Source organism: Pseudomonas sp. P4_C8 (assembly GCF_056401975.1).
Genome location: NZ_JBFUIH010000007.1, coordinates 113,306 through 158,941, shown reverse-complemented (window position 1 = coordinate 158,941; position 45,636 = coordinate 113,306). Strand labels below are relative to the sequence as shown.

General features: G+C 59.0%; 42 protein-coding genes and 1 pseudogene (1 of these 43 running past the window's edge). 19 read left to right on the top strand and 24 right to left on the bottom strand.

Annotation, left to right across the window (positions count from 1 at the left end):
• Positions 1–274 precede the first annotated feature (274 nt).
• Both AC1DWM_RS06785 and AC1DWM_RS06780 read left to right on the top strand, forming a co-directional pair.
• Positions 275–877 (top strand): Yip1 family protein, encoded by a 603-nt coding sequence (locus tag AC1DWM_RS06785; protein WP_223521486.1) that lies wholly within the window; start codon positions 275–277, stop codon positions 875–877.
• Positions 878–1,037: 160 nt separating this feature from the next.
• On the top strand, positions 1,038–1,532 hold the full coding sequence (locus AC1DWM_RS06780; RefSeq protein ID WP_477794867.1) for a SprT family zinc-dependent metalloprotease: 495 nt from the start codon (positions 1,038–1,040) through the stop codon (positions 1,530–1,532).
• Between the two features lie 120 nt (positions 1,533–1,652).
• Here AC1DWM_RS06780 and AC1DWM_RS06775 read toward each other — a convergent pair whose 3' ends face one another.
• From AC1DWM_RS06775 to AC1DWM_RS06765, 3 genes are all read right to left on the bottom strand, one after another.
• Positions 1,653–2,834, bottom strand: coding sequence for a CaiB/BaiF CoA transferase family protein (locus AC1DWM_RS06775; protein ID WP_477794866.1), 1,182 nt, complete (start codon positions 2,832–2,834; stop codon positions 1,653–1,655).
• Positions 2,835–2,978: 144 nt separating this feature from the next.
• Positions 2,979–4,313: a dicarboxylate/amino acid:cation symporter gene (locus AC1DWM_RS06770; protein ID WP_477794865.1), complete on the bottom strand. Its 1,335-nt coding sequence runs from the start codon at positions 4,311–4,313 to the stop codon at positions 2,979–2,981.
• 55 nt (positions 4,314–4,368) lie between these two features.
• Entirely contained in the window at positions 4,369–4,602 is a 234-nt protein-coding gene (locus tag AC1DWM_RS06765; protein ID WP_223521479.1) for a hypothetical protein, read from the bottom strand.
• A gap of 53 nt (positions 4,603–4,655) precedes the next feature.
• On the opposite strand from AC1DWM_RS06765, the gene AC1DWM_RS06760 reads away from it, so the two are divergent.
• Entirely contained in the window at positions 4,656–5,654 is a 999-nt protein-coding gene (locus AC1DWM_RS06760) for an AraC family transcriptional regulator (protein WP_223521477.1), read from the top strand.
• 149 nt (positions 5,655–5,803) lie between these two features.
• Here the strand turns inward: AC1DWM_RS06760 and AC1DWM_RS06755 are convergent, their stop codons facing one another.
• The 5 genes from AC1DWM_RS06755 to AC1DWM_RS06735 all read right to left on the bottom strand — a co-directional run bounded on the left by AC1DWM_RS06755 (position 5,804) and on the right by AC1DWM_RS06735 (position 11,583).
• On the bottom strand, positions 5,804–6,160 hold the full coding sequence (locus tag AC1DWM_RS06755) for a DUF6124 family protein (RefSeq protein ID WP_477794864.1): 357 nt from the start codon (positions 6,158–6,160) through the stop codon (positions 5,804–5,806).
• A 446-nt stretch (positions 6,161–6,606) separates the two neighbouring features.
• Positions 6,607–9,030, bottom strand: coding sequence for an Ig-like domain-containing protein (locus tag AC1DWM_RS06750; protein ID WP_477794863.1), 2,424 nt, complete (start codon positions 9,028–9,030; stop codon positions 6,607–6,609).
• Positions 9,031–9,202: 172 nt separating this feature from the next.
• A complete protein-coding gene (locus AC1DWM_RS06745; protein WP_223521473.1) occupies positions 9,203–10,549 on the bottom strand; it encodes an ATP-binding protein in 1,347 nt (448 codons plus the stop codon).
• On the bottom strand, positions 10,546–11,223 hold the full coding sequence (locus tag AC1DWM_RS06740; protein ID WP_223521471.1) for a response regulator: 678 nt from the start codon (positions 11,221–11,223) through the stop codon (positions 10,546–10,548). The genes AC1DWM_RS06745 and AC1DWM_RS06740 overlap by 4 nt, the downstream gene beginning before the upstream one ends.
• A 54-nt stretch (positions 11,224–11,277) precedes the next feature.
• Complete coding sequence (locus tag AC1DWM_RS06735) at positions 11,278–11,583, bottom strand: hypothetical protein (protein ID WP_477794862.1); 306 nt, start codon at positions 11,581–11,583, stop codon at positions 11,278–11,280.
• Positions 11,584–11,726: 143 nt separating this feature from the next.
• Between AC1DWM_RS06735 and AC1DWM_RS06730 the strand changes: the two are divergent.
• Both AC1DWM_RS06730 and AC1DWM_RS06725 read left to right on the top strand, forming a co-directional pair.
• Positions 11,727–12,500: pseudogene (locus tag AC1DWM_RS06730) on the top strand (dienelactone hydrolase family protein); the annotation flags it as partial.
• Between the two features lie 98 nt (positions 12,501–12,598).
• Entirely contained in the window at positions 12,599–13,324 is a 726-nt protein-coding gene (locus AC1DWM_RS06725; RefSeq protein ID WP_477794861.1) for a 4'-phosphopantetheinyl transferase family protein, read from the top strand.
• Positions 13,325–13,450: 126 nt separating this feature from the next.
• On the opposite strand, the gene AC1DWM_RS06720 is transcribed toward AC1DWM_RS06725, so the two are convergent.
• Positions 13,451–15,061 carry an ATP-binding protein gene (locus AC1DWM_RS06720; RefSeq protein WP_452625346.1) on the bottom strand — a complete coding sequence of 537 codons (1,611 nt, stop codon included), beginning with the start codon at positions 15,059–15,061 and terminating at the stop codon, positions 13,451–13,453.
• Positions 15,058–15,780, bottom strand: coding sequence for a response regulator (locus AC1DWM_RS06715; protein ID WP_223511437.1), 723 nt, complete (start codon positions 15,778–15,780; stop codon positions 15,058–15,060). The genes AC1DWM_RS06720 and AC1DWM_RS06715 overlap by 4 nt, the downstream gene beginning before the upstream one ends.
• A gap of 733 nt (positions 15,781–16,513) precedes the next feature.
• Here AC1DWM_RS06715 and AC1DWM_RS06710 point away from each other — a divergent pair.
• Positions 16,514–19,408: a ribonucleoside-diphosphate reductase subunit alpha gene (locus AC1DWM_RS06710; RefSeq protein ID WP_223511436.1), complete on the top strand. Its 2,895-nt coding sequence runs from the start codon at positions 16,514–16,516 to the stop codon at positions 19,406–19,408.
• A gap of 416 nt (positions 19,409–19,824) precedes the next feature.
• Here AC1DWM_RS06710 and AC1DWM_RS06705 read toward each other — a convergent pair whose 3' ends face one another.
• Positions 19,825–20,763: an aspartyl/asparaginyl beta-hydroxylase domain-containing protein gene (locus AC1DWM_RS06705; RefSeq protein ID WP_223511435.1), complete on the bottom strand. Its 939-nt coding sequence runs from the start codon at positions 20,761–20,763 to the stop codon at positions 19,825–19,827.
• A gap of 216 nt (positions 20,764–20,979) precedes the next feature.
• Entirely contained in the window at positions 20,980–21,954 is a 975-nt protein-coding gene (gene cysK, locus AC1DWM_RS06700) for a cysteine synthase A (RefSeq protein ID WP_223511434.1), read from the bottom strand.
• A 129-nt stretch (positions 21,955–22,083) separates the two neighbouring features.
• Between cysK and AC1DWM_RS06695 the strand changes: the two genes are divergently transcribed.
• Positions 22,084–23,160, top strand: a complete 1,077-nt coding sequence (locus AC1DWM_RS06695) for a DUF748 domain-containing protein (RefSeq protein ID WP_477794860.1) — start codon at positions 22,084–22,086, stop codon at positions 23,158–23,160.
• Here the strand turns inward: AC1DWM_RS06695 and AC1DWM_RS06690 are convergent.
• Together AC1DWM_RS06690 and AC1DWM_RS06685 are read right to left on the bottom strand one after the other, a co-directional pair.
• A complete protein-coding gene (locus tag AC1DWM_RS06690) occupies positions 23,157–23,660 on the bottom strand; it encodes a DUF2442 domain-containing protein (protein ID WP_223511432.1) in 504 nt (167 codons plus the stop codon). The two genes, AC1DWM_RS06695 and AC1DWM_RS06690, sit on opposite strands and share 4 nt — an antisense overlap.
• On the bottom strand, positions 23,648–23,878 hold the full coding sequence (locus AC1DWM_RS06685) for a DUF4160 domain-containing protein (protein ID WP_223511430.1): 231 nt from the start codon (positions 23,876–23,878) through the stop codon (positions 23,648–23,650). Before AC1DWM_RS06685 ends, AC1DWM_RS06690 begins: the two co-directional genes overlap by 13 nt.
• A gap of 202 nt (positions 23,879–24,080) precedes the next feature.
• Here AC1DWM_RS06685 and AC1DWM_RS06680 point away from each other — a divergent pair, with 202 nt between their 5' ends.
• On the top strand, positions 24,081–24,926 hold the full coding sequence (locus AC1DWM_RS06680; RefSeq protein ID WP_008153159.1) for an AAA family ATPase: 846 nt from the start codon (positions 24,081–24,083) through the stop codon (positions 24,924–24,926).
• Positions 24,927–24,938: 12 nt separating this feature from the next.
• On the top strand, positions 24,939–26,117 hold the full coding sequence (locus AC1DWM_RS06675) for a vWA domain-containing protein (RefSeq protein WP_007946791.1): 1,179 nt from the start codon (positions 24,939–24,941) through the stop codon (positions 26,115–26,117).
• A gap of 120 nt (positions 26,118–26,237) precedes the next feature.
• Here the strand turns inward: AC1DWM_RS06675 and AC1DWM_RS06670 are convergent, their stop codons facing one another.
• From AC1DWM_RS06670 to AC1DWM_RS06655, 4 genes are read right to left on the bottom strand one after another with little or no spacing between them, the layout of a single operon-like run.
• Positions 26,238–27,164, bottom strand: coding sequence for a 5-oxoprolinase subunit C family protein (locus AC1DWM_RS06670; protein ID WP_477794859.1), 927 nt, complete (start codon positions 27,162–27,164; stop codon positions 26,238–26,240).
• The gene (locus tag AC1DWM_RS06665) at positions 27,161–27,865 is read right to left on the bottom strand and encodes a 5-oxoprolinase subunit B family protein (protein WP_223511427.1); all 705 of its coding nucleotides are present in this window, start codon (positions 27,863–27,865) and stop codon (positions 27,161–27,163) included. Before AC1DWM_RS06665 ends, AC1DWM_RS06670 begins: the two co-directional genes overlap by 4 nt.
• Complete coding sequence (locus tag AC1DWM_RS06660) at positions 27,862–28,614, bottom strand: 5-oxoprolinase subunit PxpA (RefSeq protein WP_477794858.1); 753 nt, start codon at positions 28,612–28,614, stop codon at positions 27,862–27,864. Before AC1DWM_RS06660 ends, AC1DWM_RS06665 begins: the two co-directional genes overlap by 4 nt.
• A gap of 44 nt (positions 28,615–28,658) precedes the next feature.
• Entirely contained in the window at positions 28,659–29,945 is a 1,287-nt protein-coding gene (locus tag AC1DWM_RS06655) for an MFS transporter (protein ID WP_223511425.1), read from the bottom strand.
• A gap of 148 nt (positions 29,946–30,093) precedes the next feature.
• Here AC1DWM_RS06655 and AC1DWM_RS06650 point away from each other — a divergent pair, with 148 nt between their 5' ends.
• The 4 genes from AC1DWM_RS06650 to AC1DWM_RS06635 all read left to right on the top strand — a co-directional run bounded on the left by AC1DWM_RS06650 (position 30,094) and on the right by AC1DWM_RS06635 (position 36,384).
• Complete coding sequence (locus tag AC1DWM_RS06650; protein WP_223511424.1) at positions 30,094–31,023, top strand: LysR family transcriptional regulator; 930 nt, start codon at positions 30,094–30,096, stop codon at positions 31,021–31,023.
• 111 nt (positions 31,024–31,134) lie between these two features.
• Positions 31,135–33,057 carry an IucA/IucC family protein gene (locus AC1DWM_RS06645; protein ID WP_477794857.1) on the top strand — a complete coding sequence of 641 codons (1,923 nt, stop codon included), beginning with the start codon at positions 31,135–31,137 and terminating at the stop codon, positions 33,055–33,057.
• Positions 33,047–34,276 (top strand): MFS transporter, encoded by a 1,230-nt coding sequence (locus AC1DWM_RS06640; protein WP_223511422.1) that lies wholly within the window; start codon positions 33,047–33,049, stop codon positions 34,274–34,276. The genes AC1DWM_RS06645 and AC1DWM_RS06640 overlap by 11 nt, the downstream gene beginning before the upstream one ends.
• On the top strand, positions 34,273–36,384 hold the full coding sequence (locus AC1DWM_RS06635; RefSeq protein WP_477794856.1) for a TonB-dependent receptor: 2,112 nt from the start codon (positions 34,273–34,275) through the stop codon (positions 36,382–36,384). Before AC1DWM_RS06640 ends, AC1DWM_RS06635 begins: the two co-directional genes overlap by 4 nt.
• Positions 36,385–36,462: 78 nt before the next feature.
• On the opposite strand, the gene AC1DWM_RS06630 is transcribed toward AC1DWM_RS06635, so the two are convergent.
• The 3 genes from AC1DWM_RS06630 to AC1DWM_RS06620 are packed head-to-tail and all read right to left on the bottom strand — an operon-like array spanning position 36,463 to position 38,327.
• Positions 36,463–37,005: a DUF2937 family protein gene (locus tag AC1DWM_RS06630; RefSeq protein ID WP_223511419.1), complete on the bottom strand. Its 543-nt coding sequence runs from the start codon at positions 37,003–37,005 to the stop codon at positions 36,463–36,465.
• A 14-nt stretch (positions 37,006–37,019) separates the two neighbouring features.
• Positions 37,020–37,796, bottom strand: a complete 777-nt coding sequence (locus tag AC1DWM_RS06625; RefSeq protein ID WP_223511418.1) for a class II glutamine amidotransferase — start codon at positions 37,794–37,796, stop codon at positions 37,020–37,022.
• A 33-nt stretch (positions 37,797–37,829) separates the two neighbouring features.
• The gene (locus AC1DWM_RS06620; protein ID WP_223511417.1) at positions 37,830–38,327 is read right to left on the bottom strand and encodes an MFS transporter; all 498 of its coding nucleotides are present in this window, start codon (positions 38,325–38,327) and stop codon (positions 37,830–37,832) included.
• A gap of 246 nt (positions 38,328–38,573) precedes the next feature.
• On the opposite strand from AC1DWM_RS06620, the gene AC1DWM_RS06615 reads away from it, so the two are divergent.
• Positions 38,574–40,628 carry a S9 family peptidase gene (locus tag AC1DWM_RS06615; protein WP_477794855.1) on the top strand — a complete coding sequence of 685 codons (2,055 nt, stop codon included), beginning with the start codon at positions 38,574–38,576 and terminating at the stop codon, positions 40,626–40,628.
• A 223-nt stretch (positions 40,629–40,851) separates the two neighbouring features.
• Positions 40,852–41,325, top strand: a complete 474-nt coding sequence (locus AC1DWM_RS06610; protein ID WP_477794854.1) for a cyclic nucleotide-binding domain-containing protein — start codon at positions 40,852–40,854, stop codon at positions 41,323–41,325.
• Here the strand turns inward: AC1DWM_RS06610 and AC1DWM_RS06605 are convergent.
• Positions 41,322–41,612: a hypothetical protein gene (locus AC1DWM_RS06605; RefSeq protein ID WP_007944005.1), complete on the bottom strand. Its 291-nt coding sequence runs from the start codon at positions 41,610–41,612 to the stop codon at positions 41,322–41,324. The two genes, AC1DWM_RS06610 and AC1DWM_RS06605, sit on opposite strands and share 4 nt — an antisense overlap.
• Positions 41,613–41,707: 95 nt before the next feature.
• Here AC1DWM_RS06605 and AC1DWM_RS06600 point away from each other — a divergent pair, with 95 nt between their 5' ends.
• From AC1DWM_RS06600 to AC1DWM_RS06585, 4 genes are all read left to right on the top strand, one after another.
• The gene (locus AC1DWM_RS06600; RefSeq protein WP_007898703.1) at positions 41,708–42,394 is read left to right on the top strand and encodes a spermidine synthase; all 687 of its coding nucleotides are present in this window, start codon (positions 41,708–41,710) and stop codon (positions 42,392–42,394) included.
• Between the two features lie 49 nt (positions 42,395–42,443).
• The gene (locus AC1DWM_RS06595; RefSeq protein ID WP_007898702.1) at positions 42,444–42,815 is read left to right on the top strand and encodes a YajD family HNH nuclease; all 372 of its coding nucleotides are present in this window, start codon (positions 42,444–42,446) and stop codon (positions 42,813–42,815) included.
• Positions 42,816–43,006: 191 nt separating this feature from the next.
• Positions 43,007–43,477, top strand: a complete 471-nt coding sequence (locus AC1DWM_RS06590) for an RNA methyltransferase (RefSeq protein WP_008153126.1) — start codon at positions 43,007–43,009, stop codon at positions 43,475–43,477.
• Between the two features lie 90 nt (positions 43,478–43,567).
• Positions 43,568–43,945 carry a YgaP family membrane protein gene (locus tag AC1DWM_RS06585; protein WP_223511414.1) on the top strand — a complete coding sequence of 126 codons (378 nt, stop codon included), beginning with the start codon at positions 43,568–43,570 and terminating at the stop codon, positions 43,943–43,945.
• 111 nt (positions 43,946–44,056) lie between these two features.
• Here the strand turns inward: AC1DWM_RS06585 and AC1DWM_RS06580 are convergent, their stop codons facing one another.
• Both AC1DWM_RS06580 and AC1DWM_RS06575 read right to left on the bottom strand, forming a co-directional pair.
• Complete coding sequence (locus AC1DWM_RS06580) at positions 44,057–45,286, bottom strand: hypothetical protein (RefSeq protein ID WP_477794853.1); 1,230 nt, start codon at positions 45,284–45,286, stop codon at positions 44,057–44,059.
• A 34-nt stretch (positions 45,287–45,320) separates the two neighbouring features.
• Positions 45,321–45,636: the 3' portion of a YcgN family cysteine cluster protein gene (locus AC1DWM_RS06575; protein WP_007944020.1), read on the bottom strand. Its footprint extends 134 nt past the window's final position; only the last 316 of its 450 coding nucleotides appear in the window; the start codon falls outside the window, past its right edge; its stop codon occupies positions 45,321–45,323.

Here is a 45,636-nt window from a genome sequence, read left to right as displayed (position 1 = left end):
CGATTGCGCAGTGTCAGTCAAGTTCATTAAAACCTGTCACACCGCAATCGCGAGCAGGCTCGCTCCCACAAGGGTAATGAGTGACAGACCCATCGGCGATTATCCCTGAGGTTTACAGCGCGATTTGCTCTAAGCCCCTATCACCTGTGCGGTTAAGACCTTTCTATACTGCGACATAAGGTCGCATACAAATCCAGACCTTTACTTACTTGGCCACTTTGGCCCGTAGGCGCTCCGCTGGGGGGCGATGGGAAAAACAAGAGGAGTGACTGGCATGATCCATCACGTAGTGGGGCTTTTCACCCACCCCGACCAGGAATGGAAAGAAATCCGTGGCGACCACGAGGAAAGCATTAGCCACATGTACCTGACACACACGCTGATTCTGGCGGCGATCCCTGCCGTGTCAGCGTTTATCGGCACCACAAAGGTCGGCTGGGTGATTGGCAGCCGGGCACCGGTGATGCTGACGCAGGAAAGCGCGCTATGGATGACGATCATGTCGTACGTGGCGATGCTCGGCGGTGTTGCAGTGATGGCCGCGTTCATCCACTGGATGGCTCGCACCTATGACGCCACCCCGAGCCTGGCCCGTTGCGTTGCGTTTGCGACCTATACCGCCACCCCGTTGTTTATCGGCGGACTGGCGGCGCTGTACCCACACCTGTGGCTGGGAATGATCGTCGGGACGGCGGCCATCTGCTACACGGTGTACCTGCTGTATGTGGGGCTACCCACTTTCATGAACATTCCATCAGACGAGGGGTTCCTGTTTTCAAGTTCGGTGCTTGCAGTAGGCCTGGTGGTGCTGGTCGCCATCATGGCTTTCACAGTCATTGTCTGGGGACTCGGCGTGGGGCCGGTCTATACTAATTAGTGGTTCTTTCCACCCAAAAACAAGATCTGCCAACACAGGCCGCCGCAAGGCGGCCTTCTAATGTTCAAGGATAGAAGGCGCTGACGACCATTCGGTACCTCGGCGATTCGCAAGACCCCAGGGTTGCGGCATACTCGACGTCTCTGGAGATCCATCAAGCATGTCCGAGCCACTCAATACCCGCGTCGAAGACTGTTACCAACTCGCTGAATCCTTTTTCAAACGCACTTTCAAACGTCCCGTGGTGAGCCTCAAGCTGCGCGGTCAAAAAGCCGGTGTCGCGCATTTGCACGAGAACCTGTTGCGCTTCAACCCGCAGCTGTACCGGGAAAACACCGAAGACTTTCTCAAGCAAACCGTGGCCCACGAGGTTGCCCACCTGATCGCTCATCAACTGTTTGGTGACCGCATCCAGCCGCATGGCGAAGAGTGGCAACTGATCATGCGCGGCGTGTACGAACTGCCGCCCAATCGCTGCCACACCTACGACGTCAAACGCCGCAGCGTGACGCGCTATATCTACAAATGCCCGTGCGTGGACAGCGATTTCCCGTTTTCGGCGCAGCGCCATGGTTTAGTGAGAAAGGGTCGCCGGTACTTGTGTCGGCGGTGCCGGAGTACATTGGTATTTAGCGGGGAGATGCGGGTCGAGTAAGTCAGAGTTATGTTGTCTGGTCTGGCCTCATCGCGAGCAGGCTCGCTCCCACACTGGATCTATGCCTACCAACAATCCCCTGTGGGAGCGAGCCTGCTCGCGATGAGGCCCTGACAGACACTACGCAACCACCTTGGCACGCCGTAATTCCTCGATTCGCTCAATACTAAACCCCAACTCCCCCAACACCTGATCCGTATGCTGCCCCAACGCCGCGCCAATATACCGAGGCTCTGGCAAGCCATCTGAAAACTTCAACGGACACGCCATCTGCGCCTGGCTCGTGCCATCCCCACGCGGCACCTCAGTCACCAGCTCCCGCGCCTTCAGCTGTGGATGCTCAATCGCTTCGCTCAAACTCAACACTGGCTCGACACACGCATCGAGTTCGGCAAACAGGGCGCACAAATCATTAAAGTCGTGTTTCTCGAATTCGGTCATCAGCGCGTCCTTGAGCTTTTTCTGGTTCGCAGGCTGTGGCGATAAGCCCAGGGACGCCAACTCCTCCAGACCCAACGCCGTACACAGTTGCCTCATAAACGCCGGCTCCAGACTGCCCACCGACAACCAGCGCCCATCGCGAGTACGGTAATAGTCATAGAAGCTGCCGCCATTGAGCATCTGGTCTTCCTTGCCCGGCTCCGCGCCACAGGCCAGATACCCGGCGCCCGCCATGGCGTTCAGGCTGAACACGCAATCGGTCATGCTCACGTCCAGGTGCTGGCCCTGCCCGGTCTGCTGCCGGGCGATGACCGCCGCCAGCAGTCCGATGACCCCGTGAAGCGAGCCTCCGGCGACATCCGCCACCTGCATGCCCAACGGCAGCGGCCCGCTGTCGGCGCGGCCGGTGTAGCTGGTCAATCCCGCCAACGCCAGGTAATTAATATCGTGGCCAGCGCGATCCTTGTAGGGGCCGGTCTGACCGTAACCAGTGATCGACACGTAGATCAGCTTCGGATTGATTGCCTTCAAGGCTTCATACCCCAGCCCCAGGCGCTCCATCACACCGGGACGAAATTGCTCCAGCACAATGTCGTAGTCGGCAAGCAGCTGCTTGATCACCTCCAGCGCCTCGGGTTGTTTGAGGTCCAACGCCAGGCTGCGCTTGTTGCGATTGAGGTAGGCATGGCTGGCCGACACTCCCTGATCATGCGGGGGTAGCACCCGCAGCAAGTCCATGCGGGTCGGTGATTCGATGCGCAAGACCTCGGCGCCCATGTCCGCCAGCAACAACGAGGCAAACGGCCCCGGTAACAGTGTCGAGAAATCCAGAACCTTGAGTGATGCCAGTGGCCCGAGCATGAGCGATCTCCGTGAACGATGCCTCCAGACTAGGCAGCCAACGCCCTTGCAGCAATCACCTTATGCGTCAGATGCGCTGACCGTTACGCTCAAATCGCAAATATAAAAAAACCCGCCGAAGCGGGTTTTTTCAGTGCAGCCGTCTTATTTGACGTTGGTTGGGGTTGCCCCTTCGACGTGGCCCAGAACATCGTCTTTAGGCTCGTCGGAGATACCGCGACCGCCAGAAGCCAGTTCCGCATGCATCACGTCAGTGTCCAGTTCCTTGACCCACTTGGCCACAACCAGAGTCGCAACAGCGTTACCCACCAGGTTGGTCAGGGCGCGGGCTTCGGACATGAAGCGGTCGATGCCGAGGATCAACGCCAGCCCTGCAACCGGCAGGTGGCCGACAGCGGACAAGGTGGCAGCCAACACGATGAAACCACTGCCGGTCACGCCAGCAGCGCCTTTGGAGGACAGCAGCAACACCACCAGCAGGGTGATCTGGTGCGTGATGTCCATGTGGGTGTCGGTCGCCTGAGCAATGAACACCGCCGCCATGGTCAGGTAGATCGCGGTACCGTCGAGGTTGAACGAGTAACCGGTCGGGATCACCAGACCCACAACGGATTTCTGCGCGCCCAGACGCTCCATCTTGATCAGCATGCGCGGCAGCACCGATTCCGAAGAAGAAGTACCCAGCACGATCAACAGTTCTTCACGGATGTAGCGAATGACTTTCAGCACGCTGAAACCGTGAGCGCGAGCGATGCCACCCAGCACGACCAGAATGAACAGCAGGCAAGTAATGTAGAAGCAGGCCATCAACTGACCCAGTTGCACCAGCGAGCCAACACCGTAGGCGCCGATAGTGAACGCCATCGCACCGAAAGCACCGAGTGGCGCGAGCTTCATGATCATGTTGATGATGTTGAACATCACGTGGGCGAAGCGATCGATGAAGTCCAGGATCGGCCGGCCGTAGGCACCCAGGCGATGCAGGGCGAAACCAAAGATCACCGAGAACATCAGCACTTGCAGGATATCGCCCGTGGCAAACGCGCCGACGATGGTGGACGGGATCACGTTCAGCAAGAAGCCAACAACGCTTTGATCCGCACCGGCCGCTACATACTGAGCCACTTTGGAGGCATCCAGCGTGGTCACGTCGATGTGCATGCCGGCACCCGGCTGGACGATGTTGACCACCACCAGACCGACCAGCAAGGCGATGGTCGAAACGATTTCAAAGTACAGCAGCGCGTAACCGCCGGTCTTGCCGACCGATTTCATGTTCTGCATGCCCGCGATACCGCTGACCACCGTACAGAAGATGATCGGTGCGATGATCATTTTGATCAGTTTGATGAACCCGTCACCCAACGGTTTGAGGGCCACACCGGTCTGCGGGTAGAAGTGACCGAGCAGGATGCCGATGGCGATGGCAACGATCACCTGGAAATACAGGGATTTGTACAGTGGCTGACGAGTCGTCATTGCAAAGTTCCTCAAGAGTGCCCGGTGACAACATCCATCTGTTGCCCAAGACACTTCAATTGCGAACCCTCCTGCTTCTGGAGGGATTTGTTTTGTCGAGCTGCGCGACGGCAGGCATCTGCTGGTTGTATCGCAAGGCCCGTGCCACCTTCCGAAAACTGCCTGCAAGCCTTTTGACGCCAAGGGTTACAGGATTGTTCTTGTCATCCATCGCCTGCAACAATGTGGCGGATTTCCGCCCATCGACCAGACCTCGTCCTGCTATTTGGCGGATATCCGCCTTGTCCATCGCAAGGCTGCACGGCTACCATCCGTCCGTTCAATGGACGGAATTGCCTGCTAATGCGCGAACGCACCATCGCCAGTCATTTCGCCCGTGCCGCCCTCGGTGGCGCGCGCCGGCTGGGTGTCGACTATTCAGACCTGTTGCAGCAACTGGGCATCAGCCCCGAGTTGCTGGACGAGCCGCGTGCGCGAATCGCGCCTGAGCAGTTCACGCGATTGATCCAGGGTCTGTGGCTGGCACTGGACGACGAATACCTGGGATTCGGCCCGGTACCGAGCAAAACCGGGAGCTTCGCGATGATGTGCCATGCGGTGATCCACTGCCGCAATCTGGAGAAAGCACTGCATCGCGGCTTATTGTTTTATAGCTTATTCCCCGAAAGTCCGCGCCTGACCCTGACCCACGAAGGCGAAATGGTCCGCCTGAGCCTCGATGATTCGAAGTTTCAGGACCCGGACCATTTCCTCACCGAAAGCCAGCTGATGGTGTGGCACCGCCTCGGCAGTTGGCTGATTGGCCAGCGCATACGGCTGGAGCTGGCGACGTTCAGTTACCCAAGACCTGAACACGGCGCCGAATACGAATTGATGTTCCCCTGCCCGATGCAGTTTGGCGCGGCACAAAGCAGCCTGTTGTTTCACAGTCGTTACCTGAATATGCCGCTGTTGCAGGACGAACGCACCCTCAAGCATTTCCTCGAACACTCCCCCGCCGACCTGCTGTCGCGCCCGGATGACGGCGACAGCCTGAGCAGTCAACTGCGCCGCTTGCTCAGCCGCGACAGTTCACGTTGGCCAGACCTGGAAGCCGTGGCCGCGCAGATGCACATCAGCCCGCAGACGTTGCGTCGGCATTTGCGCGAGGAAGGAACGAGTTTTCAGGAATTGAAGGATCAGTTGCGGCGAGATATCGCGATTTATCACCTGGGGCGTGCGGATTTGTCGTTGCAGCAGATTGCCGAGCAGCTGGGGTTTTCCGAGCCTTCGGCGTTTCACCGGGCGTTCAAGAAGTGGACGGGGCTGACGCCTGGGGCCTATCGCGCGCAAGAGAGCTGATTTTTTGCGCTGAATGGACCGGCCCCCTTCGCGAGCAGGCTCACTCCTACATTTGATCTCGGGTGTACACAAATAGTGTGTTCACTGAAGATCCCTGTAGGAGTGAGCCTGCTCGCGATGAACGATGACACGGTCTACCTGACTGGTAGCTACGGCGGATCAAGCCTGTCCAGCATCCGGTTCACCGCCAGTTCTCCCAGCATCACAACCTGCGCAATCCCCAGCACCGTGTTGCGCAGTGTCCCCTCCACCACCCCCGCAAATTCACTGAGCATCACACTTGCCGACGCCATGGATTCACAGGCGCTGACCAACAGGGTTTCATCATTAGTGTCGGGACCGACGAAGTAGATCGTACTGGGTTTGCGCGGGGTGTCTTTGGGAATGACCGGTTTGAGGTAGTAATCGAGGGCGCGGTCGGCGGCTTTGTTGAGTTTTTTGGACTCGGGGGTTTCGTAGGGGGAAACGTCGTCGGTTTCTGGCGGGTTGGGTGTGATCTTGAACATGTGAAGCTCCGTGGTTGGTTGAGCCGCCACGACCTATCGCTAAACAAGTAAAGGTGGCGGCTGTACGCGGGTTAGCGATCCGGGTCACAGAAACCCCGGGTAGACTCGAAGGTCTCCCACGCACAGCCACCATTACGCGAATTGCAGGCACTAAGACCTGCAATCAAAATCTGGGCGCTTTTGCGTCTGTGTAGGGGATCGGATCGCTAAACCCGATCGCTGATTCGTCAGCGACCCGGAAACGATAGAGCCCACGCCCCAGGCGCACAAGCCGGCGGATTCTGGCGCAGTCGTAGGCAACGGCGCAAGGATGTGTAGCCTGAATCAGTGTCTAGAGGTGTCTATTAAACGCCGCCGTTTATCATCTGCTGAGTCTCAGGACGGAGCCGGGAACGGATACAAATAGTTCCGTCCCCTCTTTCACTTTTCGCTCTTTTAGCCCGCCCTCACGGCAGCAAGTAGCATATTGATTGCTCGCCATAAGTCACAATAATATTCCATGCAAATACGGAAGATGCAGATGCCATAATACATCTCAATGCATAGGGTGTTTCAGGAAGTACCACGTGCTCTCCAGTACACCAAAAACCCTTCACATAGTATTTGTTGTTAATCATTTGAAAGGTAGAAATGAGCTGATTCGGATACAGCATGGTGCCACCAATAGAAGCAATCCAACTACGTATTTGAGGGTGGTTAAGTTTATCGAAATTTACCCGCACTCGGGTCACATTGGAGGTTAGAACAGTGAATGATTTCGATTGTCCCTCACCATCACTCACCGTAATAATGGCCGTGCCATTTCCCTCGCTCCGTACGGTACCAGCAGCGTCTACCGAAGCAATATCATTCCGCGATGACGTCCATGTATAGGTGCCATTTCCACCTGATACAGAACGGGTAGCGGCAGATCCAGGAGGGTCATAGCTCCGAGCGCTCCAATCGAGTCCTGAGCCCTGTATGGAAACGTTTTGCCCAGATAGGGTCATTGGAGAAACGTCCACAATAAGATCAGAAACAGACTTGACCATATAAGTACGCACCGGAAAAGCCACTGACATAGCCAAGTCGGAATTGCGGGCAAAATTGACCCTGAACGTAATCGTCACAGTGGTGCCATGCTTGAACGCTTTCAACCAGTCAACCAACCTCTGCCCGAGGGGCCGCGTCAGCCCCTGCGCGTCGTTGTGAGGTTCGCCATTGAGGTCATCGAAGAATATCGGCGCCCCACTGCTGTTAAACCCGTCATAGCGCAACCACACACACTGCCCCGCTTGTTGAAGCAGCCATTGCGCAATACTCAACTGATCAGTAACTACCAGTTTTGTGACATCGAGCTCCTGCCCCAGCTGACCGGCAATGGCCGGTGTCGGAAACCGCGTATCCCCATTCGAAATCCGACTCACGTTCAACACCAACGGCCCGGACCGGGCAATCTCCTTGCTACCCCGAATCAGCGCCCATACAAACTGCACGGCTGTGCCGTGCCATGCCCCGAGAAACTGCGCTTGAAGGTTAAAGGTGGCTTGATGATTCGCGTCAAGCGGCAAATCCGAAAACATCGGTGGATCCTGCATATTGACCACGATCAATCGAGCCTGATCCCCTGGCTGCGATGCCGCGAAGGCAACCTGAATCGTCATACCTTGAGGGTAGGCCAACGGGTCAACGGGATTGGCAGCAGGGAAGGGTGGATCGAGCGGAATTGTGTCGCTACCAATAACCTGCGCCGTGGCAGTTTTAGAACTGGCGATCACCATACCGCCTCTTTTAAGCGTAAATGCCACCTTCACCGCGCTGTTAGTGATGACCTTGTCGTTCGCCACCTGGAGGATGCATGGCTTTTTCTGTCCGAACTCATCCGTTTCGACGTTTCCTGTGACGATCACCACCACATCGAGCTGCCCCGGGATTGCCGCGGTGTACGTTGCCTCAATGAGGTCGCCTGCCTGAAAGCGGCTGTCGGCCGTCACGACGATTAGTAACAACGGATTACCCGCCAGTTTGTCCCGATCAACAATGCTCGGATCGTCAGTAGGATCGTTCTGGATTTCCCGCAGGATCGGTGTCGGAAGGCGGGTCCCGGCCAGATCCACATCCACGATTTGTGAAGCCGACCACGGCGAATCGGGGTCCGGACCATTACCGAGCTGATCGATGACCGTGTAGGAAAATACGAACTCAGAGCTGTCGCCACCACTGGCCAGATCAGCGCGAGTCACGGTGAAGCACACCGTCACTGGGGTCTCCGAACCCGGGAGTGGCGCTTCGCTCGCCGTCACCGTGTGAAAAACGTCATGTCCGTTACAGTTCAGTCGAATGACATCGTAGGCGCGGCAATAGGGGTAGGACACGCAGATTTGCGCCCCGGCGACCGGAAAATCGGGGCCGACGCCGTTTTTGATGGTATCGGGTAGCAACAACTCCAATCGGGAATGGCCCTCGACACCCGGATCAGTGTCCTCTTTGCCGGGGCGAATGGCGTTATACAACACCTCCAGAGGCTCGGACGTGCCCATGTTCTGGCTCCCCCGCGTCACTGTAAAAGTGAGACGGTTGACGAAATCGGGAAACAGCAGTTTTTTGGGCAGGTACAAGGTAACGGTGTCGTTTTCACTCTGAGTCAGCTTACTGACGATATCAGGTTGGCCGTTCAGGTTGAGTGCCACTTTATCGCCTGGCTGCTGGCCCAAATACGGGTCAACGGAGACTTCGAGCCCCATGGTCTCCAGATCATAAATGTGTAAAGGGACGCCGCACTGCCCCCCCACCACCGGCTGAGTCCCTCTCGGAACCCGCGGTGCATACGGCACCGAAACTGAGCTCTCCCTCGGAGCATCATCAAGTGAATTGCCGGGCTGCACTGTCATGAAAGAGCTCCTTTAAAGAAGGATGCCGCTGACCAGTATTAGCCGGCGGTCGGGAGCTCATCACACAGGAGAGGGTGACGCTTCGACTACTGTCATATTTGACAGTTGCGACGAATGGTTAGAAGGGGAATAGGTGGGCGCATTGCTCACTCGCTTTTCCAAAACTCCAGTATCAAACCACCGGAAAATGAATCCGGAACGCCGCCCCGCCCATCGGCGAATCCTCCAGCGTCAGCTTCGCGCCGTAGCTCTCGATAATGTCCTTGACCACCGCCAGCCCAATCCCCTGCCCCGGATGCTGACGGTCCAGCCGCTCGCCGCGTTCGAGAATCCGCGCGCGCTGATCCATTGGCACACCCGGCCCGTCATCTTCAACGCACAACTCAACCCCGTTCAGCGTTTCACGCACGCTGATGCGCACTTCGCTCAGGCACAGGCGATAGGCGTTTTCCAGCAAGTTGCCCATCATTTCCAGCAAGGCGCCCTGTTCGATCGGCACATAACACTGGGGCGGCAGATCGAAGGCGACGCGCACGTGTTTATCGCGGTAGACCTTGTCGAGCGTGTCACACAGGCTTTGCAGCACCGGTTGCAGGCGCACCTGATGGCGCACCAGGCCGCTTTTGCGCAGGCTGGCGCGTTGCAGTTGGTAGCTGATTTGTTGGCTCATGCGTTCGATTTGGGTTTGCAGCACCCAGGCCTGATCGCGGTCTTGCGGGCGCTGGGCCATGTCTTCGCTGACGCCTTGCAGCACGGTCAGCGGGGTTTTCAGGCTGTGGGCCAAGTCGTCGAGGGAGTCGCGATAACGGCTGCGTTGTTCGCGCTCGCTGTGCAGCAAGCGGTTGAGGGAGCCGGTCAGGCGCAACAGTTCGCGCGGGTGTTGTTCGCTGAGGCTTTCCCGGGCGCCGCTTTCGATTTCGTCGAGTTCCTGACTGAGCCGGCGCAAGGCCTGCAAGCCCCAGGTCAAGCCAATCCACAGTAACGCGAGCAACACCAACAGCGCCGCACCAAAGCCCAGGTAAAGGTTTTCGCGCAGGCCTTCGAGGGTGGCTTCGTATTCGCGCACCGGTTGCAGGGCGACGATGCTGAATGCCGCGCTTTTGCCGCCGAGCAGTTTGACTTCGACGTCGTAGACGAAGAATTCCTGACCGTTGGCCTCGCGAATGCGCGCGAACTCATTACCACGTCCGTCGTAACGCGGCGTGTAGTTGATCAACTCTGCCCCGGCGGCCTTGGAACGCCAGACCAGATGACCTTCGCGGTCAAAGATGTAGCCGAGCAAACGACTGTCCGTCAGGTTGAAACGTTCATCCGGCAACTGCGCCGGCATTAGCAGGGTGTTGTTTTCCACGCGCGCGGCGGAGATCAGCGTGGTGACGTCCGAGGCCAGCCGTTGCTCAATCGAATCCTGCAAGGCCAGGCTGAACGCGCCTTGCATCGCCGGCAATAACGCCAACATGAACAACACCGCCAGCAAAGTGGCGGCGAGCATCAAGCGGACACGAAGGGAACGAATCAAGTGCAGCGCTCATTGAACAGGTAGCCGAGGCCACGCACGGTGTCGATCGGTTTGAAACCGGCCGGGCCTTCGAGTTTGCGGCGCAGACGGCCGACCAGTACTTCGATGACGTTCGGATCACGCTCATCGTCATCGGGGTAGAGCTGCTCCATCAAGCGGTCCTTGGCCACCACTTGCTGGTGATGACGCATGAGGTATTCAAGGATCCGGTACTCATACGCGGTCAGCGCCAGCGGTTCGTCATTGAGCGTGGCCTGCTTGCGGTTGAGGTCGAGCAGCAGTGGCCCGGCGACTATGGTCGACTGGGTGAAACCGCTGGAACGGCGCAGCAAGGCATTGAGCCGGGCGTCGAGCTCTTCGAACTGGAACGGTTTGACCACGTAATCATCGGCCCCGGCGGCGAGGCCTTCGACCTTGTCCTGCCAGTTACCGCGTGCGGTGAGAATCAGGATCGGAAAGGTCTTGCCCCGCGCACGCAACTGCCGGATCAGGTCGAGCCCGCCCATGCCCGGCAAGCCGAGGTCGATCACCGCCAGGTCATGGTTGAACTGCTCGGTCTGGTACAGCGCCTCTTCGGCGTTGGCCACGGATTCGACCACATGGCCACTCTCCGTCAGGCGGGTTTGCAGGTGATGGCGCAACAGCGCTTCATCTTCGACGACCAGCAATTTCATAACGCTCTCCCGGGCAAAGCAACATCTCCAATGGCACAACGGCGCATCCAACGGTCAGGACAAATCATAGCGGCCCTTGAGGTCTTGCTGACCGAGTTTAAAGCCATTGTGCGTCACCAACACGTTGGCGTAACCGGCGGAGTAATCGGCCGGGTTGTTCAGCTGGCCCAAATGCGCGCCCCAGGCACTTTCATTTCCCACTGGGCTGACCATGCTGAAGCTGTTCAGGGTCAGGGACTTTTTGACCTTCTCGTTGGTCTTTCCAAGAGCAAGGCTGGCGATGATGTCATCGGACGCTAACGCCGCGGTGCTCGCGCTCAGAACGGTAAAAGCCAGAATCAGGTTTTTAAAGCCAGTCATTAGGGAATTTCCTCATGCGCAGGTGCTTCGGGTACGAGCCACCTTACTCACCCGCCCCTGAACTGCCCCTGAACACAGACTGAACCCAAGCTGAACAAGATCGACTAGGCTGTCTTGATGACTTTCTTGCAGGAGATCCGATCATGCGCATCTTTCTCGCCCTTTGTTTGCTGGTGATGAGCGGGCTGACTCAAGCAGCCATCAAAACCCATGAAATCCCCTATCAAAGTGTCGATGGCACAAAAATGATCGGCTATTACGCCTACGACGACGCCATCAAAGGCCAGCGCCCCGGCGTCCTGGTGGTGCATGAATGGTGGGGGCTGAACGACTATGCCAAGCGTCGCGCCCGTGACCTCGCCGGTCTGGGCTACAGCGCGCTGGCCATCGACATGTACGGCAACGGCAAGAACACCGAACATCCGAAGGACGCCATGGCGTTCATGCAGGATGTGCTCAAAGACAGCTCTGCGGCCGCTGCGCGCTTTCAGGCCGGGCTTGAACTGTTGGAGCAACAACCGCAAACCGACCCGAATAAAATCGCGGCGATAGGCTACTGCTTCGGCGGCGCTGTGGTGCTGAACGCGGCACGTCAGGGTTTGCCATTGGCAGGCGTGGTGAGTTTCCATGGCTCGCTGGCTACCAAGACACCGGCTGCACCGGGCACTGTGAAGGCGAAAATTCTCGTGGAGCATGGAGCGATGGACAGTATGGTCACGCCGGAAAACGTGGCGGCGTTCAAGGCTGAAATGGACAAGGCCGGCGCCGACTATAAATTTGTCAGCCTTGAGGGCGCCAAGCATGGGTTCAGCAATCCGGATGCGGATCGGTTGAGCCATGGCGAACATGGCGGGCCGGATATTGGTTACAACAAGGCGGCGGATGAACAGTCCTGGGCGGATATGCAGGCGTGTTATGCGATCCCCTGTGGGAGCGAGCCTGCTCGCGATGGCCGCGCCGCCAATCCAAACCTTTGCACTACCCAGCTGGAGAGCAACCCGGCAAAATGCCCGGCATGAATCCCGCCCCCGCCTTACCCACCTGCTGCACCCCACTCGACGCCCATTGGCCGCTGCCGCTTGTGCTGCCTGATACGGTGCTGCTGAGTACCCACTTCAATAGCGCGCATCTGGCCAGCGATGATTTCCAGCGCAGTGCCATCGAACCGCCAGCGAGCATCCAGCGCTCAGTCGCCAAACGTCAGGCCGAATTTCTGGCTGGCCGGGTGTGCGCTCGGGCCGCGTTGCAACAATTGGAAGGCCTGGATTGTATCCCGGCCATCGGCGAAGACCGGGCGCCGGTGTGGCCCGCGCACATCGCCGGTTCCATCACCCACAGCACCGGCCGGGCAGCAGCAATTGTTGCGAGGAAAACCGCTTGGCGCGGTCTGGGCATGGACCTGGAAAACCTGCTCAACCCTGAACGGGCCCAGCGCCTTGCGGGAGAAATTCTCACGCCACCGGAGTTGCAGCGCATGGCGGCTGGACGTCGCGATGATCTGGCGCTGCTGGTGACGTTGACGTTTTCGGTGAAGGAAAGTCTGTTCAAGGCGCTGTACCCGATTGTTCAGCAGCGCTTCTATTTTGAACATGCCGAGGTGCTGGAGTGGACCGAGGCCGGTGAGGTGCGGTTGCGCTTGCTGACGGATTTGTCTGGCGAGTGGCGCAATGGCACCGAGCTGGAGGCGCAGTTTGGGGTGATGGATGGGCAGTTGTTGAGTCTGGTCAGCATCAAGGCCTGAAGATGTGTGGAGCCTAATCGGGCCTCATCGCGAGCAGGCTCACTCCTACAGGGGATCTTCGGTGTCGCACAGATCCATTGTAGGAGTGAGCCTGCTCGCGATGAGGCCAGTACAGGCGCCGCAATCTCAGCGCTTCTCCTGATTGCGCGGCCAACTCAAGCTAAAGCAAGCCCCGCCCAGACTTTTGCTCTTGCTGATCAACGCCCGCCCGTCATGCCAATGGATGATTCGCCGCACGATGGACAGCCCCAACCCATGCCCGCCCGAAGCGCGGGTACGGCTGTCATCCAGGCGCAGGAACGGCGTGAAAATTCGTTCCCAGGCCAACTCCGGCACACCCGGCCCGTCATCCTCGACGTCCACCCGGCAGCGCTGCTGCCCCACCTGATAACTGACGGTCACCCGCGACGAGGCGTGGCGCATGGCGTTGCTGACCAGGTTCTGAAGGGCCCGATGCAAGTAACGCGGTTCGGCCTCGACCCAGGCGTCATCGCAATCAGCGGCCGACAAACACAAGCCGCGCTGCACCGTGACCTCGGCGCGCAATGGTGCCAGTTCCTCGATGACTTGATTGACCAGTGCGTCCAGATCGATCCGCTGGAAATTCAGCGCCGGCGAGCCCTGCTCCAGACGCGCATAGGTCAGCATCTCGTCGACCAGTTTGTCGAGGTCCTCGATGTCGTGGTCCATGCCCTCGCGGTATTTCTCCAGCTGCTGCGGCGTGGTGGCCGAGCCGATCATCTCCAGGCCGAAACGCAGGCGCGCCACCGGCGTGCGCAACTCGTGAGACACGGCGCGCACCAGTTCACGCTGGATCGCCAGCAATTGTTGCAAGTGCTCGGCCATGCCGTTGAACGCCGCGGCCAGTCGCCCCACCGAGTCGGCGCCGCGCGCCGGTACGCGGGTTTCCAGGCTGCCTTGGGCAATCCGCGTGGCGGCCGCTTCCAGACCGCGCAAACGGCGCTCCAGTTGCCGCACCAATAGGTAGACGATCAGACCGATCAGGCTCAAACCGAGGGCGGCGATCAACACCAGCCATTCGGGCGGATATGGATTCATCTGGTACAGCGGGCCGATCTCCAGCACCCACGGCGTACCGACCATGCCGGCAAACACCCGGATCGAGTCGCCGCCCTTGCCCAGCGCCATCACCGTATCACCCTCGGACACCCGACGGCTCTGGTCTTCGTCCATGTCCGCCTGCTCGACCTTGACCAGGCGCAAGTCGAAACCAAAGCTTTTCTCTTCTTTCAACAGCGCCAGCCGCTGGGGCTGCTCGGCCACCGGGTAGCGCACCAGTTCATCGGCCAGCAGATAAATAGTGGCGCGGGCCAGTTGCTCGCTGATCTGCTGCACCTCACCCGTCAGCACAAGCTGTTCCTTGTCGCTGACCAGCCGATAGACTTTCGCCGCGTGCGGGCCGGTCTGTTCCACCAGCGCCTGACCGCGCAGGACGCGGGTGCGCTGGGTGAGGTCGAGGTCGGTCTGGGCAAACGTGGTCAGCGCCAATGGAATCCCGAGCAAGCGCTCCCAAACCAGCAAGGCGCGATGACGCTCGGTTTCGTTCATCGGATTGAGGTTGTCGGCCATCAACGAAAACGTACCGTGCGCCAGGCGCTCGCGGTATTGCTCGCCGCGCACCTCGTTGAGCAAGTGCAACGCCAGCACGCCCAGCACCGCGACCAAAATCAGCGCCGCACACATGCCGCCATAAATGCGCAGGAAGATCGAATTCACAGCGACGGGTCTACGCAAGCTTCAGGAACAAACAGATAACCTTTGCTGCGGATGGTTTTGATCAGCCGCGGGTGCTCCGGGTCATCGCCGATTTTCGGGCGGATGCGCGAAATGCGCACATCAATGGACCGGTCCTGACCGTCGTACCCGATGCCGCGCAATGCGGTGAAAATCTCTTCACGGGACAGGATGCGCCCGGCGTTGGCCACCAGCAGCCAGAGCAGGTCGAACTCGGCGCTGGTCAGCTCAATGCCGTTGTCATGCAGCCAGGCTTCACGCAACGCGTTGTCCACCACCAACGGACCAAACTGCAAGCGCCGCTGTTTTCCCGGGAGGGCCTCCGGTGCTTCGCTGCGACGCAACAGGGCCTGAATGCGCGCCAGCAACAGGCGCGGGCGCACCGGTTTGCACACGTAGTCGTCGGCACCGAGGTCCAGGCCGAGGATCTGGTCGGTGTCGTCGGTGCGGGCGGTAAGCATCAGGATCGGGCCGTCATACTTGTCGCGAACCTTGCGGCAAATGCTCAAGCCGTCTTCGCCGGGCAGCATCAGGTCGAGGATCACCAGGTCCGGTTTCTCCTTGATGATGCGAGCCGCCGCCAGCGCCCCATTGCCCTCGATCGAGACGCGCAGGCCATTGGCTTCCAGGTAGTCGCGGGTCAGTTCGGCCAGACGCTGGTCGTCCTCCACAATCAATACCTGCCAGGCTTCTTGCTCCACGGTGACCTCTGCTTGCCAACAACACTAATAAGGAAAGATCCGCCCGTCTTTTTGTAATGATTGGGAGGATAAGAATGCGTAACCATGAGGCGATTGTATAAACGCCGCCCGTCGAGAACACAAGCCGGCAAATGCGTTCGGACATGTCGGTTTTTTGTGGTAGGGTTCGCGCCCTTAAAAATCCGGACGGCAGTTTTCAATCCTTGAAAATCGATGAAAAATGCCTCGGTCCCGCTAGGTCGCGGCCTACACGCCGGTTCCACCTTTCACACACAATTTACACACAGGTTTATCCACAGGCAGTACGTTGCAACACCTCCAAAAACGCACTATCTTGTACCCCGGCGCTAAAAAAACCCTACATGTAGGGTTTTAGCTTAAAAGCCCAACCACATTTCAGACCAGAAACTCAAGCGCTTTATTGCCTGTTTATGGTTGAACACAGCGTGATTTTACAAGACCAAACCGCACTGGCGGATGGCACCGTTTTTTCAGGCCCGAACAGCCAAAACGGTACGGGTGTTGCAGTCAGTACTGGCACCCCGAAAGGAATCCGGTTTCGAGCCCAGGCTCGCAACCAAAAAACTTCGGCAAGGACGCGGCCTCATTAGCCTTTTTCCTACTGTCCCGAAGTTGTTATGCCCGACGCCCGTCGGTTGTAGTGCTTTTGGACAGAACGGTGGGCACCGTGACGGTGCCCAAACAAACATAGAGAATGTGGAGACAACCCCCCATGCAAACCGACACAACTCGCGAGAACCCGCAGGGCACCTTGCCGCAGGCCGCTGATTCGACTTCGGATCTGTCCGCCACCGCGCCTGGTCAGCTGCGCGTGATCAAGCGTAACGGCACTGTCGTTCCTTACACCGACGACAAAATCACCGTCGCGATCACCAAAGCGTTTCTCGCAGTTGAGGGCGGCACCGCTGCCGCCTCGTCGCGAATCCATGACACCGTTGCCCGCCTGACCGAACAAGTCACCGCGACCTTCAAGCGTCGCATGCCATCAGGCGGCACTATCCACATCGAAGAAATCCAGGACCAGGTTGAACTGGCCCTGATGCGTGCCGGCGAGCAGAAAGTAGCCCGCGACTACGTGATCTACCGTGACGGCCGTTCGAAACAACGCGCCGCCCACGCTCCGGCCGAAGAAGCCGTCAACGCTCACCCATCGATCCGCATCACCCGCGCCGATGGCAGCTTTGCACCTCTGGATATGGGCCGCCTGAACACCATCGTCACCGAAGCGTGCGAAGGCCTGGAAGAAGTCGACGGCGACCTGATCCAGCGCGAAACCCTGAAAAACCTGTACGACGGCGTGGCCCTGACCGACGTCAACACCGCCCTGGTGATGACTGCCCGTACGTTGGTTGAGCGTGAGCCGAACTACTCGTTCGTCACCGCCCGCCTGCTGATGGACACCCTGCGTGCCGAAGGCCTGAGCTTCCTGAACGTTGCCGAAAGCGCGACCCACCACGAGATGGTCGACCTGTACGCCAAGGCGCTGCCTGCGTACATCGCCAAGGGTATCGAATTCGAATTGCTGAACCCGGTCCTGGCTACTTTTGACCTGGAAAAACTCGGCAAGGCGATCAACCACGAGCGCGATCAGCAGTTCACGTACCTGGGCCTGCAAACCCTGTACGACCGTTACTTCATCCACAAGGACGGTATCCGCTTCGAACTGCCGCAAATCTTCTTCATGCGCGTGGCCATGGGCCTGGCGATCGAAGAGAAGCAGAAAGAAGACCGTGCCATCGAGTTCTACAACCTGTTGTCGTCCTTCGACTACATGTCCTCGACTCCAACCCTGTTCAACGCCGGTACTCTGCGTCCACAGCTGTCGAGCTGCTACCTGACCACCGTGCCGGATGACCTGTCGGGCATTTACCACGCGATCCACGACAACGCCATGTTGTCGAAATTCGCCGGTGGCCTGGGCAACGACTGGACGCCGGTTCGGGCGCTCGGTTCGTACATCAAGGGCACCAACGGTAAATCCCAGGGTGTTGTACCGTTCCTCAAAGTAGTGAACGACACCGCCGTCGCCGTTAACCAGGGTGGCAAGCGCAAAGGCGCTGTGTGTGCCTACCTGGAAACCTGGCACATGGACATCGAGGAGTTCATCGAACTCCGTAAGAACACCGGTGATGACCGTCGTCGTACCCACGACATGAACACCGCCAACTGGATCCCTGACCTGTTCATGAAGCGTGTCTTCGATGACGGCAAGTGGACCCTGTTCTCGCCATCCGAAGTGCCGGACCTGCACGACCTGACCGGTAAAGCCTTCGAAGAGCGTTACGAGTACTACGAAGCCCTGACCGAATACCCAGGCAAGGTCAAACTGTTCAAGACCATCCAGGCCAAAGACCTGTGGCGCAAAATGCTGTCCATGCTGTTTGAAACCGGCCACCCATGGCTGACCTTCAAAGACCCGTGCAACCTGCGCAGCCCGCAGCAGCACGTCGGCGTGGTTCACAGTTCGAACCTGTGCACCGAGATCACCTTGAACACCAACAAGGACGAGATCGCCGTTTGCAACCTGGGCTCGATCAACCTGCCGAACCACATCGTCAACGGCAAGCTGGACACCGCCAAGCTGGAACGCACCGTGAACACCGCCGTTCGCATGCTCGATAACGTGATCGACATCAACTACTACTCGGTGCCGCAAGCGAAGAACTCCAACTTCAAGCACCGTCCGGTCGGTCTGGGCATCATGGGCTTCCAGGACGCTTTGTACCTGCAGCACATTCCTTACGGTTCCGACGCGGCCGTCGACTTCGCCGACAAGTCGATGGAAGCGGTCAGCTACTACGCGATCCAGGCTTCCTGCGATCTGGCCGACGAGCGCGGCGCTTACGAGACATTCCAGGGTTCGCTGTGGTCCAAAGGCATTCTGCCGCTGGATTCGCAACAGATCCTGATCGAGCAACGTGGCCAGAAGTACATCGACGTTGACCTGAACGAATCCCTGGACTGGGCACCGGTTCGCGCCCGTGTTCAGAAAGGCATTCGTAACTCCAACATCATGGCCATCGCACCGACCGCGACCATCGCCAACATCACTGGCGTCTCGCAGTCGATCGAACCGACCTACCAGAACCTCTACGTGAAATCGAACCTGTCGGGCGAATTCACCGTGATCAACCCGTACCTGGTTCGCGACCTGAAAGCTCGCGGTCTGTGGGACTCGGTCATGATCAACGACCTGAAGTACTACGACGGTTCGGTGCAGCAAATCGAACGCATCCCGCAAGAACTCAAAGAGCTCTACGCGACTGCTTTCGAAGTGGACACCAAGTGGATCGTTGACGCGGCAAGCCGTCGCCAGAAGTGGATCGACCAGGCTCAGTCGCTGAACCTGTACATCGCTGGAGCATCGGGCAAGAAGCTGGACGTGACCTACCGCATGGCCTGGTACCGTGGTCTGAAAACCACTTACTACCTCCGTGCCCTGGCCGCGACCAGCACCGAGAAGTCGACCATCAACACCGGCAAGCTGAACGCTGTTTCCAGCGGCGGCAACCACGGTGAAGATTCGGTCCTGGCAGCACCTGCCGGCCCTGCTCCAGTGCCAAAGGCGTGCGCCATCGACGAGCCGGATTGCGAAGCTTGCCAATAAGCTGAGCCGGTAGGCGCGCAAAGGCGCTTACTCAAAAACCCCCGATCAGTCCTCTGGATTGATCGGGGGTTTTCTTTTGCCTGATCCTGTAGGAGCAAAGCTTGCTCGCGATGAGCGGTGACGCGGTATTCCTGAAAATCGTGCCATCCCTATCGCGAGCAAGCTTTGCTCCTACAGGATCTATGTTGTTTTTGGCAATTGTGGATCAGTAGCTGTTGATGCCCATCCGACACGTAATCTCGAACGCCTGGCGAATCGGGCCGTTGCGCTTGAGCGCACTGACTGCCAGTCAGCGGCGTCTTTTACAAATACTTGTCACGGGCACCGAAGCCGAAGAACCTGGCCTGCTCGCCGGGCGCTCTTGAAACGCACAAAAAACCGCTCATAAGGAGCGGTTTCTGGTTTCACGACCAACATCAACCGAACAACCAATACCCCAACAACGCCAGCACCCCCGCCGCCACCACCGGCCGCATCACGCGGTAGGCCTTGGGATGACGACGCTTCCACTGCTTAACCACCCCGCTGACTTTGTCGCTGGAGTTCTTGCTCCAGGCGTACGCCCGGTTAATCCCGCCGACGCGTTCATCATCAAGGTTTTGAGGAGCGGTGGCGCGCCCGAGAAAACCGCTGATCCCCCGGTTGATACAGGTCATGACGCGGCTGCTCAATGGGCGCTCGATGTCACAAAACAGGATCACCCGGGTCTTCTCGGTTTCGTTTTTGACCCAGTGCACATAGGTTTCATCGAACATCACGTCTTCGCCATCGCGCCAGGCGTACACCTGGCCGTCAACAAAGATGCGGCAATCATCAGAGTTGGGGGTCGACAGCCCCAAGTGATAACGAAGAGAACCGGCAAACGGATCACGATGCGGATTGAGGTGGCTGCCACCTGGGAGCAGCGCGAACATCGCCCCTTTGACGTTGGGAATGCTGCTTACCAGCGCCACGGTCTTCGGGCACAGGGCTTCTGCCGAAGGCAGCGGCTTGTCGTACCACTTGAGGTAAAAGCGCTTCCAGCCCTTTTTGAAAAACGAACCGAAACCGGCGTCGTTGTTCCTCTCGGCAGCGCGGATATACCCCTCGTCGAACAAGTGCATGGCTTCGTCGCGGATGACTTCCCAGTTGTCCTTGAGCACGTCCAGTTCCGGAAACTTGCTGCGGTCCAGATAGGGTTTGGACGGCACACTGGAGAACAGGTACATCAAGGCGTTGTAGGGAGCGAACAACGCCGAATGATTGACGAATTGCCGTAAAACCGGCAATCGTGCCTGGCCACGCAAATGGACATAGAGCGTGCTGCCGAGAAACAGCAGCAACACCGACGCTTTCGCGGCAATGGAAAAGCTCATCTACGACTCCTTGAAAATAGACTTATCGCTCAACGCCCTTTACCCGGCGTGGCGCCCGGCCATCATAAACATTCCCTGATCCCGGGAAAAACCGCCTGAAGCAACATTCAGTAATAAATGCGCAACAAGCAATTCTTAGCATTAGGAAGCTGAACGAGGACTGACCTTAATCAATCCCGCCAACTCATCAATGGACGCTTAGCCCCCAAAGTGCGCTTATTGCTGATTCTCCTGTTCGGTAAACAGATCGCTGAACAGCATGCTCGAAAGATAGCGTTCGCCAGAGTCCGGCAGGATTACCACGATGGTCTTGCCTTGCATTTCCGGGGTTTCCGCCAGGCGAACAGCAACAGCCATGGCCGCGCCACACGAAATACCGCTCAAAATCCCTTCTTCCTGCATCAAGCGCAAGGCCATGGCCTTGGACTCCTCGTCGGTGACCAACTCAACCCGATCAACCATCGACAGGTCCAGATTCTTAGGCACAAAACCGGCACCGATGCCCTGAATCTTGTGCGGGCTCGGCTTGATCTCTTCGCCGGCGATGGCCTGGGTAATCACCGGAGAAGCCGCAGGCTCAACGGCCACCGAGATAATCGGTTTGCCCTGAGTATTCTTGATGTATCGCGAAACACCGGTAATGGTTCCACCCGTTCCGACCCCTGCCACCAACACATCGACCGCACCGTCGGTATCGTTCCAGATTTCCGGACCGGTGGTTTTTTCGTGGATGGCCGGGTTGGCCGGGTTGTCGAACTGGGCAGGCATGAAATATTTGGCTGGATCGCTGGCAACGATGTCGCCGGCTTTCTCAATCGCGCCCTTCATGCCCTTGGCCGGCTCGGTCAGCACCAGTTCCGCGCCCAGCGCCTTGAGTACTTTGCGTCGTTCGATACTCATGGATGCCGGCATGGTCAGCATCAACTTGTAGCCACGGGCAGCGGCGACAAACGCCAGGCCGATACCGGTATTGCCCGAGGTCGGTTCGACGATGGTCATGCCAGGCTTGAGTTTGCCGCTGCTTTCGGCGTCCCAGATCATGTTTGCGCCGATCCGGCACTTGACTGAATAACCGGGGTTGCGCCCTTCGATCTTGGCCAGGATGGTCACGCCGCGCGGGGCAATGCGGTTGATCTGCACCAAGGGCGTATTGCCGATGGAGTGGGCGTTGTCAGCGAAGATACGGCTCATGTCCGGGTCCTTAACTACAGCATGGAATTAGCGCATCAAGGTAAGCCTCTTGCCCCTAGGCGTCCAGTCAGGTCGAACGTCCGGTGGTCAGCGCAGTCAATCGCTTTACAACGCCAGAGATTTACCACCATGAAACGTCGATACAGTTGGCCCCTGTGGACGCTCGCCGGCCTCGTTGTGCTGCTGATTACCCTGCACATCGCCCTGCCCTATATGGTGCGCGACTACCTGAACGACAAACTGGCGGACATGGGTGACTACCGTGGCCAGATCACCGACGTAGACCTGGCTCTGTGGCGCGGGGCTTACAAAATCAACGGACTGAAAATCGTCAAGGTCGACGGCAAGGTCCCGGTGCCCTTCGTCAACGCACCGCTCATCGACCTCTCCGTCAGTTGGCATTCGCTCTGGCATGACCATGCAGTGGTCGCCCAAGTGCAGTTCTTCAACCCCGAGGTGAACTTCGTCGACGGTGGCGCCAATAAGCAAAATTCGCAAACCGGTCAAGGCACCGACTGGCGCGCGCAACTGGGCAAATTGTTACCCGTCACCCTGGACGAAGTGCGGATCCACGACGGCAAACTCAGTTTTCGCAACTTCAATTCCAAGCCTCCCGTGAATATGAACGCCACTCAGGTCAATGCCAACATTTACAACCTGACCAATGTGGTCGACAAACAAGGCAAGCGTGACGCTCGCTTCGAAGGCAAGGCCCTGCTGCTCGGACACGCACCTCTGGAAACCACCGCGACGTTCGATCCACTTAGCAATTTCGAAGACTTTGAGTTTCGTCTGCGCGCCGAAGGCATCGAACTCAAGCGCATGAACGATTTCGCCTCGGCCTATGGCAAGTTCGACTTCAACGCGGGTCATGGCGATGTGGTCATTGAAGCGCAAGCCAAAAAAGCCCAATTGACCGGTTACATCAAACCGTTGCTCATAGACGTCGACGTGTTCAACTGGCAGCAAGACGTTGAAAACAAGGACAAAGGGATTTTCCGATCGATCTGGGAGGCCATCGTCGGAGGCTCTGAAACCGTTCTGAAAAACCAGGGCAAAAACCAGTTCGCGACCCGAGTGGAACTGAAAGGCAACGTGCATCGCCAGGATATCAGTGCGTTCCAGGCGTTTTTGCAGATTTTGCGCAATGGTTTCATCCAGGCGTTCAACGCCCAGTATGAGCGTCCGAAGCCAGAGGCTGGTTAGGGTTTGCGTGTGACGGTATAGCGACCGGTTTCTTCAGCTGCCCGTGCAGACGTCGATTGCTGTTGAAGGAAATCCCAGCCCAGGCAGGCTAATGCCAATGAACGCGGCACCACTTCACGACCACTGCTGTAGCGCGTGATACTGCGGGCGCTGACCCCAAGCGCCTCAGCCGCCTGATTGAGTGACAAGCCGGTGCGAGCGCGCCACTCAATGAACGTACGAGTGTTTTCGTCGGATGCGTTTTGTGCGAGTGCATCCAGATACAGGGTGTCTGCCCCGATTTGAATGTCCAGCTCAGGCCACTCGACGCTCCAGCCATCATCGCCTAGAGACGCACCGTCGAACGCGCCCGGCGCCAGCACTGGCTGCAATCCTGGATAGGCGTGCAGGTCACGGCTCAAATCGAGTGTTAACTGCTGACCATCGATAAAAGTCAGCGCCAGACGGTTATCCGGCAACGTCTGAACGGCTGACAGCCGTGGTCGTTTCATGGGTAACATCGTTTCCAATCCTCCAACAATTGCACTTGGTGGGCCCTGACCCATTCCAGCGCTTCCTTGATAATCAACGGCGGCGCCTTACCGACCATCACTTCGACGGTTTCCAGGCTGAGCATCACATCCAGCCCGCCACCTGTAAGTTGGACATGGGGTGGCGGATGATCCTTCTCGCGCAACTGAATGCGGTAGGTATCGCGAAATCGATATTTAGTAGACATGCTCCGCAAGCTATCGCCAAAATGGCGATAGCTCAATACTGGCCAGCAGCCGAGACTGAGTCAAGATGTGACGCCCCATTCAGAGACTGAATAAGCCGTCTGCGTTCACAGTCGACCGGGCAGCGCGGTATAGTCGGGCATCACCATTATTGCGCCCCGCCCTGCCTCATTCAGGTCGGCGTTACCGTTCGAGGATTAGCAGATGAAGTTCGAAGGCACCCAGGCCTACGTCGCCACCGATGACCTGAAGCTGGCGGTCAACGCCGCCATTACCCTGGAGCGTCCACTGCTGGTCAAGGGCGAGCCGGGCACGGGCAAAACCATGCTGGCAGAGCAACTGGCCGAGTCCTTCGGGGCCAAGTTGATCACCTGGCACATCAAATCCACCACCAAGGCGCATCAGGGCCTGTACGAGTACGACGCGGTCAGCCGTCTGCGCGACTCGCAACTGGGCACAGAGAAGGTCCACGACGTTCGCAACTACCTGAAAAAGGGCAAGCTCTGGGAAGCCTTTGAATCCGAAGAGCGGGTGATTCTGCTGATCGACGAGATCGACAAGGCGGACATCGAGTTCCCGAACGACTTGCTGCAAGAACTCGACAAGATGGAGTTCTACGTTTACGAGATCGACGAGACTATCAAGGCCAAGAAGCGCCCGATCATCATCATTACCTCCAACAACGAGAAAGAACTGCCGGACGCCTTCCTGCGCCGCTGCTTCTTCCACTACATCGCCTTCCCGGATCGCACCACGATGCAGAGGATCGTCGATGTGCACTACCCAAACATTAAGAAGGATCTGGTCAGCGAAGCGCTGGACGTGTTCTTCGACGTGCGCAAAGTGCCGGGCCTGAAGAAGAAGCCATCGACCTCCGAACTGGTGGACTGGCTCAAGCTGCTGATGGCCGACAACATTGGCGAAGCGGTACTGCGCGAACGCGATCCGACCAAAGCCATTCCGCCGCTCGCCGGTGCGCTGGTGAAGAACGAACAGGACGTGCAGTTGCTTGAGCGCCTTGCGTTCATGAGCCGTCGCGGCACCCGCTAAGAGGCTGATGCCATGCTGCTCAACCTGTTCAATGAAATGCGCGCCGCCAAGGTGCCGGTCTCGGTGCGTGAGCTGCTGGACCTGATCAACGCGCTGAAACAGCGCGTGACCTTTGCCGACATGGACGAGTTCTATTATTTGTCCCGGGCGATTCTGGTGAAGGACGAAAAGCATTTTGACAAGTTTGACCGGGCGTTTGGGGCCTACTTCAACGGCCTGGAAAAACTCGACGATCACCTTCAGGCACTGATTCCCGAAGACTGGCTGCGCAAGGAGTTCGAACGCTCCCTGACTGACGAAGAACGGGCGGCGATTCAGTCCCTTGGCGGCCTGGACAAACTGATCGAAGAGTTCAAGAAGCGCCTCGAAGAACAGAAAGAACGCCATGCCGGTGGCAACAAGTGGATCGGCACTGGCGGCACCAGTCCGTTCGGCTCCGGCGGCTTTAACCCGGAAGGTATTCGGGTCGGCGATGCCGGAAAACGTCAGGGTAAAGCGGTCAAGGTCTGGGATCAGCGCGAGTACAAAAACCTCGACGATTCGGTGGAACTGGGCACGCGCAACATCAAGGTCGCCCTGCGCCGCTTACGAAAATTTGCCCGTCAGGGTGCCGCGGAAGAGCTGGACATCGACGGCACCATCGACCACACCGCCAAAGATGCCGGGTTGCTGAACATCCAGATGCGGCCGGAGCGGCGCAACACCGTCAAGTTGTTGCTGTTGTTCGACATCGGCGGCTCGATGGACGCGCACGTGAAGATTTGCGAGGAGCTGTTTTCGGCCTGCAAGACCGAGTTCAAGCACCTGGAGTACTTCTACTTCCACAACTTCATCTATGAATCGGTGTGGAAGAACAACATGCGTCGCACCTCCGAACGCACATCAACCCAGGACCTGCTGCACAAGTACGGCGCCGACTACAAAGTGATCTTCATCGGTGACGCCGCCATGGCGCCTTATGAAATCACCCAGGCGGGCGGCAGCGTCGAGCACTGGAACGAAGAAGCCGGTTATGTGTGGATGCAACGGTTCAGGGAGAAGTACAAGAAGCTCATCTGGATTAACCCGTATCCGAAAGATACGTGGGGCTATACATCGTCGACCAATATTGTGCGGGACTTGATTGATGATCAGATGTATCCGCTGACCCTTCGGGGGTTGGAGGAAGGGATGCGGTTTCTTTCCAAGTAATCTTGGAAGCCCTTCAAGCCGCCATCGCTGGCAAGCCAGGCTCCTACAGGGATTGAGGTGGTTCACAAAGTATGTGGACCACCTCAATCCCTGTAGGAGCCTGGCTTGCCAGCGAAGCTTTTAGCTTTTCAGGAATCGATGTAGATATTCGATTTGCTCTCGATGCGCCACATCCTGCACCACCGGCCGCAACCGCACCTTCGTCCCTGGCAAGCACTGCGCCAGCCGCGCCAGGGCCAGCGGCGTCAACGCCCCCAGTCGCGGATAACCGCCAATGGTCTGCCGATCATTGAGCAACACGATCGGCTGCCCGTCCGGCGGCACCTGCACCGCGCCGAGCGGGATGCCTTCGGAGATCATCGGCTTTCCCTGGTATTGCAACGCCGTGCCCAACAGGCGAATGCCCATCCGGTCGGCGCGGCTGTCGAGGGTCCACACACTGTTGAACGCGTCGAACAGACTCTGCCCGCCGAACTCGCCGATCTGTGCGCCCAACACCAGATCCAGCGGCGAATTGTCGGTGAAGTCCGGTCGATGCTCCGCCGGCAACTCCCGCAGCAGGAGCAACGCACTCCCGGCATAACTCAGCTGCGCACCGTTGACCAACGCACGACCCCGGCCATCCAGGCCGCCCAGTTCCTCACGGACCACGGTCGAACGGCTGCCCAAGACGCTTGGCGCCTCAAACCCACCCGGCACTGCGAGATAAGCCCGAGCTCCAAGCAGCGGCTGGGTGAATTGCAATCGCTGACCTTTATGCAGCCTGAAACTGCGCCATGGCGCCAACGCCTCGCCATCCACCTGCGCCCCCAGATCCGCCCCGGCCAACGCCAGCACGCAATCCTCTTCGGCAACGACAGTAAACCCGCCGAGGGTGATTTCAATCACCGGTGCATCCAGGCCATTGCCCAGCAACCAATTAGCCCACGACATCGATCGCCAATCCGCCGCCCCACCCTGGGTCACGCCCAGATGCCGCACGCCAAAACGGCCAGCATCCTGCAACAAACACAGCGGAGTACTCGCTTCTATTGATAGACGGCTCATGCCTGCGCCTCCAACGGCGTGTCGTCACCGCCCAGATTGATGAACTCGGCATGGCCGATGGCTTCAAAGCGCACTGTGTCGCCTGGCTGCATGAGGCTATAGCCGTCACGTTCACGGTCGAACAGTTTGGCCGGGGTGCGGCCGATCAGGTTCCAGCCGCCGGGGGATACCACCGGATAGGCGGCGGTCTGGCGCTCGGCGATGCCGACACTGCCAGCCGCGACTTTTTTGCGTGGGGTGTTCAGGCGTGGCGCGGCGAGCACTTCTTCCACCAACCCCATGAAGGCGAAACCCGGCGCGAAACCCAAGGCAAACACCTGATACTCGCGCCCGCTGTGACGGCGGATCACCTCCTCCATCGCCAGCCCGCTGCGTTGTGACAACAGGCTCAGCTCCGGACCGACGCTCAAGTCATACCAGACCGGCAGCACATGACATTTACCGCCGGTGCGGGTGTTGGGCGACAGGTCGATCAGCGCTTCGGCGATCAATTCCCGAGCCTGAGCCGGGCTTAGCGCGGTCAAATCATAATGCACCATCAACGTCGTGTAAGACGGCACCAGATCGATGAGATGCCCGCCGAACGCAGCTCGCAGGTTTTCGCTGGCCGCCAGCATCCACGGCATATTGGCCTCACTGATCTCATCAAAAAGACGCACCATCAGGCAATCCAGCGCCACCACCTCTACGCGCAGCTTCATGGTGCGCTCTGCTGATCAAGGGCTTCGCGAATCCGTCGCACAGCAGCAACCGAACTGGCGTTGTCGCCGTGCACGCAAAGGGTGTTGGCCTGCAAGTGCAATGCGCTGCTGTCGCTGGCGGTGAGAGGCTCGCCACGGGCGATGGTCAGCGCCTGCTCAATGACTTTCTCAGGATCATGATGCACTGCACCCGGCAGTTGTCGCGAAACCAGCATGCCCGCGCTGTCGTAAGCGCGGTCGGCGAAGGCTTCGAACCACAAGGTCACGCCATATTCATCACCCAGTAGCTGCGCGGCGCTGTTGTCGCGGGTCGCCATCAACATCAGCGGCAACGTTCGGTCATAAGCCGCCACGGCCTGAAGCACAGCACGCAACTGTGCCGGGTTGGCCATCATGTCGTTGTACATCGCGCCGTGGGGTTTGACGTAGCTGACACGCCCACCCTGAGCCCGACAAATGCCGTCGAGAGCACCGATCTGGTAATGCAGAATGTCCTGGAGTTCCTGAGCGGTATACGTCATGGAGCGACGGCCGAAACCGACCAGATCCTGATAGGCCGGGTGCGCGCCGATCTGCACGCCGTTGCTCAGCGCCAGGCTGACGGTCTTGCGCATGATGCTCGGGTCGCCGGCATGGAAGCCGCAGGCGATGTTGGCGCAATCAATGAAGGGCATGACTTCGGCATCCAGACCCATGGTCCAGCTGCCGAAACTCTCGCCGATGTCACAGTTCAATAGCAGGCGGCTCAAGGAGAACACTCCTGTAGGTTCTATTCTTTTTAGAGGCAGGCAGATTACTGCGCATCCAGTTGTTTGCCACGGGTTTCCGGCAGGCTCAACGCCGCGAGGATCACCACCCCGTAGGACACCGCCGCAAATGCCCCGATGCCGACGCTCAGTGGCACCTTCTGGCTAAGCAAACCGATCAACAGCGGAAACAATGCCGCCAGCGCCCGACCGATGTTGTAGCAAAACCCCTGGCCCGAACCGCGAATCCGTGTCGGAAACAACTCAGTCAAAAACGCGCCCATGCCGCTGAAGATCCCCGAGGCGAAGAAGCCCAGCGGGAAACCCAGCCACAACATCACGCCGTTGCTGACCGACAATTGGGTGTAGAGCAACACGATGGTGAACGAGCCGACCGCGAACAGGATGAAGTTCTTCTTGCGCCCGAGAATGTCAGTCAAATACGCACTGATGACATATCCAACGTAGGAACCGACGATCACCATCGCCAGATAACCGCCCGTGCCGAGTACGCTCAAACCCCGCTCGTTCTTCAGAAACGTCGGCAACCATGAGGTGATCGCGTAGTAACCACCCAGGGCGCCGGTGGTCAGCACCGAAGCGCGAATCGTGGTGAAGAGGATGCCGGGGGCAAAAATCTCGTAGAACTTCGCAGGATTGCTCGGTTCCTGTTTGGCCTTGGCTTCGCGGTAGATCTCCGGATCCTTGACCAGACGACGAACGAAGATCACAAAAATCGCCGGTACGATGCCGAGGAGGAACAGCGCACGCCAGGCATCCTCCGGCGGCAACAACGAAAACAGCAGCGCATACAGAATTGCCGTCAGCCCCCATCCCAGCGCCCAGCCCGATTGCACCATGCCCACCGCTTTACCACGGTCCTTGGCGCGAATCACTTCGCCCATCAGCACCGCGCCGGCGGTCCATTCACCGCCGAAACCGAAGCCCATCAGGGTGCGGCTGATCAGCAGTTGTTCGTAGTTTTGCGCGAAGCCGCAGAGGAAGGTGAAGAAGGCGAACCACAGCACCGTCAGTTGCAAGGTGCGCACGCGACCGATGCGGTCGGAGAGAATCCCCGCCACCCAACCACCGATGGCCGAAGCAATCAGGGTACTGGTGTGAATCAGTCCGGCTTCACCGGTGGTAATGCCCCACATCGCAATCAGGGTCGGCACCACGAAGCTGAGCATCTGGGTGTCCATGCCGTCCAGGCCATAGCCGATCTTGCAGCTCCAGAAGGTGCGGCGTTCCTGCTGATTGATGTTGCGGTACCAGTCGAAAGGCCCCGGGCGAGCCGTGGTTTTAGGGATATCGAGCGTGTCGGGCGCACTCATGGCAAATCTCCGCGCTAGTTTTTATTGGTATTGTTCTGAGCCCCGACGACGCCTATCGTGGGAACCGGATGTGCCGATTTTTGGGCGCCCGGCCCTGCTGCGTCCAACTAATAAAAACCGGGCTTAGGCATAAGAAAAAGTTGATCCTATGAATTTGAAGTTTCTCGAAACCTTTGTCTGGGTCGCCCGACTCAAGAGCTTTCGCCTGACCGCCGACAAGCTCTTCACCACCCAGGCCTCGATTTCCAGCCGCATCGCTGTGCTCGAAAGTGAGCTGGGGGTGAAGCTGTTTTTGCGCGATTCACGCGGCGTCAGCCTGACGCCCGAAGGCCTGAAAGTGCTCGATTATGCCGAGCAGATGATGGACACCATGCAGGCGCTCAAACAGTCGATCGAGACCCGTTCGAGCAAGGTCGGGCGGGTGCGGATTGGCGTCATGGACACAGTCATCCACACCTGGCTCAGCCCTCTGGTGGCGCAGATGACGGATCTCTATCCGTTGGTGGAAATCGAACTGGTGGCCGATACCTCGCTCAACCTCTGCGATCAGCTGCAAAAAGGCTTTCTCGATCTGATCCTGCAAACCGACCTGATGCGCCAGGAAAGCGTGCGCAGCCTTGAACTGGCCAGTCATCCCATGGGCTGGATCGCGGCGAGTAATTCCCTCTACAACCGCGAGTATTCGGGCATCGCCGATCTGGCGCGCGAGCGGATCATTACCTATTCGAAAAACTCCCATCCGCATCAAGAGGTGCTCGCCCTGATGCAGGCCCATGGCGTGATGACGCCACGCCTGAACTGCGTGAACTCGGTGTCGGCGATTACCCGATTGTTGCGCGATGGTTTCGGCATTGGTGCGCTGCCACCGGTGCTGGTGGCCGAGGAACTGGCGCGCGGTGAGCTGACTCTGCTGGCCATCGATCAACGGCCGCCCAACCTGCAAGTGGTGGTGTCATGGCGGGTCGGCGTGGAGTGGGTCGAAGAAATCGTGGCGTTGTGTCAAAACGTCGTGGAGCGCTATGCGCAGAAAGTGGGCGAGCACTACATCGTTTTGAGCAAACCCTTGGCCAGAATCTGAAGGATAGTTCCCATATTGTAAATATGAACCACTATCATTTGCATTAATTTTTCAAAACGGTATTCTCTGCGCGCTTTCAGCTAATCAACTGTCCAGAAGGAGTCGGACTAGATGCGCGCCTACACGCAAAAACAGCAGCAATTGCTCGCTCACTGGAGCGAAGCCCTTGGCACTCAGGCTTTCCAGTCCCACCGCATCACTCTCGACCATTTGAGCAATGCGCTGGAGCCCGCCGCCCAGCGCTGCTTCCAACGCCTGATCCAGGCGCTGTTTCGTGAAGATCTGATCAACCCCGACGCTTGCGAATACGACGACAATAACCGTTGCTGGCTACCGCTCGGCGATGGCACGCACCTGTGCTTCGAGCACTTGTCTGGCACCAGGATGAACAGCTGGGACGTGCGCGGCAGCATCGTCCTGCACACCCCCGACAGACTGCCCCACAAAATTCAGCTGCCCAGCGAATTGCTCGCTCACCTCAGCACTCAGCTCAATCCGCCAGCCTCTCCTCAAGTACTGGAGCGTCTGGCCCGGGAACTGGATGACAGCTTCAGCAACGACACCCTGTGCCTGGCGTTTCATCATGGATGGACTGAGCGCCTGAGAGAGCAGATCGACACCGAGTACGACGACAACCTGCTCGCCTGGCTCAAAGCCGACCCCAGTCATCAGAACCCTACGTCACTGCTCGAACAGTGGGGCACTCTCGGCCATCCATGGCACCCGAACTACAAGACCAAACTGGGTTTGAGCGCCGCTCAGGTCATCGCTTTCTCGCCGGAATTCGAAGCGAGTTTTCCGATTGTGCTGTGCGCCCTGCACCGCCAGTACGCACACGTCGAAGCGCTGGCGGGGACCGCCGATTACTGGGATTGGTGGCAAGGTCACTTCCCACAGGCCGCCGAACAATTGCAGCGCCATTTGCAGCAACTGGGCCTGGAGGTAAAGGACTACCTCCCGCTCCCGTCGCACCCATGGCAAGCCCATGAAGAACTGCCGGATTCGTTCGCCAATGAGATCGCCGACAACCTGCTGATCGTCACTGACATCGTCGCTTTTACCGGCCACCCGACCATGTCCTTCCGCACGGTCCTGCCGGACGCCAGCCGCGTTGCGCCGATGGTCAAACTGCCGGTGGCTTTGCGCCTGACCAGTGTGCAGCGCACGGTGTCGCCGCGCTCGGCCCGGATGGGGCCGCGCATCAGCCAACTGATATTGAAAATCCTCGATCAGGAGCCGCAGATTCAGCGTCTGCTGAACATCGTTCCGGAGCGCGTCGGCGTGCACTACGCGCCGCAACCGGCCGATGACGAACGCTCCCGGCATGCCGCCGTGCTGTATCGCGACAACCCGCTTACCCTGCTGCAAGAAGGCGAGTTGGCGGTGCCGGTCGGCAGTCTGTTCGCCGTCAACGAATTCGAACAACCGTTGCTGCGTGATTGGGTAAGACTGGCTCAGGGCCGTGATGACAGCGAGGCCATGTTGGCGTTCTTCGATAATTACCTGTCGATTGCGGTACCGAGTCTGTTGGGCATTTACCTGATGTATGGCGTGGCGTTCGAAGCGCACCAGCAAAACAGTTTCATGGTGATGGGCGCTGACGGGCAGCTGAATCGGCTGTTATTGCGTGACTTTGGCGACGTGCGTATCGATCGCAAAACCCTGCACGCCAGGGGCCTGGACATCCAGTTGCACGATCCGAAAATGACCCTGTATGACGAGTCCGGTTTTGTCCGCGACAAACTCCTGCACACCACGTTCATGTGCCACCTCGGCGAGCTGACGTTGCTCTGTGCCCGCCACTGGAATGTGCCGGAAAATATCCTTTGGGAGCGATTGGCAGCGCACGTTGCGCAGTGCTTCGAGACCTTGCGCGAGCGCGTTGAACCGGCACGCTGGGAAAGCGAGCGCCAAGCCTTGCTGGAACAGGATTGGCCTGCCAAATCGTTCATGCGCATGCGCTTGCTCGACAGTCATGCCGACATCGTCGGACGCCTGAGTAACCCGCTACGACCCATCACCCATGCTCGCTGACGGTCGCGCCTTGCGACTGCTGATCGTTATCCAGTTTGTCTCCATGGGTGCCATGGAAATGAGCGGCCCGTTCTGGCCCCTGCAGATCCAGCATCTGCTCGGGCCGGAGGGCGCCGGCTACACCGCGCTGTTATCGGCGATGGTCTATGCCGGTCCAATGCTGGCCGCCATGCTCCTGACGCCCATGTGGGGCCGGTTGGGTGATCGCACCGGACACAAACCGATGATTGTTCGGGCGTTGCTGGCACTCGCGCTGTGCCAAGGGTTGGCGGCCATCACCCTCGACCCGTGGCTGCTGGTGGGTATTCGCGTGATGCAAGGCGCGTTGGCCGGGTTTCTCGCCGCCGCGCAAGCCTATGCCTTGGCCTGTTGCGACAGTTCCAGACGGGGTCACACCCTGGCCCGCCTGCAATCGGCGACTGCCGTCGGCTCGTTGATCGGCCCGATACTGGGCGGCTGGCTCATGGACATCTCGGGATTTGCCCTGCTTTGTTATGGCGCGACGTCGATTTGCCTGCTGTGCGCCTTGGGGAGTTTTTTCCTGCCGGCCGACAAGGCTCGCGCCTCAAAGAAAAAACCTGTTGAACCCGTGGCACTGCCCAAAGGCTGGCTCAGTGGAATCCTGTTCGTGATCGTGCTGATTCAGGCCGCGAAGATGATGCCGCAACCGTTCTACGCACTGTACGTCGCGGACATTCTGCACGCCCCGAGCTGGCTGATCGGCGCCACCTACGCGGCGAGCGCCGCGACCCTGGCCATTTCCGCACCGCTGTGGGGACGCCTGTTCGACCGCTGGCAGCCGGCCTACACCTTACGCGTCATCGAAGGCGTGGCCTGGCTGTGTGCCCTGACGCTGGCGGCCACGGCATTGGCCAACGAATGGCTGGGATTTCTCGTCAGTCGACTCGTCTGGGGCATCTGGCAAGGCGCCCTGCTGCCGGTGGCTTATGCACTGATCGCCAACACCGTATCCGCCAACCAACAAGGCTTTGCGCTCGGCCTCGGCAACAGCGCGGCCAAGGCTGGCGCTCTGCTCGGTGCCGTTCTCGGCGGCGTCGGCATGGGGCTGGTCGGATTGGCCAATAGTTTCTGGCTGGTGGCGCTGACCTACGCCGTAGCCGCCATAGGGATCCGCTGTGTGCGATCACTCAACGCCACAACTGACCGCTCAACCTTGTCTGCCCACACTAATCACAACTCAAAAAAGTCCTCATCATGACCCGAATCAAACTCCCCCTGCTGATCCCGTTGCTCGGGACCTTCAGCGCCCAGTCCTGGGCCGAGGATACCGAGCAGCAGCCCGGCACTTTGAATATGCAAGCCACCGTCGTCTCCGCTACTCGCAGCGAAGCGACCATCGCCTCGATTCCAGGTTCGGTCCTGGTGATCGACGAACAGCAGATCCGTGAGCAGAGCGGCGCAGGTCGCCGGATCTCCGACATTCTCGGGCAATTGGTCCCCGGCCTTGCACCGTCCAGCGGCGGGATGAGCAACTTCGGCCAGACCCTGCGCGGGCGCAACATGCTGGTATTGATCGACGGCGTATCGCAGAACGCCACACGCGACAACTTCCGCCAGCTCAACAGCGTCACCCCGGCCAGCGTCGAACGCATCGAAGTGGTCTCCGGCGCCAGCAGCATCTATGGCGCCGGTGCTTCAGGCGGCATCATCAATATCATCACCAAGCGCAATCAGGGTCAGGACATTGCCTACAGCAGCAAACTGGGCCTGACCAGCGGCAACAACCTCAATAGCAAAGGCTTCGCCTATGAAGCTTTTCAGAGCGCGACCGGGCGCAAGGATGCCCTGGACTGGTACGTCTCCGCCGACCTGATCCAGCGTAACGATATGTACGACGGCAACGGCAACCGCATCCCTCAGGACACCTCTCAGGGCAGCAGCATGGACACCGAAACCTATGACTTGCAAGGTCGTTTCGGTTACGAACTGGATGCTGACAAAAAACTCAGCCTGTCGCTGCAGGACTACAAGGATCAGCAGGACACGGGTTACACCAAAGACCCGAAAAACCTGCAGCAAGCCGTGGCAGTCAAGGGATTGAAACTGGATGAGCAACCCTATACCCACAACCAGGCAGTCAACCTCAACTACACCGACGCGGACTTCTACGGTCAAGGCCTGCAATTGGAAAGTTACTGGCGCCGCGCCGATGCACTATTCTTCCCGGACCTGTCACGGGGCAAGGCCGGGATCTCCGACAACAACAGCGTGCAGGATGTCTACGGCCTGCGCGCAGCCATCGACACGCCGCTGCCGGCCATCGGCAGTGCCACGGGCAACCTGGTTTGGGGCACCGACTATGATAATGAGCGCTCCCGCCAACGAGGTGATCAATACACGCTCAATGGTCTGACCTATACCAAGACCGGCACCACCTACGAGCTGGGCCCGGACATCGAAACCACTACCAAATCGCTGTTCGGGCAGATGTCATGGGACATCGGTGACTGGACCGTGCGTGGCGGTGTACGCCGTGAATGGATCGAAAGCGACGTTTCCGACAGCATCGCTTATGGTGAGATCGTCCAGACCGGCGTACGCGCAACGCTGCCCGGCGACACCCTCAAATACGATGACACACTGTACAACCTGGGCGCGGTCTACCACCTGAGTGATAGTCAGGACGTATTCGCCAATTTCAGCCAGGGGTTTTCGCTGCCGGATATCCAGCGCTTCATGCGTGACGTCAGCAGCACCTTCGACATCCAGAGCCTCAACGCCCAGGCCATCAAGGTCAACAGTTACGAGGTGGGCTGGCGTGGTGACTGGGACCGGTGGCAGGCCGACGTCACTGTGTATGAAAACACCTCGGACGTGACCCAGTTCTACGATGCCAATGATCGCGTATTACGCCTGATCAACCAGAAAGAGCGCGTTCGCGGCATTGAAAACAACCTGAACTACCGCGTGACCGATCAATGGTCGGTGGGTGGCACTTACGCCTGGGCCAAAGGCGAGACCGAGCAGAACGGCAAGTGGATCGATCTGCCGGCCACGCGCATCTCACCGGCCAAGACCACGCTGTTCGTCGGCTATATCGAAGAGGATTACAACCTGCGCCTGCAAGGCATGCATTTGTCCAGTTATGACGCCGCCGCCAAGGACAACAACGGACGCGACATCGACGGTTATACGCTGGTGGACCTGCTCGGTTCCGTGCAACTGCCGGTCGGTCGTCTTGAAGGCGGGGTGTTTAATCTGACGAATCGTACGTACGTAAACCTGTTCACCCAGGCCAACGCCAGAATGCCGTTCGCCAACGCCGAAGGCCGCACGCTGAGCATGAGCTACTCGGTCGACTGGTAAAAGCAGGAGCCGGCTTGCCAGCGATGCGATCTGCCAGACATACGTGTCGCGGCAATCGCCGGCAAACCGGCTACAGGGTTACAGGCCGCGCACATCCCGGTCTTCAATCGGCCGGCTCTGGCGCAGGCGTTTGCCGCCCAGCACCACCCAGTCGATCAAGCGGAACAGGCATTCGATGCCGAACGACAGCAGCATCGCGCCGCTCATGCCCCAGATCATCGCTTCCGGCGTCAGCAGGATCTGGTAGCTGTAGCCATTCCAGGTTTCCTTGCGGATGTCCGGGTCGGCGGCCAGCACCACTTGCAGGAAGCGGATGTACCACGGACCTTGCATGGCCTGGAATTGCTTGTCCAACGCCAGTTGACGGGTCAGCAGGTTGCTAAGGCTGTCGGCATCGCTGCGAAAGATCGGGTCGTCGCTGGCGCGGTAATGTGCAACCAGCGCCTGCATGTCGCCCTTGAAGAACTGGTTGGCTGTGCCCTGGAAACCGCTCAAACCGGTCTGCGCCTCGATCAGGTGCGCCTCGACACGCTTGGCGTAATCACTGATAAACCCCGGCACCTGGACACCGATCAACAGGCCCGCCGCAAATAACACCAGCCGTAGATAACTGAGCAACATCGGGGGGGAGATCCTTATTCGGTCTTGCCTTGACTGACGCATTCGCCGCGTCGCCAGAGGCTCCATTGGCCCGGTTCGTAGCGGGTCCAGGTTTCGTTTTCAGTCAGGGGTTCGGTGGCAATCACCGTCACCACGTCGTTGGGCGTGGTTTCGGCCTGGAAGTCGACGATCACATCGACATCCTTCAAGCGCGCAGGACCGAAAGGTGCCCGACGGGTGATCTGGGCCAATTTGGTCGAGCAATAGCAGAACAGCCAGTCACCGTCGCTGAGCAGGCAGTTGAATACGCCTTTGCTACGGTATTCGGCGCAGGCCGCCACCAGGTCTGGCAGAAGCTTTTCAACCTCGACCGGTTCCGGGAACGCCGCACGCACGCGGTTGAGCAAATCGCAGAACGCCGCCTCGCTGTCGGTATCACCGACGGGACGGTAGAAACTGGCGGTCGGATGAAAGTCCGCGAGCTGGCCGTTGTGGGCGAAACACCAGTTGCGCCCCCACAGTTCGCGCACGAACGGGTGCGTATTGGACAGGCAGACCTTGCCGACATTGGCCTGGCGGATGTGCCCGATCACCACTTCACTTTTGATTGGATAGCGCTGCACCAGGTTCGCGACTTCAGACTCGGAGCTGGCGGCCGGGTCCTGAAACAATCGAAGACCGCGACCTTCATAGAACGCGATCCCCCAGCCATCACGGTGCGGGCCGGTACGACCGCCGCGCTGCATCAGCCCGGTGAAGCTGAACACGATGTCGGTCGGCACATTGGCGCTCATGCCCAATAACTCACACATGTTCGGACTCTCGATGAAAAGGCAGGGGCAAGGTTACAAACGCGGCTCGACTCGCAATCGCTGAGGATTGCTCGGAACCGGCGGGCGGCCGTAACGATCATCGCCGGCACCGCCGAAGGGATGATCGTCTTCAGGGTGTTCGGCTTTGGCCGCAGCCTTGGCGGCGGCCGCTTGTTCCTTGCGAGCATTGGAGGCGCGCTCGATGGGGATGCGGATCGCCACCATGACCAGATAAAGACCAAAGGCGATCATGCCGTACATGAGCAGATCGGAAATCGCCCGCCACGCGTTGTTGCCGACCTTGAACAACAGGTCGAGCGCCGTGATGGCGATGGCCGGCGCGACTTTATCCTTCACCGGATCGATGATCGTCGGGCTGAACAGCAACACAGCCACCAGCAGCCGCAGCGGCTCGCGCAGCCAGCGCCACATCCAGCGGGTCAAGCGCATCCATACCAACAGGCAGCCTAAAGCGGCAAAGGCGTAGAGGCCCCAAGCGATCAGATAGTCGTTCTCGGTCATGGTGTCCATGGCAAGGCAGGCAAAGAGGCGCTTATAGTAACGACTTTTCGCACATCAGGCTTGTCCCAATACCAGCCGGTCAAGACACAGAACCTGTGGGAGCGAGCCTGCTCGCGATGAGGTCAGTGCATTCAACATCAATGTTGTCTGGCAGTCCGCCATCGCGAGCAGGCTCGCTCCCACAGGATCTGCAGAGACCTCCAGACTTGCATGCTGCCTGCGTAGCCCTATTTCGTACATTGTCGAGAGCCATCCATGCCTTTATCCGCCAACGTTTCCACCGCCCCGATTGCCCACAAGGCCAAAGGCGATGACCCGTATGCCTGGCTGCAGGAGCGCGACACCGACGCGGTGCTCGACTACCTCAAGGCTGAAAACAGCTATCAAGAGGCGCAAACCGCCGATCAGGCAGGCCTGCGCGAGACCCTGTACGAAGAGATCAAGGGCCGGATTCTCGAAACGGACTTGTCGCTGCCCTCCCCTTGGGGTCCGTACCTGTATTACACGCGGATCACCGCCGGTGACGAATACGCCCGGCACTACCGCTGCCCGCGCCCGGCCGATGACAGCCTGCAACTCGACGAAAGCCAGGAACAGCTGCTGCTGGACCCTAATGAATTGGCCAACGGCGGCTTCTTTTCCCTGGGGGCGTTCAGTATCAGCCCCGATCACCAGCGCCTGGCCTACAGCATCGACGCCAGCGGCGACGAGGTATACACGCTGTTCGTAAAGGAATTGTCCGACGGTCGCGTCAGCGAACTGGAGTTCCAGGACTGCGACGGCAGCATGACCTGGGCCAATGACAGCCTGACGCTGTTTTTCGGCGAGCTGGACGACACCCATCGCCCGCACAAACTATTCCGTTACCGACTGGACGGCACGGCCGCCGAAGAAGTGTTCCATGAGCCGGACGGACGATTCTTCCTGCATTGCTACCGCTCAAGCTCCGAACTGCAACTGCTGCTGTCCCTTGGCAGCAAGACCACCAGTGAAGTCTGGGTGCTTGACGCCTCACAGCCGCACCAGGCCTTCACTTGCCTGGCGCCACGGGTTGAGGACCATGAGTACGACGTCGACCACGGCGCCCTCGATGGCCAATGGACCTGGTTCATTCGCACCAACCGCGACGGCATCAACTTTGCGCTGTACCGCGCCGTCGACACCGGCGTGGCGCCCACCGAAGCCGACTGGCAAAACCTGATCCCCCACAGCGACACCGTGATGATCGAGGGCATGAGCCTGAACACCGGTGCCATGACCCTGAGCCTGCGCAAAGGTGGCTTGCCGATCATCGAAGTCCACCCAAAAGGCCTGACGCCTTTTCGGGTGCAATTGCCGGATGCGGCCTACAGCCTGCACGTCCAGAACAGCCTGGAGTTCGTCAGCGACAGGATCCGCCTGCGCTACGAAGCCCTGAACCGTCCGGCGCAAATTCGCCAGCTTGAACTGGACAGCGGCGAGCAGAAAGTACTCAAGGAAACCCCGGTGCTCGGCCCGTTCGACGCCGATGCCTACGTCAGCCAGCGCCTGTGGGCTACCGCACCGGACGGTACACAGGTGCCGATCAGCCTGGTGGTCAAACGCGAACATCTGGGCCAACCCGTGCCCTTGTACCTTTACGGTTATGGCGCCTATGGCGAAAGCCTCGACCCGTGGTTCTCCCACGCCCGCCTGAGCCTGCTGGATCGCGGCATGGCCTTCGCCATCGCGCACGTGCGCGGCGGCGGCGAGTTGGGCGAGGCCTGGTATCGGGCTGGCAAGCAGGAACACAAGCACAACACGTTCAGCGACTTTATTGCCTGTGCTGAACATTTGATTGCCAATGGCTTCACCACCGCACCACAACTGGCGATCAGCGGCGGCAGTGCCGGTGGTTTGCTGATTGGCGCGGTGCTCAATCAGCGGCCGGAGTTGTTCGGCGCGGCGATTGCCGAAGTGCCGTTCGTCGACGTGCTCAACACTATGCTCGACCCTGACCTGCCCCTGACCGTCACGGAATACGACGAATGGGGCAATCCGCAAGAGCCGGACGTTTATGATCGGATCAAGGCCTACGCCCCGTACGAAAACGTCACCGCGCAAGCCTATCCGGCGACGCTGGTGATCGCCGGCTACAACGACAGCCGTGTGCAGTACTGGGAAGCGGCAAAGTGGGTAGCGAAATTGCGCGCGACCAAAACCGACAACCATCTTCTGCTGCTCAAGACTGAATTGGGCGCCGGGCATGGCGGGATGAGCGGTCGTTATCAGGGATTGCGTGACGTAGCGCTCGAATACGCATTTTTGTTCAAGGTTTTGGGGATTGCCTGAGGAACTTGGCGCGGGGTGCCGGTCTTAAGACCAGACACCTGGCCCGAGGCAACACACATTCCTGTAGGAGCCGGGCTTGCCCGCGATTGCGGTGTCACAGCCAATATTGATGTTGAATGTGATGGCCTCATCGCGGGCAAGTCGAATCGTCGCACCGCCGGCTCCTACAGGGGATTTGTGGTGACTTCAAATTCGACCCAGCAACAGACACAAGAATAACGACATGTCAGAACCGACCTTGCTGAACAACGAAATTCGCGACTGGCTGATGGACTGCGGCCTGTTCGATCAATTGCTGCCCGCCGATTTTGCGGCGGCCTCGGGCTATTTCAGCATCAGCACCGTGGCGCAGGGCGAGCAGATTTTCCATGAGGGTGATGCCGGCAGCTTCATGTGCATCATTCACACCGGACAGGTAGCTGTGCAAAAAACCAATGGTGACGGGCAACTCGTGACCATGGCCACGTTGCGCAGCGGTCGCTCGTTCGGCGAGATGGCGGTGCTGGACGGTGAACGGCGTTCAGCCAGTTGCGTGGCCGCCAGCAACTGTCAGTTGCTGAACCTGGGCAAGGACTCGCTGGAAAAGATGATCAACGACGCGCCAAAAGTCGCCGCCAAGATCATCCGCGCCCTCGCTGTCTCTCTTTCCAAACGCTTGCGCATGGCCGACGGGCAACTGCTTTCGCAGCAGGCTTAACCGCCCGGCGATTTGACTTTCGTCGGGTTTTGCTCGATCCCCGGCACAGGCTGGTCCTTGGTCGGCGGGCTCGGCATTTCAATCGGTACCAACGGCGGACCGCTACTGCCGGGGCCAGTTTTTGGCAAGGAGGGCGCGGTGATTTGCGGGTACGGCGTCGGCGTCGCGGTGCCTGGCGAACCGGGCATGGGGGCGGGGCTGACGGGGATCGTTTGCAGCGTTTGCGCCTGCACTGCAGTAATCGAGAGCGCGGCCAGAGCAATGGCCGTTAGAATAGTGCGCTTCATCAATGGCTCCGTTGGCCTTGTTGTCCCTTTCAGGCTACTCCCAACTGCGTCCGTTTGCCCTCCCAGTTTATGCAAGACTTTCTCAAGAGAGCCCCATGAAACGTTTCGTCCTGCTCGACACCACGCCCATTCCTGAAAACGGCGGTGCCCTGTGCCTGTTCGAATACGGTGAGGATTTCGTCATCAAGATCCAGGGTGGCGACGGCGGACAACTGATGAACACCCGCATGCACGGCTCCGAAGATGCCCTGGCCGAGATCCCCTGCCGCAAAGTGGCGGGTCGCCCGAATTCGCGTGTGCTGATCGGCGGCCTGGGCATGGGCTTCACCCTCGCCTCGGCGCTCAAACATTTGGGCAAGACCGCAGAAGTGGTGGTCGCAGAGTTGGTGCCGGGCGTGGTGGAATGGAACCGTGGGCCGCTGGGCGAGAAAGCCGGCAACCCGTTGCTCGACCCGCGCACCGTGATTCGCATGGAAGACGTGGCCAAGGTGTTGCAAGCCGAGCCGCAAGGGTTCGACGCGATCATGCTCGACGTCGACAACGGCCCCGAAGGCCTGACCCAGAAAGCCAACAGCTGGCTCTACTCCGCCGGTGGCCTGAGTGCCTGCGCCAAGGCCCTGCGCCCCAAGGGCGTGTTGGCGGTGTGGTCGGCGAGCGCTGACAGGCAGTTTTCCGACAAATTGAAAAAGGCCGGTTTCAAGGCCGAGGAAGTGCAAGTTTTCGCCCACGGCAACAAGGGCACACGCCACACCATCTGGATTGCCGAGAAGCTCAAGGGCTGAGCTAAACTTCGCTTAATACCGTCATTAGTCTTTTTACAAAGGTGAACCCATGAGTTCGTCCACCCCGACCAATACTTCGAAGCTGGACCGCATCCTCGCCGACAACCAGCGCGACAAGGAAATGGGCTACCGCGACAAGGCCCTGAAGATGTATCCGCATGTGTGCGGCCGTTGCGCCCGTGAATTCTCCGGCAAGCGCCTGAGCGAACTGACCGTGCACCACCGCGACCACAACCACGACAACAACCCGCAGGATGGCTCCAACTGGGAACTGTTGTGCCTGTACTGCCACGACAATGAACACTCGCGGTATACCGATCAGCAGTATTTCGATGAAGGCTCGCTGAGCACGCCGAAAATCGCCAAGGCGACGCACAACCCGTTTGCGGCGTTGGCGGGATTGATGAAGAAGGAAGACTGAAGATCTTCAGTGTTAATTCCGGCCCCTTYGCGAGCAGGCTCGCTCCCACATTGATCTTGTGAAACACACAGGTCCAAAGTGGGAGCGAGCCTGCTCGCGAAGGCGATCGCCCAGACACCACCAATCTCAAACGAACACCCCTCCCCCAATCCCCGTATAATCGCCGTTTTTTCCCCGAAGGCACCCCGCTCGTGGCAGACAAACGGTATAGCTGCATTGGTTTGTATAACCCCAAATCACCGGAAAACGTCGGTTCGGTCATGCGCGCCGCCGGCTGCTATGGCGTGGCGTCCGTGTTCTATACCGGCAAGCGTTATGAACGCGCCGCCGACTTCGTCACCGACACCAAGCGCGTCCACTACGACATCCCGCTGATCGGTATCGACGACCTGAAAAAAATCCTGCCACTGGGCTGCGTGCCGGTTGCCGTGGAACTGGTCGAAGGCGCCCGCTCCCTGCCCGAATACACTCACCCGGATCGTGCGCTCTACATCTTCGGCCCGGAAGACGGCTCGCTGGATAAAGAGATTCGCGACTGGTGCGAAGACGTGGTCTACATCCCGACCACCGGTTGCATGAACCTGGCGGCCACCGTCAACGTCGTGCTTTACGACCGCATGTCCAAAGGGCTCAACACCCGTTCCGGGGCGAAATTTCGCTGATTCAACGTACATTCGATGGAACAAGCCGCCGGCTTCGGCAGTCAGCTTAACTATCCACGACGACGCAGCCTTCCTGCCAGGAGAAAGATCATGAGCGAACTCAAACGCGTAGAGCGCATCGAATCCACCCCGCTTCAGTCCCCTTCCGAGCAGAACGTTCACGGTTGGGAACGCGCCGGTTCCGTGGCCGGTGGCATCGTGATGATGGGCAAGGGCCTGCGTCGCGGCGGTATTTTCGGCTTGATTCAAGTGGCGATCGGCGGCGTGGCACTGGCTCGCGGAATTACCGGGCACAGCTCGGTCAAAAGCATGATCGAGAAAAGCCGCCAGGACATGGACAATGTACGGGCGAAGATTGAACGGGCCGGGGAAGAGTTGAGCAAGTTGAAGGCGAATGCCGAGGCGGCGACTAAAACCGCTACGGTGACGGGGAATGATTCGTTGAAGTCGCCCAAAGCCGGGGTTTGATCCGGAAGATGCTGTGAGGCTTAGGGCCTCATCGCGAGCAGGCTCACTCCCACAGTTGATTTGCGGTGTACACAAAATCCTGTAGGAGCGAGCCTGCTCGCGATGGCAGTATCACTGGAGTAACTCAGTATTGAGTACCTTGGAAGGCTCGCCGATGACGCTCTCGGCCAGTTGAACAAACTCCTTGGTATCCACACTCTCCAGATGCATCGCCCCGCGCACTACATCATCCAGCGAACGCTTGTTGCGTGTCTTCAGGCGTATCTCGCGGTCCAGTTCCTGTAACAACACCACCGCTTTCGACACCTGCGCCGGGTTGATCTGTTCGCCACGCAGGGTCGTGACCTTCTGGCTGTCCTTGATCAGCTTGCCGTGCAGGCTTTCATACCGCTCATCGCTCATGCCGCCGGCACGGCGCACCAGTTCGATGGCGTAATACTCGGCAAAACCTTCAGTGATCCAATCGCTGCGCTGTTTATCGTTGATCCGCCCGAACACCTGCACCAACTCACGCACCAGCGCACTGCTGCCGCTTTCGCTGACCAGCGGCAGACGCGTGTTCAGGTAGATCGATTCATGCGCGGCAAGGCTACCGCGCCACATCGGGTCGTTGGCGCCGACAATCAGCAATTTGCCTGGATGACGCGGGAACACGGCCTGCACTTGCGGCCAGACAAAGGTCAACAGGGTCAGCACGTCCATGCGGCGCATGCCCTGACCCTGTGGCGAAGCGACGGTGACTTCGGTTTCTCCCAGCCGCGTGCGACGACTGCCGAGGTGGCCCGCGAGCATCCAGCCGGTGGGCCGGTCGAACAGTCGGGACACATTATCGATGCGGAATTTGTTCTTGCCGATCCGCGGCCAGGCGGTTTCGACGCTTTTCCAACCGCTGGGCAACTCGAACTCAAGGCGCGAAACCAGCTCGATACCATCCTGTTGATCGAGTTTGGCTGGCGGCACCAGATCGTCACCGCGCATCAGCGCCCAACCGGGCGTCATGCGCGTGTCGAAACTGCCGCTCTTGCGCCCATGGCTGATGCGTACGCGGTAGGTCAGGCTCGCCTTGTCGGCGGATGGATGCCAGACACCCCGCGCCGATTTTCCCGGCGTAAGTTGCCATTGGCCGTCGGCCTTGAAGTCGCTGTAGCGGCTGCCGTCGCCCAGGTCAAAATCCAGGCTGCGCACCGCCGAACCCTGCGCCAGCGTCAGGCGCACCTCAGCTTGATCACTTTGTGGCAACAGGCGCACGTGGTAATCCAGATCGACTTTCTTCGCCGCCCACACGGACGAACTCAGGGCCAGTAGCCCAACTGCCAACGCCAGCCGCAATCCCACAGCCATACACACTCCTTCGTGAAGCTGAATCTGTCAGCCATTAACCCGCGCGGAATATCAGGTGATCTTCCCAATCATCTTCAGGCACGCTGCCTTCGGCGAGCATGCGCCCGGATTGCGAAATACGCTCGTGGTGCACCGCATCGCGATCACCACACACCAAATGGTGCCAGAGCGGCAGGTCCTTGCCTTCACTGACCAGGCGATAGCCGCAGGTCGGTGGCAGCCATTTAAACTCGTCAGCCTTGCCCGGCGTGAGCTGGATGCAGTCCGGGACGAAGTCACGCCGGTTGGGGTAATCGGTGCACTGGCAGGTTTTCAGGTCGAGCAGTTTGCAGGCAATTCGCGTGTAATAG

Bases quoted from the DNA above. Each gene is read 5' to 3' on its own strand.
- AC1DWM_RS06605 (WP_007944005.1), bottom strand. From the start codon at position 41,612: ATGAAGCGCACTATTCTAACGGCCATTGCTCTGGCCGCGCTCTCGATT.
- AC1DWM_RS06580 (WP_477794853.1), bottom strand. From the start codon at position 45,286: ATGGCTGTGGGATTGCGGCTGGCGTTGGCAGTTGGGCTACTGGCCCTG.
- AC1DWM_RS06665 (WP_223511427.1), bottom strand. From the start codon at position 27,865: ATGAAGCTGCGCGTAGAGGTGGTGGCGCTGGATTGCCTGATGGTGCGT.
- AC1DWM_RS06625 (WP_223511418.1), bottom strand. From the start codon at position 37,796: ATGTGTGAGTTATTGGGCATGAGCGCCAATGTGCCGACCGACATCGTG.
- AC1DWM_RS06710 (WP_223511436.1), top strand. From the start codon at position 16,514: ATGCAAACCGACACAACTCGCGAGAACCCGCAGGGCACCTTGCCGCAG.
- AC1DWM_RS06630 (WP_223511419.1), bottom strand. From the start codon at position 37,005: ATGTTGCTCAGTTATCTACGGCTGGTGTTATTTGCGGCGGGCCTGTTG.
- AC1DWM_RS06670 (WP_477794859.1), bottom strand. From the start codon at position 27,164: ATGAGCCGTCTATCAATAGAAGCGAGTACTCCGCTGTGTTTGTTGCAG.
- AC1DWM_RS06655 (WP_223511425.1), bottom strand. From the start codon at position 29,945: ATGAGTGCGCCCGACACGCTCGATATCCCTAAAACCACGGCTCGCCCG.
- AC1DWM_RS06690 (WP_223511432.1), bottom strand. From the start codon at position 23,660: ATGTTACCCATGAAACGACCACGGCTGTCAGCCGTTCAGACGTTGCCG.
- AC1DWM_RS06595 (WP_007898702.1), top strand. From the start codon at position 42,444: ATGAGTTCGTCCACCCCGACCAATACTTCGAAGCTGGACCGCATCCTC.
- AC1DWM_RS06585 (WP_223511414.1), top strand. From the start codon at position 43,568: ATGAGCGAACTCAAACGCGTAGAGCGCATCGAATCCACCCCGCTTCAG.
- cysK (WP_223511434.1), bottom strand. From the start codon at position 21,954: ATGAGCCGTATCTTCGCTGACAACGCCCACTCCATCGGCAATACGCCC.
- AC1DWM_RS06725 (WP_477794861.1), top strand. From the start codon at position 12,599: ATGAATCCCGCCCCCGCCTTACCCACCTGCTGCACCCCACTCGACGCC.
- AC1DWM_RS06785 (WP_223521486.1), top strand. From the start codon at position 275: ATGATCCATCACGTAGTGGGGCTTTTCACCCACCCCGACCAGGAATGG.
- AC1DWM_RS06610 (WP_477794854.1), top strand. From the start codon at position 40,852: ATGTCAGAACCGACCTTGCTGAACAACGAAATTCGCGACTGGCTGATG.
- AC1DWM_RS06750 (WP_477794863.1), bottom strand. From the start codon at position 9,030: ATGACAGTGCAGCCCGGCAATTCACTTGATGATGCTCCGAGGGAGAGC.
- AC1DWM_RS06620 (WP_223511417.1), bottom strand. From the start codon at position 38,327: ATGGACACCATGACCGAGAACGACTATCTGATCGCTTGGGGCCTCTAC.
- AC1DWM_RS06740 (WP_223521471.1), bottom strand. From the start codon at position 11,223: ATGAAATTGCTGGTCGTCGAAGATGAAGCGCTGTTGCGCCATCACCTG.
- AC1DWM_RS06780 (WP_477794867.1), top strand. From the start codon at position 1,038: ATGTCCGAGCCACTCAATACCCGCGTCGAAGACTGTTACCAACTCGCT.
- AC1DWM_RS06600 (WP_007898703.1), top strand. From the start codon at position 41,708: ATGAAACGTTTCGTCCTGCTCGACACCACGCCCATTCCTGAAAACGGC.
- AC1DWM_RS06735 (WP_477794862.1), bottom strand. From the start codon at position 11,583: ATGACTGGCTTTAAAAACCTGATTCTGGCTTTTACCGTTCTGAGCGCG.
- AC1DWM_RS06645 (WP_477794857.1), top strand. From the start codon at position 31,135: ATGCGCGCCTACACGCAAAAACAGCAGCAATTGCTCGCTCACTGGAGC.
- AC1DWM_RS06615 (WP_477794855.1), top strand. From the start codon at position 38,574: ATGCCTTTATCCGCCAACGTTTCCACCGCCCCGATTGCCCACAAGGCC.
- AC1DWM_RS06635 (WP_477794856.1), top strand. From the start codon at position 34,273: ATGACCCGAATCAAACTCCCCCTGCTGATCCCGTTGCTCGGGACCTTC.
- AC1DWM_RS06705 (WP_223511435.1), bottom strand. From the start codon at position 20,763: ATGAGCTTTTCCATTGCCGCGAAAGCGTCGGTGTTGCTGCTGTTTCTC.
- AC1DWM_RS06755 (WP_477794864.1), bottom strand. From the start codon at position 6,160: ATGTTCAAGATCACACCCAACCCGCCAGAAACCGACGACGTTTCCCCC.
- AC1DWM_RS06760 (WP_223521477.1), top strand. From the start codon at position 4,656: ATGCGCGAACGCACCATCGCCAGTCATTTCGCCCGTGCCGCCCTCGGT.
- AC1DWM_RS06675 (WP_007946791.1), top strand. From the start codon at position 24,939: ATGCTGCTCAACCTGTTCAATGAAATGCGCGCCGCCAAGGTGCCGGTC.
- AC1DWM_RS06695 (WP_477794860.1), top strand. From the start codon at position 22,084: ATGAAACGTCGATACAGTTGGCCCCTGTGGACGCTCGCCGGCCTCGTT.
- AC1DWM_RS06640 (WP_223511422.1), top strand. From the start codon at position 33,047: ATGCTCGCTGACGGTCGCGCCTTGCGACTGCTGATCGTTATCCAGTTT.
- AC1DWM_RS06650 (WP_223511424.1), top strand. From the start codon at position 30,094: ATGAATTTGAAGTTTCTCGAAACCTTTGTCTGGGTCGCCCGACTCAAG.
- AC1DWM_RS06770 (WP_477794865.1), bottom strand. From the start codon at position 4,313: ATGACGACTCGTCAGCCACTGTACAAATCCCTGTATTTCCAGGTGATC.
- AC1DWM_RS06775 (WP_477794866.1), bottom strand. From the start codon at position 2,834: ATGCTCGGGCCACTGGCATCACTCAAGGTTCTGGATTTCTCGACACTG.
- AC1DWM_RS06765 (WP_223521479.1), bottom strand. From the start codon at position 4,602: ATGGACAAGGCGGATATCCGCCAAATAGCAGGACGAGGTCTGGTCGAT.
- AC1DWM_RS06685 (WP_223511430.1), bottom strand. From the start codon at position 23,878: ATGTCTACTAAATATCGATTTCGCGATACCTACCGCATTCAGTTGCGC.
- AC1DWM_RS06680 (WP_008153159.1), top strand. From the start codon at position 24,081: ATGAAGTTCGAAGGCACCCAGGCCTACGTCGCCACCGATGACCTGAAG.